Here is a 57671-nt window from a genome sequence, read left to right as displayed (position 1 = left end):
GCTCGACAAAGTCGGCGAAGAATTCGACGGCATCATCAGCAGCGTGACGAGCTTCGGGATGTTCGTGGAGCTGGATAACACTGTGGAAGGGCTCATCCGTCTATCCGATCTGACGGACGACTATTACCACTTCCACGACGCTCAGCACGCGCTCATCGGCGAACGCACGTCCAAAATTTATCGCCTTGGCGATGAAGTGAAGGTGCGCATCTCGCGGGTCAACATGGAGGAGCATACCATCGATTTCGAGATGGTCGATATGAAACCGCGGCCTCAGAAGATGAGTCTGGTTGACGCGCTGAACGCCGTGCGCAAGACCAAGCGCGACGGCCGTCCCGGCCGGGCAGGCAAAGCCGCCGCAGGCGGAGCACGCGCTGGACGCACCGAGCGCGCCGGGAAGCGCAGCGCCGGCGGCAACGGCCGCGGGAAGGGCCCGGCAGCCGCGAAGACGCGCGCGCTGGAGGCGGTGCGCACCGGCGAGGGCGCTACGGCGACCGGCCGTGCCGCAGGGCGCAAAAGCGCCAAAGCCGTGGGCAAGGCGGCCAAAGGCGGCGGCGTGGGCATCGGCTTTGCCAAGAAGAAGCGCAAAAAGACCGTCAAGCGCTAGTTCCCCTTGATTTCCGGGGATGGAGTTGGTACAATGGACTCCATCCCTCTGTTTGGAAATCGGTGTGGGAAGGAGCGGCTACGGGGACATGAGCAAAAAAAGCGATGGAAAAGTACTGGCGCAGAACAAAAAAGCGTCTCACGATTATTTTATCGAGGATACTTACGAATGCGGCCTGGTGCTGACCGGGACGGAGATCAAATCGCTGCGGCTCGGACGAGCCAATATCGGCGATGCGTTCGCGACGATCCGCAACGGCGAAGCGTTCGTGCACAATATGCACATCAGCCCATTCGAGCAAGGCAACCGGTTTAACCCCAGCGACCCGACGCGGGCCCGCAAGCTTCTTCTCAAGAAAGTCGAGATTAACAAACTGCTGGGCCAATCGAAGCAGGAAGGCTATACGCTAGTGCCGCTCAAGGTGTATGTGCGCAACGGCTATGCGAAGCTGCTGCTCGGCTTGGGTAAAGGGAAAAAGCAATACGACAAACGCGATACGGCGGCGAAACGCGACGCTCAGCGGGATATTCAGCGGGCGCTGCGCGAGAAGCAGAAGGTCGCACGGTAATGTCTTGGCGGAAATCCGCCAGTATGTTTAGGTTTTGGTATCGCATCCAACAACTCGCCCCTTCATTTTGCTCAAGGATATGTTATAATGAAAGAGCACTTGGGGAAGTGCAAAACTTTTCAAGTAAAAGTCAGCAGAAGTTGTAGGTAAGTTTTTTTCATAACCTTTTATATTAGGGTCTCCCATCCGATGGGAGGCTCACCTATGCGGGGACGTTCTTGGATTCGACGGGGATAGTTCGAGCATGGGTTGCGGGTAGTGGGGACGCGTCCGCTTTATCAACGCTAAAGCCAATTAAATGGCAAACAACAACAACAACTCGCTTTCGCAGCTTAATAACCTGTGACGCGGCTTCTACCCTGCATCGCCCATGTGCCGGGATAGGGGCTCAACCTTAGTGGGATACGCTGTCTAGTCTCCGCCTGCGGCTAGCTGAAGAAGACAATCAGGCTGACCCAACGCGTAGCCGGTTACGGGGCGACGCTCGGGTGACATCAAAACTGTGACTACACCCGTAGAAGCCTGTGTGGCGTTATCTTCGGACAGGGGTTCGACTCCCCTCGTCTCCATAATGCAAAAAGCACTGACCATTTGGTCGGTGTTTTTTGCATTATGGAGATACGGAAAGGGAGGAGCGAAGCCCCTGATGGGGTTCAGACCGCGCGCAGTGGAGCGTAAGCGGAACGAGCACGGCATTGAAAACCTCCCGCTAAGATCGTCATCATCGACTAGGCTTCGAGAGCAGGTAAAATCGAGATTTCAATACTCCTCTCGTCTCCATATGTTAAATCCACAACGGGGACCTTAAAGCTGACTTCTACATGCTTTTCGTAGACAATCACCTTTTCCACATAGCCGTCGATGAACTTCTTGATCTCTGGAAGCGCGGTTTGCGATGTGGGTCCCGAACTGAGAAAGCAGTTGTCGCAGAGTTTCTTCTGTGATGACTGTTTTTTCTTTTATTTCCTTAACCTCGATGAGCTTCTGGGAAAGGTCAAGCTTTTGCTGCTCAAGCGTGCTGAGCTTTTCTAGGAACGCCGGATTGGATGCGGCTGCCGCTACAGCGTTGACGATGTTTTCGATTTGCCGCTCGATAGCCTCAGGGCTCTTTTTGAGCCGCTGTTTTTCGCTTTTCACGTTAGTTTCTTTGGACTTTTACTCACTGAGTTGCTTGGCCAGAAGCGGAATGGCCTCCTCGTTGAAAATCTTCTCCTGCAGTTGGGCGAGGACGTAATTCTCGATGTATTCGCAGCGCAATTCCGGGTATTTGCAATCTTTTGTACGGTCCCGGTTTCCGCAGCGATACGTGACGTACTTGAGTTTGTTTCTGCCGCTGTGTTTGACGTTGCCCATCATGGAGTATTAAATGCCGACATTTTTCGGGTATTCCCTACAGCATAAAGGCCGCTAAGCAGATACATCTCTTTGGCTTTGTACGAGCCTGAAGCCTGCGTGTTGCCGTCCATTTTGACTTGACCCTGCTCGAGAGCCTCTTTGGTGATGATCGTAGGCATCCCGCCCTCCACGCGAATCACTTCCTCGTCGTCTTTCTTCCTATTGTTGTTCCGCTTGCTTTCCGCGTCTTTCCATCGGCCAGGTTGAAAATGTACGTTGCGGTTTACTTTTTATTGCGGAGAATGTGTACAAGGTGCCTTTGCTGATTGGACGACCATAGCGGGATTTGTAGCCCTCATCTGACAGTTCCCGGATGATCCGGTTGAGCCGTAGTCTGTGAGAAACATTGAGAAAACTGTCTCGACGATGTCGCGCTGATTCTCATTGATGACATATCGCTTCGTCATCGGATCGACCAAGTAGCCGATCGGCGGTAGTTGCCGGTATGCTTGCAATGGTAGGCCGTTTCTTTCAGGCCCTTCATGACTTCCCGGGCAAGGTCCATGCCTTCGTAAATCAATTTCATCATTATACTTTCGAGCGAATTATCTAAATTCTCGAGGACGCTTTTTTTCGTCGAGTAAAGGAATATGAAGAGAAAATTAATCATGATTATTAATAATAACAACATGTAAGGCAGGAATAAGAAGAAAATTGGCGAATATTGTAATATATTGGGTCGATACAGAAATTATTAGTGATTGAAAATCAATCTTTTCACTTGGAAATTATGGAAGCTTTATACCAATAACAGAACTTAGTAAAGAGGTGTGATAATGCAATTTATTAAAGAGACAGAATCACTCATGCACCGAGCAGGTGTTCATTGGAATCCTAAGCAAAAAATATTTGTTGCTGATATTCATAGAGAACTTGTTTTAAAAGAAGAAGAGGTTTCAAAAGAAGAAGACATAAAGGTTTTCTGTGAATTAGTCATGTTTTTGAGGAGTCATTTAGAATATGGTGTTTCTACTGCTTGGCATGAATCTAAATTAAATAGATACGTTTATCTGATGAACAAGAAACAACTTGAAGATAAATTTTCGCCGCTGATAATAAATACATTGGACAGGTATTATAAAGAAACTGATATTTTGAAGCTCTATAAAAGCTTAGGAGCAGACGATCCAAATATTATAGATTTGGTTGGTACTACAGCAGCGGGGAAGACTACATTTTGCAAGCAATTAGTCGATGATCTCAGTAAAAAGTTACTTGAGCTTACAATTTCAATGGGAAATAGTACTGTGATTCAAACTGATATTTTAGTACTCAAAAAAACAAAAAGAAAATTAATAATGTCGATTAGAGCTAAAGAGGAAATACTAACAGATATGATTTTAGTAGCTCTTAAAGGCGATGAAAAAAGGTTAGATGATTTAAAGCGCTTCAAAAAATCGTGTGGTGAAAATATTAATTTGCAGTTAGATGAAGATACAGTTAATGACGTCTTAGATTTGTTTGATCGAGATGATTTGTTAGATATTTTCCGTGAGTTTGTATTCAAAGTTAAAGCAAATATTAAGGCAATAGAAACAAATAGCCCAGAATTTGATTATTTTAAATGTGCTAGAGAAATGGCCCAACAACCTGAACTCGGAATAGAACTTGATGAAGTTATAAAAATGGAGTTTTTGGGCGATTTAAATGCCGATTTAGGAAATGTCTATGGTTACAGATACACCTTTACTTTGCCTACAGATGAAACTGGCTTGCAGGATGCAGAAAATTTTATTATCAAGACGATTGCTAAAAAAGAATTTCTAAATAGAAAAGAAGATTATGAGTCTTATCCGGAATTGAAAAATATGGTTTCTACGAGAATAATTTTTAAAAGTGCTATATTTGTTTTACCTCCTGATGATGGAGCAAGCAAGATTATTAATTTTGGAAATGGTGTTGTTCTTAGAGACTCGCAGGGGCATAAAACTACAGAGCAATATACGATTGCTTCGGATTTTTCTGTTAAAAGTAAAATAATGCTCATTCCTGTAAGTACTGGTGGTGTTTTGATTGATGATGAGAAAAGAGATTTACTTCAAAAAATAGCAATCTCAGAACCTAAAAATACTGTATTTATTATCACAAAAATTGATAAGACTGATGAATATAGTAAATTTATGGACGAAGAAAAGGATGAGCAAAGGTTTTTAAAAAGTTTAAAAGTTAAGATTAAAGACACTCATAAAAACATGTTGGAGTCATGGAATACGAAAAAGAAAGAAATCATTGCAGGTTCAATTGATTCAGAATACGAGTTGAATGATAAGCAGGCATTTAATTTTTTTATAGAAACATTTAACAGTGCATTCTTGACTTCGATAAAGGGTAAAAATAAGTTAGCTTATAAAATTCAGTGTGATGTTTCACCTGATGGAAGTATCCTTGATAAAGATAACGTGAAGATTAATAAGATTAGCTCATGGTACGGGATAGTGGCAGGATTAATCGAAAATAAGAAAGGAACGATCTATAAAAATATAGACCGATCCTACGTTAAAAGAATAAGTAGTGATTTTCTCGATGTTGCTCAATCTGATTTAGTGAGTAAGGCTGAAAGTATTATAAACTTCTACATAAACAATGAAAAATGGGAGGAGAGAGTAACCGAGGCTTTAAGTTGGTATGACTCTGATTTCCGAATATGGAGACCAGAAGGTGAGGCATGGTACTTCGGCTCATTTAGAAATGAAAAAATTATTTCTAACATTTCAGGAGTTTTTAAAGATCCAATTTCTGTACTATTAAATATAGTAAATAGATATACAATCAAAGACAAGGAATTCAATGCTGTCAATTATTTATTGGTTGAAAATTTAGCTTCGCAGTTGAGAAAATACTACCAGTGTGATGATGAAAATTTCTTTAGGGAAACGTCTAGGCAAATCATTACAGAGTGTTTAGAGACCTCACTTAAAATCTCCTACAAAGCTTATGACAGGAACTTGTATAAACAGAGTTGGTATACAAATTTAAAACCTGTAATGGAAGATAATCTACAGACAGAAAGGTATATAACAGGTAAAGCTCCTAGTTGGTTGAAAGATAGACAAAGATGGTATGGGTATGTAAATACTGAAACAGGACAAAGACTAGCGATGTATTGTAACCTTTTGTCTACTTTAAAGGCTAATCTGCAATCCAATTTTGAATTAGCTTTTTTTACAGTATTAACTGATGAATTAAGAAAGCTCGATTCGAAAATTTTATAAAAAGCAAAATATGCGGTCGCATAATATTAAGTATTGAAGAGCAGCATTAGCAAGAAGTGAATTTCGAAGAAAGTACAATGTAAAACGTATTAAGAAGCACCATATTTGTGCTAATATCCTGTCCGGTCTTTGTAGACATTCTGTAGACCAAAGCTTTAAAACCAGTTAATTAGTTATCAAATAAAACAATACAAAATAACATATAAGATGTTGTAATGCCTTACCAGATAACCTTTCAAGGGACATAATACACCTAGAGGGACAGAGTGAATTTTCAGGGACAACAGTTCGACTCCCCTCGTCTCCATAAAAATGCAAAAAGCACTGACCATTTGGTCGGTGCTTTTTGCATTTTTATGGAGATACGGAAAGGGGGAAGGGCGAAGCCCCTAATGGGGTTCAGACCGCGCTCAGTGGAGCGTAATGAGCACGGCATTGAAAATATACCACTAAGATCATCACCATCGGCAGGCTTCGTGATCAGGTGAATTTATGATTTTAATACTCTCAGCGTCTCCATAAAGTACAAAAGAGCATTGACGAAAAGGGTCGGTGTTCTTTTCTTTTAGAAGCGCAAGAAGCAAACGTTATTGACCGCGACAGCAGGATTCTTCTATCTTAACGCCGTGAATGGCAAAGGGCGGTTGTTCCTGTCCCAAAATATGAAGAAAGCAGGTACATTCCACAACCCGATGCATGAAAAGTCGCATAAAATGCGGCTTTTTTCTGGTTTGACCCAAGCCACCACAGGATTTGACAGGCGATTCGGGTTCAAGGCTTTGGTCGGCTGTATCGGCCTATTTTTCGTTTCTTCAATGATTTGGGCCGAGATGCGTTTAAAAAATGATTGACTAACGATGAAATCCAAGATAAACTGAAGCAGTAATTTAGTAAATTAGTAATCCAATAATCAAGTAATTTAGTAAATGAGATGAGGGGTGAAATATGAAATTACCTGCTATCTTAAAGCACAGGCCTATTGTCGTGTCGGAAAACTATGAGCAGGTTGACGGCCGATTCGGCAGGAACACAGATGCGAAAGGTTTTTCCCAGGGGTTGGCCCAGCGCAGCGATAGAGGAAAGGCTGCTATTTCAGCCAAGCTCTGAGCGCAGATGATGAGATGATCGGCGAGCGTCCGCGTCCGTTATCGCAAATATTAAAGGATATGGGGTATTAAAATGTTTTCCAATCGTTACGTTCGAACTATTATCCTTTCCCGGGTGCTGCTGCAGTTGGGAATATGGATCCGGAACTATGCCGTCCTTCTTTATGTTGCTGAATTGACAAATAATAATTCGGTTTATGTATCGCTGATTTCGGTTGCGGAATTCGCTCCGATTTTTCTGTTCGGCCTTATTGGCGGGACCTTTGCCGATCGATGGCGGCCGAAACGGACAATGGTATGGAGCGATCTGCTGTCTGCCTTGTCCGTTGTGGCTGTGCTGCTTGCCGTCATGAACGGTGGATGGATTGCTCTTCTCGTTGGATCATTTATTTCCGCCAGCCTGTCTCAATTTTCTCAGCCTTCGGGCATGAAACTATACAAGCGGCATGTACCGGGTGATCAACTGCAGGGCGTGATGGCGATATCCCAAACTCTTGTCGCTGTCTTTATGGTGTTGGGTCCGGTCATCGGCACGTTTATTTTCATCCGGTTTGGAATTAACGTATCTCTGATTCTGACGGCAGTTCTGTTCCTGGGGTCTTCGCTGATATTATCATCGCTTCCACGTGATGCGGAAGAACCGAAGTCCGGGGATGCCGGCAGCTTCATGAAGGAATTGACGGCTGGGCTGCGCTATATCGGGTCCAATCAAGCCTTACGAACACTCAGCCTGACTTTCTCGGCTGTCGGATTGGCGTCAGGACTAACTCAGCCGCTTCAGATCTTCCTTGTCATCGAGAAATTGGGATTGAACAAAGAATCTTTGCAATGGTTTGTTATGGCCAACGGGGCAGCTATGCTGGTAGGCGGAATTGCCATCATGGGGATAGCCAAAAAGGTGAAGCCGCAGTTGTTGCTCATGGTAGGCTTGCTTGTCGCCGCCGTCTGTACGATTGGAATAGGCGCCTCTACCATGATCTGGCTGACAATCGTTCTTTTGGTGATCAGCGGTTTGTTTTATCCTTGTATTCAAGGAGGAATCCAGACGCTTATTGTGCGGAACACGGAAGGCGCATTTATGGGCCGGGTATCCGGCGCGATCACGCCTGTTTTTATGGGGATGATGGTGATTGGCATGTTCCTATCCGGCTATTTGAAGGAATCGTTTTCCCTGTTGGCCGTATATGTCGTGAGCGGTGGTTTGATTATTGCCGGGGCACTTTTGCTAACCCCTCTTATTGCTGAGAAAGGACGAAAAGATGAGAGAGGAAAGGCATCATAACGGATTGACTATGGGGGCCTAAGGCAGATTAGTTTAAAATCATTTAAAACAGCGGTAGTCCGGGACTTTTTTCCGTCCAAGACTGCCGCTTGTTCATTTAACGGGGGCTTCTGATTCACGCGGATTGACTAACGTTGCAATCCAAGATAAGATGAAACAGTCATTTAGTGGGTCAGTAAATCAGTAAATGAAAAGAGGGAACGAATATGAAAATACCTACGACCTTAAAACATAAGCCTGTAGTCGTGTCGGAAAACTACGAGCAGATTGACGGCCGACTCGCTCGAAATACAGATGCAAAAGGCCTTTCTTTAGGATTGGCCCAGTGGAACGATAGAGGGAAGATCGATATTTCCGCTAAGGTATGGAGATACACAGGCGAAAAATGGTCAAGGCAATCGGAGGAACTGCCTCTTCATCGCGTTCTTGATTTGTCCATTCTGCTTTGCCGGTCCTTGGCGCATTTTCGCGAAGCCTACAGATACGAGCATCTATATGATCCGCAGCAGCCTGTCATCGACCGGGTTGGCTTGCAAGGGGATGCCATGACCGTAGCGATATGTACGGACAATGAGAGAATTAATGAAGATATCAAGCTGTTCAGCCAAGCTTTAAGCGAGGACGATGAAATGATCGGCGAACGCCTGCGTACATTATCAAAAATATTAAAGGATATGGGATATTGAAGAAAGATGAAATAAAGTAAAAAGCATCGGCCCTAGGCGGCCGATGCTTTTGTTTTGTGGAAATTCAGGAGATCAGTACTTGATCTTAAGACTCTCTCCGTTAACATATACGCCTTCCGAACGGGCAATCGGCAGCTTTTGTTCTGCGCTAAATCCGATCGTTTCTCCGTCGTTTAAAGTTACGTTATATTCTATAACATAACCGGAAATGTCAATCAGAAAATCGCGCAGCTCGGCAGGAGAGGCCTGACTGTCCAGCACTTCGATTTCATCTTTGCCAAAGGACTTCAGCCCGTGGGTGTAGCCATTCATCCCTGTTTCGGTTCCGACCAGACCAAAGTGAACCAAATTCAACAATGGAAAAGCATCATCCGATTTCATCATGTCGGCCATTTCCAGAAAAAGACCCGGTTGAAACACGGTACCGGATGAGTAGAGCCCAATAGCATTGGGAAGCTTCAAGCAGCTGGCCGCCAGCTTAGTGTAAAGCCTGCCGCTGTCGAGCGGAGAGCCGGATCGGGTAAATACGGCCACAATCATTTGGGCAACATGGGTTTTGGTAATGTCCGCGGCTTCCCGCCAGAGGTAGTTGCCCTGTGCATAATGCTCCGCCTCTCCGTTCGGTATAGGAGCATCGACAAAGCTTAAGGCTGCAGTGAAGCCGTCCACTTCGAAGACAAGGATTCCTTCTTTTTCTTCCTCGGGGTGGCCTTCTCCCTCTGCCGATGAGCAGGAGATATTCCAATCCTGCAGGAGGTTCTCCTTCACCTGATCAAGATCGCACTCCGAAGAATTCAGCAGAACGAACCCGTTAAAAATGCCGGACCCGGATGAATCGTCCTGAGATTCTGCGTCGCCTTCTTGTGCCTGTGCAGCCTCAATAGCGGCCGCCTGCTTCATCCAGTATTCGCGGATCATTTCTACCATAGCAATGGCTTCCTGCTTCGCAGTAGCCGGGTCATAGGGCTGCATCTCACTGAATATATGGCCACAATGCTCCGTATCGGATGGATCTTCATAGCCGCCGCAGACGGCAAGGAGCCATTTTCCTAGCAATGTTTTTTTGTACTTGAATATGTAGTAATGCATGTCATGCAAATCAAATTCTCCCGCGATTTCAATTTTGCTGGGTTTGCGGCCGAGCTCGCGTTCATCCGATAGCCAGTCAATCATGGACTGCATTGCGGCTTGCTGTTGGGCTGTCATTGTATCCTCTCCTAGTAAAAGTATGCGCTCTATCCATTGTATACACTAAACGATGGAATGCAAATTGGGTTAATAGGTTGCTTTGTTTCCCTGGGTATTTCAGTGTTGTTGCCTCGACTAATAGCCACTTTAGCCTACTCTGATATAATAGAAAGTGGCAATTGTCATTATAGTTAATCTGATTGAGGGGCTATGGTTTTGCATTTGAAATACAGGAGGTTAAATTTCGTGTCATCCACCATTTATAAATTGATACCTGAGGATGTACATTTCGTGCCCGAAAAAGCAAACGTAGAGCAAGTACGGTCTTATCTGGCCTCCATATTCCCTGCCGATAAGATATCCATCGAGCAATCGGAAGAGATTCAATTCGTCGATCAGGGTGAAAACTTCGTTCAAATCACGTGTCCGAGCTGCGACACGGTGATTGAATTAAAATGGTGGCACCAAGCGATGGATACCGCATGGCAAAGCGCCTTCAAGGACTTGGACGTGCAGCTCCCTTGCTGTTCGGCGCATACTACGCTTCACGGTCTACATTATGATTTCCCGGCAGGATTCTCGCGTCTTATTTTTGAAATCGAGAACCCCGAGGAAGAAGTGACAGCAGAGCAGTTGAGAAGGGTTGAACAGCTATTGGGATGCAAAATTCGTATGGTGAATGCTCGTTATTAATAAACAAGAAGCCGCAAAAGTCGCACAGTAAGCTTAATTTATCGCAGCCAATGTATTTTGTTTTTCCCGCTCCTGGCCTGCGGGATGCTATGCAGCATTGACGCAGCCTTGGCGATCCCCTACAAATTAGTTATTGACTAATCACTAACAACATGATACATTTTCATTAAGTTAGTGATTGATCAATAACTATTGCTGAGGTGAGACTTTTGAAAAAAGCAATTGTGGTAGGTGCAACTGGCGGTACCGGCGCTTCGGTTACGGAGGAACTGGTTAGAAGAGGGATTCGAACGGTGGCCTTCGGGCGATCCCGTGGGAAGCTTGAGCAGCTCAAGGCTAATCTGGGTAATCCGCATCATTTAACGATTGCCGTAGGCGACGCTTTCCGTCCGGATGACATCGTCACGGCTTCGGAAGGCGCGGATGTTATGTTTCACTGCGCAAACGTGCCGTATCACGAGATGACGAGCAAGCTGATTCCTCTGGGCGAATCCGTGATGGAAGCCGCTAATCGGCTTAGCCTGAAGGTAGTCGTGATCGACGGCATCTATCCCTATGGAAGAAGACAGATGGAACGGGCGACCGAGGATCATCCGAAACAGCCGCATACGAGGAAAGGCAAGATTAGACTCGCTTACGAGCAAATGCTGTTCGAAGCTCGATGGAGCCAGGCCAAGGTAATGATCGTCCGCTTGCCGGACTACTACGGTCCAACGGCGAACGAGGCCTCCTATCTGGGCTCTACGCTCGAAGCTATCGCGGCGGGCAAAATGGCTTTTTTCATCGGCAATCTGCATGTCCCGCGGGAATATGTCTACTTGCCGGACGCTGCGTTCATGATTGCAGAGCTCGCTGCCAGGGACGAGGCTTACGGCGAGAACTGGCATATTCCGGGCGCGGGCTTGATTTCGGGCAGGGAAATCGTGCGAATTGCCCGGCAAGCAAGCGGGAGCAGTAAACCGGTCATTCCGCTCGGAAGAGGCGGGCTATCCTTACTCGGCATGGTCGTACCGGTCATGAAGGAGGTCGTAGAGATGCTTTATTTGACCGAAGAGCCGCTTGTGCTGAGCGGGGACAAATACATGCGGTTGCTCGGACCGGTGCGGGCGACGTCCTTTGAAGAAGGAATCACGAATACGATGCGCGCATTGAAGAAGAAAAAATAACTTTCATTTTAACTAAAAGTAATTGATTAATCACTAGCAATATTGAAGAGAAAGGGAACGAATCATCTCATTATCTATACGCATCCAAAAAAAGAAGCTTTAACAACACGATTCTGGAGACATTGGCAGAAAGCTTACGCCAAGAGGGGGACGAGGTCCTATTCCATTCTTGATTAAATGGTCCGAAAAAGAGTAAGATGGTTTTGCAAGGAGGAATGCAACCGATGGGAAGAAATAAGGAATTCGATACGACCGTCGTGCTTCGCAAGGCCATGGAGGTATTCGGACATTACGGATATGAAGGCACTTCGCTGCAAATTTTGCTTGATGGCTTAGGGATTGCCCGGCAAAGCTTGTATGACACCTACGGTACGAAGAAAGACCTCTTCATCTCCGCAGTCAAGCATTATACGAACGAGAAAAGTGCAGCTTTGGTCGCAAGACTTAATCGTCCCGGTTCGGTCAAGGCGGCCATTACGGATATTTTTTGCGAGATCGCGGCGGCGTTGAAGGACGAGGCCCGGCGTAAGGAGTGCTTCATCATGCACAGTGCCATCGACCAGGTCCCTCACGTTCCCGAAATCGCCGCGTTCTTCGAGCAAGATGCTTCCCGATTGGAAGAGGCATACTATCGGGCATTGGTCCGTGCTTACGAGCAAGGTGAATTGAGCGATCGTCATAGCGATTTGAGGGCGCTTGCCCGCTATTTGAACCATTCCAGGTATTCGCTGACCCAAGCCGCTAAATTGACTTCCGATCCAAAAGTGTTGGACGATATTATAAAAGTGACGCTTTCTGCGTTGGATTCCTGAAAGGAGCGGTTCTAGGCTGCATGGCCGGACGCTTCATTCTTTTTGATAATATTAGACTGTTTGATCCGGAAATGGAGGTGCCGCACACAGCAAACAATACGTGCCCGAAATGACGTCGCTGAATTTAGAAAGCAGCTTCCGCATATTGTAATACGAGAATTATCCGGGCGGTTCAAGACGTTGAAAATTTCCCTCCTACTGCTGTCGGCGCTTCCCCTTTTAACATGATCCGCAACCTAAAAAAAACTCTCCCGTATTTACCCCTATACCAACAATAGAAGCTGAGGTCATACACCTATGAGTGAGGAATATATAATTCATGCCGATACCTGTTATCGGCTAGCGGAGCAGAAAGCTGCCGGCTATTTTGCGTCCCTTTATCAGCAGGTCATGAAAAAGACGTATGTGTCTGTCCTTACGGAGGATTTCGAGCTGTGGCAACGAGATCATGTTCGCGGCCAATCATGGATCTCCATGTTTGCCCGAGGCAAGCGGGGGGCCGATGGCGGGGACTATCACCGCTATATCCAATGGCTGAAGCATACGGGCACATTGGATGCTTACCTGGATCGCAGCGTCTCCTATATTTACATGCGAGATCTGGGCAAAGCCATCGATTCTCCCGAAGCACAGGCTAAAATACGGCGTGTAGCTGCTGACGTCAAGCAACGTTTGCTTCTCCCCGCCGCAACTAACCGGGAAGCCCGTCCGGCGTTTGTCAGCTTCGCGGGGCTGTATCGATGGGCTCAGAAAGAAGGCATTGAACCGGCTGCGATATGGGTGATCGACAAGCTGAAGGGCGTAGCGGCCCATATTCCGGAAGAAATGAATGCCGAGCATGCCCAGCGGAAACTGATCAAGATCATTGTCGGGGTCGTCATGCATGCGATTGAAGAGATGGGAGATGAGCCATCGCCCGAGGAGCGTGCCCGGAGACTTGACGAAGCGATCCGGCTCGGTTATTCCTATGGTCTGACTTATCCGTTCATCGACGATCTTCTGGATGCACAGGTCTTAACCGCTCAAGAGAAAGCACATTATTCCGATATGATACGGACTGCGCTTCTTACGGGATCGGTGCCGGAATTGGGCGAATGGTCCGGAGCCCGCAAAGCTATGATTCAATACATTCACTCGGAGCTTCGGGAAGCCTTTGAATATATGAAAAGCCGCCAGCGGCCGGAAACCCAACACCTGTTTTTCGAGCAAGCCTACGTATTCTTTCACTCGCAGGAATTGGACCGTGCAAAGGATATGACCCATGCCACGTACACCAATGAAGAGCTTTATGTGCCTATCATCTTAAAGTCCGCTTCTTCCCGTTTGATTGCCCGCTCGATCCTTCGCGCTCCCTTAGACGAAGGCTTTGAGGATCGAACCTTCTTCTATGGCATATTCAACCAGCTGGCCGACGATTTCGCGGATATGTTCGACGATAGGAAAGACGGTGCGGTAACGCCCTACACCTATTATTTGACGTACCGTGATCAACGGCCCGATCTGATCAATCCCTTTGAATTATACTGGACGGTCATTGCCCATCTCATTCATGACGTGTATCGCTCCGATGCGAAGGCCCGCGAGGTGATCCTGGCTCGGGCCATCAACGGTCTAAAACGCTGCAAAGCGCGCATCGGCACCGAAAAATATAACCGCATTATGGAGATCTTTGCTTCGGAAAACCCGGCATTCAACCGACTTGTTCAACATATGGTTGACAAAGCGGAAGATGTGGAATTTTTCGATAAACTGCTTCGGGACCAACTGGTCGCCATTTTAAAAAGAGACCGGAACGAAAAAGAAGAATTCGCCGAAACTGTCAAAACGGTACGGCGGCAGATCAACGACACTTTGCAGATTGCCAAACCTGACGGCATTCCGGCGATGAAAGAGTCGCTCATTGATGCGGCAAATTACAGTCTGGAAGGGGACGGCAAACGTCTGCGTCCGATCGTGACCTGGGTCATGGGCGTGCAAGAATACGGACTCCGCGCGGAGTCCATCCTTCCTTTGCTGAGATCCATGGAATATATGCATACCGCATCCCTGATTTTCGACGATTTGCCGTCCCAGGATAACGCGTCGATCCGTAGAGGGCGCCCGACACTGCATCGGGTGCATAATAGCGCCACGGCGGAATTAACCGGTCTGTTTCTGATTCAGAAGGCCATTCAGGAACAAGCTTCACTGGATCGGTTTGATGCGAAAACCGTGCTTGCCCTGATGAAGTATTCGGCCGAAATGGCGGAAAATGTGTGTGTGGGACAGGCGATGGATTTAAGCTCCAAAGGAAAAGCGTTGACTCTGGAGCAATTGGAGGCGGTTTGCTTTTACAAAACCGGCATTGTGTTCGAGGCCGCTCTGGTGATGCCTGCTATTCTCGCGCAGGTGAACGAGAAGGAACTCGAAGTGTTGAAAACATTCGCTTATCATGCGGGCATTGCTTTTCAGATCAAGGACGATTTGCTTGATTTGGAAGGGGATGCGCGGTTGCTTGGAAAGCCCGTCGGTCAGGATGCGGAAAACAATAATTCGACGTTCGTCACCATCCTGGGTTCGGAAGGCGCCAGCAAAAAGATGTGGGAGCACTACTGTACCGCCATGGAAGCGTTGCAGGATATGCCGCGCCGTCCCGTTTTTCTGAAGCATTTGTTGGATTATATGGTCAGCAGGAATCGCTAGGATGAGCAAAGATTACTTGTGAGGGATCAGATACGGGGCCAGTCCCGCGGCAATGACCCTGTGCCCCCGATCGTTCGGATGGATGGGCAACGATCCGCTTAACGCGTCTTCCAGCTTTCCATTCCGATAACCATGCACAAGCTCTGCCTGCTTGCCTTCAAACCACGTATGAGTGGGAGCGACAGTGGCGTTGCAGCTATGGGCAAGCTCGCTGATCATCCGATTCAATTGATCTATCGCCTTAACCGCAAGAGGGGTGTTCGGAAACGGATTGTATTGCGTGCAGCAAACGATCCGGGCCCGGCTTCCTTTTTTGATTCGGGTCAGAATGGTACTGACATTACGCCGATACCCGGCCACAAGGTGTTTTACAGCAAGCGGCTGCTTGGTTGTAAAGGAAGCCAGCGCCGCGTTGGCTAAATCCACTCCGCCAATCCAGACCGAAACGACCGAGGAAAGGGCGATCGCGGAGGCCCCCCGCCATATCACGGCATCCAATAGATCGTCGCTGCTCCAACCGGACCGCGCCAGAACAAACCCGCGAACCTTGCGCGAATCCGAATTTAAAGCGGACACGGTCAATTGAGGGTATGCCTTTGCCAGAGAGGAGGCATTTTCGCCAAATGTAATGGAATCTCCGAGAGCTGTATAGATCATCAAGATATCACCAACTCCAACTTTTGATCATAAACTATCATATTGCAGTCAAGCGCATGTTGCGTGGACGTTAACGATTTTAGGAGCTGAGCTTAAAAGTGAGGGAGACGCTCAGGCGATATCAAAACCGTGGTTACACTCGTAGAAGGCTGTGTGAAGATATCTTCGGAGGGAGGCGGCTACCCTAACCCTCCATATGTAAAAACCAAAAAGGAGCTTTGCAAATGAAATATGGTGGCAAGCTCCTTTTTACATAGGCTTTGTTTAAGAAACACTTGTAAAGGACTACTATATTTATTATCTTAATATTGTAAAAAATAGTTCAATTTTGTGCACATGAAGGCGAGCACTTTTTGTATTAATGGATACAAAAATTTAAGGGAATGCCTATGGTAACATTCGGCAAACCCTCTTAGGGGATGAATATATGTCTGGTAATGATGTCATTGTACTTAATGCAATATTAGAACAACGTAGAGATGAAATTGCTAAAACTATTAAAGAAGATGATTTCTTTGAAATATTTACATTTGAACAAGTTTTAAAAAATTATGATTTATCCTACGAAGAGTTAGAAAGTGGAAAAATGGGTTCAGGTGATGATGGTGGTATTGATGGTTTTTTTCTATTCATAAATGATGAACTCGTTGATGAAGATTTTAACGTTGACGAAATAAAGAAAAACCCTAGAATGTATCTTTGTCTTATCCAATCAAAACAATCCGCCTCTTTTAGCGAGATTGCTATGGATAAGATTATTTCGACTGCCTTTGAAATTTTTGATTTATCTAAAAGTGCAGATGACATAAAAAATCGTTATAATTCATTGCTTGTAAAAAAGATTCAACAGTTTAAATCGATTTATGTTAATTTAGCAGTGAAGCACCCCCAATTGACTGTTAAGTTTTTTTATGCAAGTAAAGGAAATAATCAGGATGTCCATCAGAAAGTTGTAGCAAAATCAAGTAATTTAATAGATATTGTAACCTCTAGGTTTGCTGGTTCAGATTGTAGTGTAGAGTTCATAGGTGCTAGACAATTGTTAGATGCTGCTAGAACAGAAAAAACGTATACATTACAACTTCGCTTTTTGGAAAACTATATTTCGAGAGGAGAAGATAATTATATTATTTTATCAAAAATCACTGACTATTGTGATTTCGTTTCGGACGAGCATGGTAACTTAAGAAGATATGTCTTCGAATCGAACGTACGTGATTACCAAGGTGAAGTTGAAGTAAATAAAGATATTAGAAAAACACTGGAAGTAAATGATGATCTAGACTTCTGGTATTTAAATAATGGTGTAACGATATTAGCATCTCATGCAAGTATTGCAGGGAAGACAATAACACTTGACGACATTCAAATAGTTAATGGACTTCAGACAACAACTACAATCTATAATTATTTGGCTGAAAACAAAAGCAAGTGGAGGGAGGAAGGGAGAGGAATTCTGGTTCGAATTATTGTAACTAAAGACCCTGAAGCGCGAGATAGAATCATTAAAGCGACAAATAATCAAACGGCAATTCCAACTGCTTCATTAAGGGCAACAGATCGTATTCAGAGAGATATCGAAGAATATTTAGTCCAATATGGATGGTTTTATGATCGAAGAAAAAATTATTATAAGAATTTAGGGAAACCATCGGATAGAATCGTGAGTATTCCTTACATGGCTCAAAGTGTTATGTCTATTTTATTGAAGGAGCCCGACAATGCAAGGGCTCGACCTTCCTCACTAATTAAACATAATCATGATTATAAAAGAGTTTTTAATGAAGAATACGGCCTGAATTTGTATCTTACATGCGCTGAAATAATGAAGAGAATTGAAATCTTCCTTAAGGATGTGTCGGAATCTCTTCAGGATTATGTACAGTTTAGATTTCACTTAGGTATGATGGTTGTATTTGAATTGTTGAAAAAGCAAAATTACACGGTAGCTGAAGTAGCCACTTTAAGAGGAACAATATTAACTAATGAAGCTCTTTTGGATGTGTTTGAAAAATTAGTTAAGTTGATAGATAATTATAGAAAATATAACATTGGAACATTGGATAAGATCTCTAAATCAAGAGACCTAGTAGAAGAACTAATTAATCAGGATAAGTTATTTTGACTGTGTATTAGATAGTCGAGATGAACCGACGAAAACTTTAGTTCAACTATATACTTAGAATAAGATTCAGAGAGTTTACTCATAATAAATATTGCCGATAATTTTTTTTTGTGATTAATTGAAATCACAATTGCAAAATGTGAACAAGGGATAATCCTATCATATTATTATTACAAATACCGTTAGCTGTCTCTTTTTAGAGCTTCTGGCGGTTTTTTATTTTTTAATGTATGCGAATTTTTAATTGTGTAAATATTGTTTATATAACTAATAGAGTTGGAGTGATGTACATGGAAATTGCGACAAGAAAGAAAGATTATGATTCAATAACTGCTGATTATACGGACATGATAAAAAGAATGATCAAGGAAGGGCGACTTTTTAGCGTTTTTAAAACCCAGATGGAGGTTATTCGAAATGCCTCAAATGATAATAAGGATAATGAGTTAAGAGATTATGTGATCAGCGAAAGTATAAATGTTATTGAGGCGGTATGTAATGACGTATTAAGATGTCGTAGGTGTCATGAAAAATATTTATTTAGGCATTGTAAGAATCCGACTGAAAATAATGAAATGATTCATGCGATAGAATTATCATGTGATTATTTTGGTGATTGTTTTACGCTATCGGAGGATAGAACTCGCGTTTCATACTTTAACTACAACGTACTAAAGATTGTAGAAGTTCTCAGGAGAAAAAGTCGAGGATTCACCATAAAGGTAAGGTTAGGAGGTATGTATATACCGGCTTTATTATACGTGTATAATGATGAAGAAAAACCTATTCTATGGATTGATGCGTACCAAATAACGAATGCTGATGTAGTACAGATATATTGGGATAGTGCCAAAGCACTTGTAAAACAAATGAAACTAGGTAAATTAAAGGCCGAAGATTGTAATCTTGTAGAAGGTGTAAAGAGTTATGTGTTAACGATTTCAAGGGATTCTAAAGTCGTGTGAATGGTAAGCAACTTCTTCAAAAACCTCAGCATAACGCGACTAATTGTACAGAACCACGGTTGTCTTCATTAAAAGCACCGACCAGACTAGGTCGGTGCTGGGGTCCTTTAACGATAATTTAGCAGGAAATCTTAACTTTTTTAATATAAATTATTCTGCAAGAGTTGCTCTGGAGAATTTTTCAAGTTTCGGCTTTATACTATTTTTCCAATGGTCATTAATTTTTGTGACATGATTTAAGACTGTAGTAGATGTACTACTTAGTAAATCAAGTTCGTCCATATTTTTTTCAAACGTTTGGTTAAATTTTTCTTCAGTGTAGACTACTGTATTTTGCAGTAAAAACTCATAATCTTTTCTGGGTAAATTATCGCCGATTATGGAAGCTAGTGTTGTATAAGCTATATCAAAATTTAGAAATTGGCGGATTCTTAGAGGTAGGTATTTTTTATCTGCGAAATTTTCTGCATTAAAGTTGTTTTTATTTAAGAAGCAGAAAAGAGAGTGGATGGAGAATATCCAGTACTTCAAGATATCTGATTCTTTTATGATTTGGATTAGGCTTGGTGGAAAAAGATTTTTTTGATATTCTGGCAAATTAAAAAAGATAAAATTAATAGAAGTTGTTGCAGCAAAGGCATCTGCATCCATTTCCAAAGTCTGGTAATCCAATGGATTGAGAGTAGAACTATTGTTATCCATATCTAAGCTGTTTTCATTTAACACAGTATTCAAGTATAACATATGGCCGTTATAATGATGACCTAGTTCGTGTAAAGTGACATAAGTTAACGCCAGATGTGATAAGAAAAGGGCTAGGTCTTGTCTGAGGGAATCGCTTGGCCCATTGTGAAAAATTATTTGATTTTCTCCGTTATTAATTTCAGGTTCTTTATGTATTATGTAGTCGTTAATACTTGGGGTTCCTATTTCTGGGAAAACCGTAGGGTTAGCAAGAAGTTTTAAAAAAAGATCATGGATATATACAATTGTTCCACAGTTTAAATAAACAAAATCCGTCTCTTCATTGATAAATGCTTTTCCGCCAAATGAGAGATCCTCAAAATAACCGAAATTAAAATTCCTTTTGATATGCTTATTTAATGATGTTGGATTAGAGTTAAATCCATTTACGATAGAATTGAAATACTTTATATATATGTTGAAAAACGAATTGGCCGAGTAGTACTCAGTGTTGAAAACGCTCTTCCCAGTTAGTTTTGTTACGACTGAGCTAAGGTTATTCATATCTAATCGTCCTTTATAAAAATAAGTATTTTAACAATATACATTATCGGTTCCAATGATAGACTAATTTAGATTTAACCATTACTTTCTAGAAGAATTATTTTCAAATTTCCTGATTACGCCTGCAGTAATTATTGAGACATTACCTTCATCTATACCTTTGAACTGTCACTGCAGCTAACTTAAGAAGACAACGCTCACTCAGGCTATTTCTACCCGGGTGACGTTTTAGTGACATTCGGGTAACATCAAAAAGCGACTATATTCTTAGAAGCGCGTGTTTATCATTGAGGTAATAGCGATTCGCCATTACATTCGTACTTTGAATCACTGCGGCGCGTTGCAGCAGGGTATCGAAGACTGGCTTAAAAAAAATACCGTCCCCCGCTAGTACAGGCTAGTGGGGGACGATTCAATATTATGTGTTCTTCTTCAGCACGCGTATTCGTCAAAGTCCGTCTCGAATTGCATGATGCGGGAGACATCCTGTGCGACTTCCCTTCCCGCTAGGCGGTCAACCATATGCAGCGACATGTGCATGCCGTTGGCAACGCCTGCCGAAGTGACGATCCGGTCTTCGTCCACGTATTTGACGTCATCGATGACATCAATCGCCGGATATTGTGTACGCATCCAATCGATGCTATCAATATGAGTCGTCGCCTTTTTCCCGTCCAGAAGACCCGTTTGAGCCAGCAGCAGCGCCCCCGTACATACGGAAGTAATCCATGGCGTATCGCCCGAACGGGCGCGAACCCAGTTGACAAGAGCTTCATTCAAGAGAGCCTTCCTCACTCCCGGCCCCCCGGGGATCACGAGCAGATCGTAGGCAGGGGCGGTGGCCAGACTGTAATCAGGAGTCACTTTCAAGTTATTCTCTGCTACAATCAGACTCCCGGATTCCGATATCGTGGTGACGTTGAACAGTGAGCGTTCGGTCGGTTTATAGCGGTCGTGCACAGCAAGGCCGAACACTTCGTACGGGCCGGTAAAATCAAGAATTTCCACCTGATCAAACAACAAAATACCGACATTCCAAGATTTCATACGATCTCCTCCTCGGTTTTGGTTTTCAAGTTTGGCCTTTAACTGATCTGCCTTCGCCAAGCTGCGCTTATTGGTACATTATACAAGCAGAGCCCTGGACATAAAATGACTACAAGGTGCTATTTCTGGCAAGCAGCAACGTAACGAATGCAGACGAGCTTGAACTGGCAACCACGCGCATATTCGATGCACCGCGAGAGCTTGTTTTTAAGGCTTGGAATTTGCCTGAGCCAAGTGACGGCTACTTTGCTGACTTTGCATTGCCAATAGGAGGGAGAGAAGCTATAATAGACCAAATTGTGAATGATAGGTGGGAGAGTTCGCCGCAGAAGGCGGGAGGGATTCGGATGAACAAGGTCCGGTTAGTCAGACCTTCTATGGAATACCGTGAGCCGTACATGTTGTTCTATGCGGACTGGATAAGCAGTGGGGAACCGATGGTCCCCTGGGTTGTCGGTCAAGCTCCCGACGATTTCGAAGTGATGCTGGAGTTCCTGTATGCCGAAGACAGCGAGGAGAAATTAAGCAATCCTCATTGGGTGCCTCATTCGACCTATTGGCTGCTTTATGAAGAGAACCTTATCGTAGGTGCGGTTAACATTCGTCATCGCTTAAACGAAAAGCTTCTGAACAGCGGCGGTCATATCGGCTATGGCATACGCCCCGGCTATAGGCGCAAGGGCTATGCGGGCGCTTTGCTGGCCCAAGCGCTGCAAATCACGAAAGCGATGGGATTGGACCAGGTGCTGCTGGTCTGTGACAAGGACAACCTCGGCTCGGAGAAGACGATTTTGAAGCATGGCGGCAGGTTTGAATCGGAATTTACAGAAGACGACGGCGGTATCGTCAAGAGGTTTTGGATTCGATTGGGAGGCTAGGCTATCATGACGGAAGTTGAAAAAGAAGTTGTAAGCTGCATCCAAAGCAACGACACGGACGGGGTTATGGCGATTTTGGAAAAGCACGGGTTACCGGAAGGGAGCACGCTTCCCGTCCATATTTTAAACCAAGCGTTGGAGTACAAACGACTGGCTCTGGCCCGGCTTTTGCTGGACAAGTACGGTTTCGACAATTTGAACGATGAGAAGAATCCAGTGATGCCTTACGCTGCCCGGTATGGAACGCGCGATCTATTTGAAAGATTGTTGCAAGCAGGCGCCGATCTAAATGCTCTTACCCATGTGAAGAGTTCCGCTGTGGGAAGGGCTCTTGCCTTCGGCAACCACAAGGGAGTCCGCGCCTTGCTTGAATTGGGCTTCGATATGAGAACCTACGCAGGCGGGAACGCTCTTCGCGACGCCGCAGGGTCCGGAAAATTCGAATTCGTGAAGCTATTCGTGGAGCACGGAGCCGATGTCAACTTTAACGGTCGCAGTCAAGTGTTTCCGTATTGTACGACCCCGGTCCAAATGGCCGCTGCGATCAACCATTTTGAAATCGTAAAGTACTTGATCGAACATGGAGCCGATGTCACGATTAAGGACAAAAACGGCGACCGGGCTTATTCTTATGCCAAGCAGAATAACCATACGGAGCTGATGGAGTACATCAAGCAATTCGAACCTCCGATCTGGCACGAAATGGATAATCGGGTGAAGGAGCTTAAGCGTCTGGGCTTGCCGGCTGAAATTATCAAATGGCTTGGGATTGAGAATCGAAGGATTGATTTTAAGGATTCGAAAATGACCGAATACATTGAATTTGAAACGATATTCGACGTCAGGGTGCTGGAGTGGAGAGGCAGGCAATTTATCGATCTGGTCAAAGACATTGAAAGTTACGCCAATACGGGCTTTATCGTGTGGGTGAAGGACAAAAAATGTCTGGGCAGCCTCGATGTCGAGCATGACGAGTTGATTCTGCTGCCGGGTATGAAGTGGAAAGCTTTCCTGGCTAAGGCAGCCGGTATTATTGACGATATTTTGGATGGAAACTTGTCGGGAGAACCCTGTGAGGATTAGAACAAAAAGCACTGGCCGTGGCGCTCAGTGCTTTTTTACGTTATGGGGCTGCGGGTGGTCAGGATCTTACGGCTTTTTTGGGCTTGATTCGGGCAAGCACATTTGCAGGCAGCTTGCGGACATAGGCGCGGGAGGTTTTCGCGGCTTGGATCTGCTTTACTTTGCCTGCGCCGCTCGCACGAGCCACCTTCGTTCCGAATGCCCGCATCGCCCAGTGGATGGGGAAGGCTATGGAAAGACGGCCGTTCGACGTGCCTGCAAAATTGATGGCCGCCGCGTAATTGTCCGAGCGTCTGAGCCATACCGATCCGGAATCGCCGGCCAGCGAAATGGGGGTAGTTCCTCTGATCACCGTTTGATTTTTGAAATTAAGAACCCCGAGCTTGCCGCCGTAGTCGATTTGGATATCGGTGTCGATCGATTCCACCCTTCCGTTCACCAAGCCTGTCGTGCGTCCCACTTTCTTTAATCGCTCTCCCACCCGATAAGACGTCACATAGCCGGGAATAGCTCCGACCGTCGGATAATTGGGATTAAGCAGACGCTTGTTGATAGGGACGGAGAGCGCCGCGTCTATAAAATTATTTTTCTTTTTCTCCAGCTTTACATAGCGGTATAAACGGCCGATGCGGTCCGTGCCGGAACGGCCTCCATCGGCGCCACCGGGCTGGATCGTTTCTGTGGCGAAGTTCGTATTGTTCGGATTCAGCACATGGTTATTGCTTAACAAATAACGGCTTGCGGCCTTGGAATTGTTCGTCACGATCAGGCCTGCACTGCCCGACTCCGCCGGAGTACCGACACTGTAGCCGGGAGGTACGGGACGAATCCGGCGGGTGTAGTTCGCGTGCGCACGCATTTTTCCCGTTTTGACGACGCGGATCGGGACCGAGGCTCCTTTGTCTTTCGCTTTGGCGGCAAACATAGCGGGACTCAGACCCAGGCTTGCGGAAGAAACCTTATCCGTATAGATGACGACGGCTGCGCCCTTTTTCGGATTCGCAGGATCTCTGTACCCTATTCCGACCCCGTGAACACCGGATTTTTTTAATATGTGGGGGGCCATCTTTCTTTTCATTCGCAATGCAGCCATAAACGTAGCCACAATATTCCTCCCCTTTTTGCAGGATAAGATATTGTATGGTTTTGCTGCCGATTGTTACGGGCGTTCATGAAGAGAAGAATTGCCGTATCGGTGGTGCGTGATTTGGGGACACTATTTTGTGGAATAAAGTGTGCCAGAAATTGCTTTACATTTGGAAAGAGTTACAACATACTAAGGACAGGTGTGGGAAGTATTTCTTTTATTCACCTACATAGAGGGAGAACCTCGGATAGACTGCAAACAAGGGGCGTGACCTGATGCTAAGTGAGAACCTGCTCGCCAAGCTGAACGAACAAATGAACTACGAATTTTATTCCTCCCAAGTGTATCTGGCGATGGCCGGATACTGCTCGTCGGAAAGCTTCGACGGGTTTGCGAACTTTTTTATCGTACAGGCCGAGGAAGAAAAATTTCATGCCATGAAAATTTTTCACTTCATTAACACGCTGGGCAAACGTGCCCATGTCAGTGGAATGGAGGACCCGCAGAACAAGTATACCTCGCTGTTGGATGCTTTTGAACATGCATTTGCTCACGAACAAACCGTAACGAAACGCATCTACGAGTTGTCGGATATCGCTTGGAACGAGCGCGAGCACGCGACAATCAACTTCTTAAAGTGGTTCATCGACGAACAGGTCGAAGAAGAAGCCACGTTCGACAGCATCATTCAGAAGCTTCGCCGCATCGATAACGATAGCAATGCGTTCTACATGCTCGATGCCCAATTGGCGCAGCGTACCTTCACGGCGCCAGCCGAATAGCATAGACCGGAAACGGAAACTGCTCCTCCAAGCTATCAAGCTGTGGGGAGCAGTTTTTGTTTGCGCGGATTCGTAAGCAAGTCAAAACTGAAATCGGGCATGTCCCTTAAGTGTAAAATCTTCGAAGCCTTCCAGCCGGAGCAGCTCTTGCTTCACCTGCAGACCGCCCCGGAACCCCGTGAGTGCGGAGTTTTTGCCAATCACGCGATGGCACGGGACGACGATGGGGATTGGATTAGCTCCGTTCGCGGTGCCTACGGCCCGGACGGCCGCAGGACTGCCTACCTCCCCGGCAATGTCCGAGTAGCTGCGGGTTTCGCCATAGGGAATGCGGGTTAACGCCTGCCAGACGGCGGTTTGGAACTTCGTACCGCGCATATCGAGGGGAAGGTTGAACGTTTGGCGGGTCCCTTCCAAATATTCCTTCAGCTGCCCGACGTACTCGGATAACGGCTCTTGATCATTAATCAACGTGGAGCCCAGAATATGTTTAACCACCCATGTAGTTAAGGTATCGAATGATTCATTAGGCCAAGTAATCCGGCACAAGCCCTGTTTCGTAGCGGCCAGATAGAGCGGCCGGTCCCCTAACTTAGGATGACGGATGGTCGTCCAATACACCTCGGTCGTTGTTTTTCCCATAAGTATGCCTCCTTCTTGATCGGCTTAACGGGTGCCGGCGGTTTCCCGATATTCCATCGGCGTACAGCCGACCGTCTTGTGAAATACGGATGTAAAGTGGGACGGACTGCGGAAGCCAACTTCTGCCGCGATATCGGTTATCGGCTGTTCGCTTGCGGCAAGCAGCCGCTTTGCCTCGTCCATACGGATCTGAAGTAGCTGCTTTGAGGGAGTCGTTCCGGTCACCCGCTTAAACACGCGCTGCAAATGATAGGGGCTCATTTTGAGCTCTGCTCCTATATCGCCAAGCGTCAAAGGCTCGGAGTACCGTCGCTTGATCAATTCATTTACGGCATGAGCGATTTGCGCATCCGGACCATGCTCACCCGGCTGTTCCGGACGGCATCTTTTGCATGCCCGGAATCCCGCTTGCAGCGCTTCCTGGATACTGCCGTATACTTTAACGTTTTCCGGCTTCGGAATGCGGGAGCGGCACGAAGGCCGACAGAAGATTCCCGTCGATGTGATTCCGATATAATACCGCCCGTCGTAGCGGGTGTCGCGCCGCAAAATCGTCTCGTACACCGACTGAAATAGTGCGTCGTCCATATTGGGGCCTCCCCTCTGCCACTCATTATAAACCGAAGTCGCGGGTCTGATAATAGAGCAAGAATAGGACAGCAATAATTCGATAGTGCAAGCTAGGGACGCGGCGGGAACGCAAAACGGCCGTCCGAGCGCGATGGGATCGCTCCGGACGGCCGGCGGCTGAAGCTGGAACAAGGGACAAGCATCAAAGCTTGCATGAATTGATGCCGAGCAACCGGTTCATGAGACATTTTCGGGTAAGCGCCGTGTAAAGCAGGGGAATCCCGATCAAGCCGATATATTTGATTCCCCCTTCCAGCAAGAATAAAAGCGAGAGCAGCGCCAGTCCTGCGACAATTCGAAATACCAAGTCAAAGCCGCCTACATTTTTCATCGTGATCCCTCCGCTACAAGAATGGTTTGCATCTCTTATTGTAGCGGTCGGTTCTCATTCGTTATGTGACTAAGTCACATAACGGCTTTTCACTTGTTCGAGCGCGGCCCGCTGAATATCTTGAATTCGTCCCCGGCCTAAGACAAGCCACCCTTCCTTTTCGAACTCCTTCAGCTTCCGGCTGATCACTTCTCTTGCGGTGCCTAGCTCAACGGCGATTTCATCATGCGTGATACGCAGCGTAGTTGAATCTCCGGTCGTCTTTTGCAGGAGAAAATCGGCGATACGGTATTCCATCGGCTTGAAGGCGACGTCGTCGATCAGGGTGGTGACGATGGACATCCGCTGCGTGAACATTCGGTAAATGTATTGGCGGAGCGGCTTATATTTCTCCACCCACTGCTTGTACACGTCAATCGGGAGGATGAACAGCTCCGAGGGAGTCTCGACCGATGCGGACGCCTCATATTCCATTTCTCCCATAATGCTGGCCATCATCAAGACGCAGCACTCGCCTCCCCGAACACGGTATAGCGTAATTTCTCTCCCCGTCTCGCTAACTTTGTAGACGCGAATACTGCCGTCCAGCGTAAATATTGCGTGCTCCAGCAGCCCCCCTTGTCGAATGGCCAGACTCATGGGAACACGAATAACGGTGATGTCCGGATGCTGCCAATCTTCCGGCTCGACGGATTCAAAACAACGGAATCGATCGATGATCCGGCGAATATGCTCGGGTAACACGACGATGTCTCTCCTCTCCAAGGCAATGCAGTTACTTTCAGCATAGCGGATAGATCGGATAAAAGGAAATGAAGCAACTCTTGGAGCTTTCCTAAAATGTATGAATAAAAGCCAAGTTTACTGGATACGAATGTACATAGGGTACATTGTGTACATTTTGAAGGGTGATTGTTATAATGGAGGTGAGGAGGGATGCTTATGCAAACGTTGCTTAATGCTACGGAGGTACGAGCAAATTTTGGCGGCTTCATTGATTCCGTTGTGCGAGAAAAACCCCAAGCCATAAAACGCAATCGAGATGTGATCATGGCCTTCTCTAAGCAACAGATGAAGGAATTGTTATCTGCTTATGAATTGACTTTTGAATACGAGCAAGATGAAGATGGTGTATATGCCGGTTCTATAGAGCAAATTGAAGATATCGTTGCCGATGCTGAAACACTCGAAGGACTCCGATTCGAGCTGGCGAGACAATTAGTCGAGTATGCGATTGATTATGAAGCTAACTATTCCCGCTACTACAACAGTCCAAACCGCCATAAACATGCGCCATATGTTTTACGTGTAATATTAGAAGACGATATTGAATCTGTAGCAAGAATGTTCCATGCCTAGCTGGAGCGATTTGGAGAGTTTTCTAAAGCGGGACGGTTGGGTATTGATTCGACAAAATGGCAGGGATAAAATTTATGAAAAGACTTTGCCTGACGGGGAAGTGCTGAGGACCGCTGTGTCCAAAGGAACAGGGGAAATCAGCAAAGGTTTGTTTAACCGGATTTTGAAACAACAGCTTAAGGTAGATAAAGCGTACTTTAATTCGAAAAAATAGGGAATCCGGTTGGAATAAGGAGTTCTCGCCTCTGAGAAAGAGGAAGGACTCCTTTGTCGTTTGCAGCCAAATTTTATCGGCTGTCCCCCTATTCAATCTCCCCATTGTTCTGTCGATAATAAAAGAAGTGGTGCACGTTGGAAATAAAGGGAACGAATCGAGAGCAGAGGTGCATTTCTTTGGTCAAACCTTCGGATTATTCGGAATCGGGCAACCCGATTTATAAGTATGAGGATAAGGAACGCAGCTGGATGTCGCCCAACTATGGCGAGGAAGGCTGGACCGAGAAGATCGAACGGCATTTCGAGACATACATCGGCGAGATCGACAACGTATTTCATGAAATTATTTCCGACATCGTCCATATCGATGTTTATCACATTAAGCCAACGCAGGAACGGAACTACCACACGTTGTTTACGACGGGAATGAGCTATTTGCCGATGAACGTTCCCGAAGGGATCGAGGGCTACAATTATGCGGAACTGATGATTTGTTTGCCGCCCGAATGGCCGATCACGCAGGAAGCCTTCGCCGACGAGGACCATTATTGGCCGGTCCGTTGGCTCAAGATGCTGGCCAGGCTTCCTCATGAGTATGAGACGTGGCTAGGTCACGGGCACACGGTGCCTAACGGGGATCCCGCGCGTCCCTTGTCGGACCAGACGAAATTGAACGGAGTCATTTTGCTCCCGCCCATCATGGTGCATCGCGATTTTTTGACGCTGGAGATGGACTCGGAGAGAACGATTCGGTTCTACTCCATTGTCCCCTTGTATCAGGAAGAGATGGAGTTCAAATTGAAGTACGGCTGCAATGACTTGACCGATAAATTCGACAAATACGGCATCAACGAAATCGTCCGGCTGAACCGGAAAAATGTGTGCCGATCGTCGGTTATTCCATTTCGGAGAAGATAGGTTCGGTAGCGAAAAGGCAGGCTAAGTCCGCGATTCATTGCGGTATATTGACTTAGAACGTAGAGAGCATCACCCTTCGGGGACGATGCTCTTATTATTTGCAATGTGGGACGTTACTTGAGAAAGAACATCTGCCCGCGGAAAAAATGCAGGATGTGAAGAAAACGTCGAAGCGATCCTGGATTACATTGCGGAAAAAGCTGACACGATCCGCGTACTTACGGCGGAATAGATTGTGTCACAATTTTTTTTAAAACACCCCACAAAAAAATTAACGGGAACGAACAACTTAGTGAGCTCATGCAAACAAGAATTTTTAACCAATAAAGGAGAGTTACTGATGAACATGAAAAAACCTATGATGATCGCCGCATCTTGCGTTGTCGCAACCAGCCTGATGGCCGGCTCCGCATTGGCAAAGTCCGATAATGACAACCGCGCAGAGAGAGCGGAAGCTGCAGCTCAAGCAATCACTGTTGGCAAAGAAAAAGACGTCAAGGTTAAAGTAGAGGTAGAACCGAAGGCCTCCGTTACGGGCACGACTTATGAAAACAACGGCAAAAACGGCTATAAAGGTCTGCTCAACGCTATTGAAAATGTGAAAGACAAACCGGCCGGTGCCGTGCTTGCCGATCTTCTTTTGACCAAATACGAAACACAGCTTACGGCTGAGAAGAAGGCTGAACTGGAAGCTATCGTCGAAAAAGACGCTGCACTTTCCGCGGCAGCCGATCTGCTCGACAATCAAGGCAACGTAACCGATGCGGTCTATGTTCAGAAGGAAGCCGTAAAAGCGAATGTAAAAAACCTCAACGCTTACAAGAAGCTCGGTAAGCTTTACGAGAAGCTTGGAAAATCCGGCGTGCAATTGTACGTCAATGGTGAAGAGCCTTCCATGGAAGTCCGTCCCTTCATCCGTGAGGGCAGCACCCTGGTACCTTTCCGGGCCATCTCTGAAGCTCTGAAAGCGGAAGTGAGCTGGAACCCGGAAGAACGCTCCGTGACGGTTACTCGCGACGGCATCACCGTTAAGCTCTTTGTTGATAGCACGAAGGCTTATGTGAACGGCAAAGAAGTGACGCTGGAAGTGCCTGCGGCTATTGTGGAAGGCAATACCGTCGTGCCTGCCCGCTTCGTCAGCGAAGCTTTGAAAGCCATTGTGAAATGGGAAGAAGAATCGAAAACCGTTGTAATCTACGAAGACAACTAAGACAAGCTTGCATAGAAGCCTCCTTGCGAGGCTGTGACAAATGGGTTGGGGACCGTAGTCCTCAGCCCATTTTTTTTGCTTGTTACTCCGTATCAACAACTACAGCATGCTGCTGGATAATTTCAACCAGCTCTCCAAAAGAGAACTTATGATTCACCATATCCACAGTCAGGTCTTCAGCCTTCTTAACATCCATCACAAACCGATAGCCGTTATACCGAAGGAAAATGACTAAAGCGGTAAATGCCGTTCGCTTGTTTGCATTTTGAAAGGGATGATTCTGCCCCAACGATTCAAAAAGCGAAGCAGCTTTATTGAATAGGGTCCTATAAGCGTCTTCTCCGAACGCAGAAGATTGAGGACTCAGAACGGCTGACTCCAGCAAGCTGTTGCTTTTTACTCCGATATGTTCGCCAAGACTATATTTTTGAATAACGGCTACGTTGACGGCGATGACTTCTTGAATGGTTAAATACCAGACGTGAGCCATTATCTATCTTTTAACCCTTTGAGCGTTTCGTCATACTCCTCCATGACTTGAGAAAGGGTCTCCATAAAATCCGGACTTATTCCTGCGGGCAGAGAAACCTTGTTTGCTTTTCGGATGACGATCTCCCCGTCTTGTTCCCGCACATCGATCTGTACCGAATCGCCGAGCTCCACTCCGATTCGTTTGAAGGCCTCGGTCATCGTGATGCCTAAGCTGTTGCCGAATTTGGCGACTTTTCGCTCCATCCCAACCACCTTGCTCATATCATCATTCTCCTTATTAATAATGTCAAATTGTTATAACAATTATACGGCGCGTACGTATTTTTTGAAAATAGGACTTCCCGGCATCCTCCCCGACAAACCACTCCAACTCTTTCCGCATCTTGTCGAAATCTAGCAAAATTGTCTGCTATAACGCATCAAATGGAAAATTTTGAGTCCAAAAAGGGTTGATTTCGTAGTATATTAATGTAAAAGGATTACACGTGAGACCAGCATATGGAAAGGGGTACCTAGATGGCAATTATAGAAGTAGTCAAATTCGACGGGCCACCCGATTTATTGGTATGGAAATATCCGAATCAAGAACTAGGCACATGGACTCAACTGATCGTCAATGAAACCCAGGAGGCGCTGTTGTTCAAAGGCGGGGAGGCGCTTGACCTGCTCGGCCCCGGCCGGCATACGCTATCAACGCAAAATATTCCGGTTTTTTCCTCCGTCGTCAATTTGCCGTTCGGAGGCAAGTCGCCGTTTACGGCGGAAATCTGGTTCGTGAACAAGCTGCATAAGCTGGATCTGAAATGGGGGACGCCGACTCCGATTCAACTGCAGGAGCCCAAATATCACATGATGGTATCGGTCCGCGCGTTCGGCCAATTAGGTATTCAGATCGAAGATACACGCAAGTTTCTGCTTAAGCTGGTCGGGACGCTTCCGGCGGTCGATCAGGCGGCGCTTGGCAAATATTTTCGCAGCATCTTGATGATGAACATCAAAGAGCTCATCTCCGCTTATCTGGTACATAAAAAAATTAGCATTTTGGAAATCAACGCCTATATCTCCGAAATTTCCAAGCATATGGAAAGTCGAATCGTTTCGATTTTTCAAGAATACGGGATTCGTCTGGTCGGCTTCCAGATCGACTCTATTAATCTGCCCGAGGAAGATCCGGCCACGAAGCGGTTAAAGGAAGCGTTAGCGAAAAAAGCGGAAATGGACATTCTCGGCTTCTCCTACCAGCAGGAAAGAACCTTTAATACGCTGGAAAGCGCAGCGAAGAACGAAGGGAATCCGTCGGCCTTCTTGGGAGCGGGCATCGGTCTGGGGCTCGGTCAAGGCGTCGGTATGACGATTGGCGATTCGTTTTCGCGGTTGTCGGGACACATGGATGTGTCTACTCCTGTGCAGACGTGTTCGAATTGCGGCACGAGCAATGCGCATGATTCCAGCTTTTGCAGAGGGTGCGGACAATCGCTCAAGCAGGGAGCTGCTTCTTCGGCCGTGGCCTGCCAAGCGTGCGGTCATTCCCTACCGGCGGGATCGAAGTTTTGCCCGAACTGCGGTGATAAGTACCGTCCTTGTCCCCGCTGCCAAGCGGATAACCCGGAACAGGCGCTTCATTGTGCGAAATGCGGCGAGTCGCTGGGCGCTCCTTGTCCTCAGTGCGCGACGATGGTGGAGGCGGGAGCGAAGTTTTGTCCGGAGTGCGGCAAGAGCATGGTGCTCACTTGCAGTCAGTGTCAGCAGGTCGTGCAGCCGGGGCAAAAGTTTTGTTTTGAATGCGGGAATAAGTTAGGGTGAAAAGGAGCTTGAGATGAATATGAATCGTTTGCCTGCCGTGGCCGCCAAATTGATGTTCGGCCTCATTGTCTTGGTAACCGTAGCTGCCTTTTTCTTATGCCGTGTGGAGGATTGGGGAACCGGGCACTGGTGGACTTCCTTGATCTCCATCGTTCTTGCGGAAGCGGCTTGTTATTACTGCGCAGTAGGTGAAGTGAAGCAAAACCGGCGCGGAGACGGGCTTCCTGCCTCCTTGACCTTCGTTACGATATCGGTGTTGTATGGAGCAGCCGCTATTTTTCATACAGTTTTCTTCTGGTTGACCTTGCGGATTTCCTTGACCTCTTACGTGGTGATTGAAGTCATCACTGCCGCAGTCTGGGCGATCGGGATGGGGCTTGCCCATCATTTTACGAATGTTGTGCGGAATCAAGAGGATGATCAAAGGGTACAGATGCAGCTGATGAAGCAGATGAAGCTGGCTCTCGACTCGGTAAGCTATGCGCTGGAAGAAGAGGAAATCGAGGAGCGCGAAGCGTTGAAAGCCGGGGTACGGGAGCTGATCGAAAAAGTGAAGTATAGCGACCCGGTTTCCCATCCTTCGATGATCCATATGGAGGAAAATTTGCTGTGGCAGATCAAGGAACTGGAGCGCTGTGTCCGCGGACTCAGTGATCAGGCGGGAGAGAAGGGAAAGGTCGAGATGTCCCGCAAGCTTTTGCGTGATATCTCCGCCGACCTGGGCCGCAGAAACAGCCAGTTGATTACGCTGAAATGATCTTGATGGAAAAGTGCGACAGCGAATACAAGAAGAGATGAGGGAACACGCTTGGACTTTGACGATAAACCTGCCATAAAAGGCGAATGGATATTGCTGGCGTTCCTCTTGTTTTTTCCGGTGGGTCTTATTTTGGCAGCTATCCGATTGAGGAAGCATCGCGATCTTAGTTATCAAAAAGTATTGGAATGGAAAAATGCCGGGGTAACCCTTTTTATTTTATTTGGATTTTCTACGCTTCCCCTTTTTATAACCTTGTCCTTCGCCATCCAGGAGGAGAGGTTTGGGGTATTTTATGTGTCTCTTTTCGCCGCTATCCTGTTCCTGCTGCTGCCGGGGGGATTCATGCTGTGGAAGAGCGGACAGAAACGCAAGCAGCTTTTTGCCCTGTACGATCATTATCGTCATATCGTCGCAACGGAAGGAATTACTTCGATCCAGACGATCGCGGACATGACCAAGCAGAGGCCGGCGGTCGTTGCCAACGATTTGAGACGCCTGATCTATCTTGGTGCGTTCCAAGATGCCTTCGTAGATATGCATTCGATGTCGATTGTTATTAGGCGGCCGAAAGAGCCGACGGAAACGGACTTATCCTCAAAACGAGCTGCGGCGATGAAGGAATTGGAGGATTTGGTAAAAGGCGCTGATCTCAAAGACATATTCGGTGTAATCATGAACGGGGACATCCAAATACCCCCGTCGTCCAAACCGGCAGAGAAGCCGCTGCCGAAGAAGGTGGAGTGCCACGGGTGCGGTTCGTCGACCTTGCTGCAGCCCGGCGAAAGCAAGGCGTGTCCGTATTGCGATTCCCCTCTAACGTATCCGAAGAGCGGATAGAAGGCAGGTATTCAGCACACCAAGAGGGGGGGGCGGAATGCGAATTGAATATGGACAAGCCGGCAATAAACGGCGTGCTAGTGGTACTGGCTCTGGTTCTCTTTTTCCCGGCCGGTATCATTCTGTTCGTTATCCGTGTACGGAAGCATCGGGACTTGAGTTATCAAAAAATATATGATTGGGCAGTTGCGGGCACGGCGCTTTTGATTATGTTTCCTTTCATGCGCTTAATCTTCACGAATGAAATCAATCAACTATTTTTTCTTCTTCCGGGTGTATTCCTGCTAGGGATAAGCCAATGGAAGCGAAAGCGGCTCAATGACCGATACAAGCTTTATCGCAATATCATCATGGAGCAAGGGATCAAATCCATTCTCGGCATCGAGAAAGTAATCAACCAGCGCCGGGGCGTGGTGATCAACGATTTGAAACGCATGATCGGTCACGGCATGATTCCGCATGCTTCCATAAATATGTATTCGTTGACCCTTGTTTTCCATCAGAACGGTTTTGTTGCCCGCGAGGGTACTGGCGATGGCCACATTCACGAGTGGGACAAGCCACTGCCTTTATACAAACCGTCGGAAAAACGATTGCCCAAGTCGGTGGAGTGCCATGGCTGCGGTTCGTCAACAATAGTGAGGCCTGGCGAGAGCAAAGCTTGTCCTTATTGTGATTCCTTGCTAAGTTACCCGCAGTAAAATAGGCATGTCGAAGCATAAAAGAAATGAGGGAGCCTTCTTGAACTATGATCGTCCAGCCATAAGCGGCGTTGCGATAGCGCTGGGACTTATTTTATTTTTTCCGATCGGCTTCATTTTGCTGGCTGTCCGACTATGGAAGCACCGCGATTTGAGTTACCAGAAGGTCATTGACTGGAAAAACGCCGGCACGACGTTTCTGATTATTTTTATCCCGTTTCTGATTTCGTTCTTACTCCATTTGGCTGCAGGGAGCGATATTCAGTACTGGGTGATGGTATGGGTTGTCCTCCTTGACTTGATTCCCGGCATATATATGCTGTGGAAGAGCGGACAGCGACGCAAGCAGCTCTTCGACAGATACGACTATTACCGCCACCTCGTTTTGGTGCAGGGAGTGACGTCTATCCAATCCTTGGCGGAGACGACGAACCAGCGGCCGGCCGTCGTGGTTAACGACTTGCAGCGCATGATTTATCTCGGCGTATTCCAAGATGCGTTCATCGACATGTACTCGATGTCCATTGTCTTCAATCAATGGGCCCCTGGGGCCTCGATGGTAAATGTCAACGTGTCCGTGAACGGAGATAGCTTCGTACCGCAGCAGAGCAGGTCGCAGACGCCGCCCCCAACGCCCAAGACGGTGGAATGCCCCGGCTGCGGGTCGTCCGCCCTGCTGAAGCCCGGTGAGAATAAAACATGTCCTTATTGCGATTCCCCTCTGGCCTACCCGCAGCACGGATAGAGCAAGCCTTACAAGCGAAACAACGAGCACTAGAGCACTGGCCTGAAGGCCGGTGCTTTTTTTCTTGACCGGGACCGCCTCCAATCGCGAGATGCTTCTGTGACGCTTTTATGACAGCATTCAAAGAAAGCGCTGCACAAAAAACGCAGCCCTGATTGACCAAACCTTCTTCCGGAGCTATAATAAAAACAAATCGAAACGTTTCGATAAATTTCGGATAGCTTTATCGGGGGGAACTATGGTTACGATTAAAGACGTTGCAAAGCATGCGGGAGTGGCGCTTTCGACCGCATCCTACGCACTCAGCGGAAGCGATAAAGTAAGTCCGAAAACCCGCGAATTGGTGCTGCAGGCAGCCAAAGAGCTGAATTACCAAAAGAACGGCTTCGCGATGGATCTCAAGCGCAAATCGACGAAGACGATTTTGCTCATTTTAAGCGACCTGTCGGGGCCTTATTATTCCGAGCTGATCCGCGGGACGCAGGAGGTCACGCTGTCCAACGGCTTCGATCTGATTGCGTGCAGCTCAGTCGGAGGGGCCGATTCGACGGCGTATAAATTTTTGCAGGAACGAAGAGTGGACGGCGCAATCGTGCTCGATCCGAACATCAGCGAGCATCTGCTGCGCGAATCGGCCCGGGAAGGCTGCCCGATCGTCGTGATGGACCGTTACGTCGAAGGCGATTTCATTATGAATGTGGCAGCGGATAACGTTCAGGGCGGATACGAAGCAACCCGTTATCTTATGGAGCAGGGACACCGCGATATCGCCTGGATTGGGGGACCCAGCAATTCGCTGGGCAGCCAGCACCGTAAAGAAGGCTACTTGAAAGCGCTGCAAGAAGAAGGAATCGCCAATACGAAATGGATGCTGGTCGGCAATTTTACGGAAGAGGGCGGCTATCATTCGACCAAGGTGCTGCTCATGCAGGAAGAGCGTCCTACCGCGATCTTCTACGGCAACGATGAAATGGCGATCGGCGGCTACAAGGCGCTTCGCGAATTCGGCCTAAGCGTGCCGGAGGACGTATCGATCGTCGGCTTCGACGATATTCAGGTGGCGGAATACTTGTCTCCTCCCTTAACGACGGTCCGGCAGCCCAAGTACGAGATGGGCACCATGGCTGCGCATCTTGTGTTCCAAGCGATGGGCGGAGAATACGTTAACAAGTCCTATAAATTAAAAATCGAGCTGATCGAGCGTCTGTCCTGCCAGCCTCCTCGGCTTGCTCCGAATCGCGGGAAGGGGATGGAAACGTGAACACGTCAGTCGGAAACGTTTCGCTTACGAGAAGAATATTTACGCACTGGGAGCTTTACCTGCTCTTGCTCCCAGGCTTGCTGTACTTCCTGATTTTCAAGTATGTGCCGATGTTCGGGATCGTCATGGCGTTTCAAGAATACAGTCCGTTTCTTGGCGTGACGGGCAGTGAATGGGTCGGCTTCCGGCACTTCATCGATTTGTTCCAATACGATCAGTTTTGGCGTCTGCTGCGCAACACGCTGCTGATCAGCTTTTATAATATTGTGTTTTATTTCCCGGCTCCGATCATTGTGGCGCTGCTGCTCAACGAGCTGGTGCGGGAATGGTTCAAGCGCACGATCCAGACGATCGTTTACCTGCCGCATTTTATATCCTGGGTTGTGGTCGGGTCGATCACGTATATCCTGCTCAATACCGAAACGGGCTTGGTGAACCAGCTCATTGTCTCGTTCGGCGGCGAAGCGCATAACTTTCTGGCTGACCCCGATTCGTTCCGGACGATGATTGTGCTCCAGAACATATGGAAGGAAGTCGGATGGGGGACCATTATCTTTTTGGCAGCGCTTTCCGGCGTGGATACGCAGCTGTACGAAGCGGCGACCGTCGACGGCGCGAACCGCTGGCACAAGCTGTGGCATGTGACGCTGCCCGCCCTGCGCAGCACGATTCTGATTCTGCTCATTTTGCGGCTCGGCAACGTGCTGGATGTCGGCTTCGAACAAATTTTCCTGATGCTTAACGATCTGGTGTACCCGGTCGGCGACGTGTTCGAGACGTTCGTTTATCGTGAAGGCATCGGCGGCGTAGGTCTCGGCGGCGGCCGGTTCAGCTTCGGTGTCGCGGTCGGTCTGTTTAAATCGGTCGTCGGTCTCATTTTGGTGCTTGGGGCGAATAAATTAGCCAAAAAATTCGGCGAAGAAGGCGTGTTCTAAGGGGAGGGACTTGCACAATGAACAGTAGAGCAACCTGGACGGACCGGATCGCCGACGCGGCGATCGCGCTTGTGCTGATCGCGCTCGCGCTCAGCTCGTTATTTCCTTTCGTGTACATCTTGGCGACGTCATTATCGCCGATGGAGCAGGTGCTGCGCGGCGGGATCATTTTATGGCCGGAGCACTTTTCGTTCGATGCGTACAGCACGATTCTGGGCAACACCAATTTTGTCCGGTCGCTGTACATCACGGCGGTGACGACTGTCGGAGGAACGTTCGTCAATCTGGCCCTGACGACCTTTATGGCGTATCCGCTTTCCAAGAAGACGCTGCCCGGCAGAGAAACGGTGCTGCTGCTCGTGACGATTACGATCCTGTTCAGCGGCGGCATGATTCCGACGTATATCGTCGTCAACAAGCTCGGCCTGCTCGACAGCGTGTGGTCGCTCATTTTACCCGGCGCGATCAGTGCATTCAACCTTATTATTCTGAAAAACTTCTTTCAGGGCATCCCTTCCGAGCTGGAGGAGGCCGGGAAAATCGACGGGTGCCGCACCTTCGGCCTGCTGTTCCGGATCGTGCTTCCGCTGTCCATGCCGGCGCTGGCGACCTTTACGCTCTTCTATGCGGTCGGCAACTGGAACCAGTTTTTCAACGCAGTCCTCTACATCACGAAGCCGGAGCTGTGGACCGTGCAGGTGTTTTTGCGACAAATGATTTTCCAGGGCTCAACGCAGGATGTCATGGGGCAATCGGGCTTCTCGGGGGGGCAGGATATTCTTCCCGTCACGATTCAGATGGCGGCGATTGTCGTCTCGACACTTCCGATTCTGGTGGTGTATCCGTTTCTGCAAAAGCATTTTGCCAAAGGCGTGCTTCTCGGCTCCGTAAAGGGATGAGCGGTATCGGCGGTTGGGTTCACGAGCGGCGCTGCGGCGCGGTTCTGACCATATAGTTTATGGCGGTTATGAACACATAAAACGGAGGGGTTCACATGAAAGTATCGGGAAAACGGTGGAAACAAATCTCGTCCTTGGCCCTTGTTACAGCTTTGGTTGCGGTGACCGGCTGCGGCGACAAATCGGGCGGCACGGGGAAAGAGGGCGCTGCATCCGGGGATTCCGGGAAAAAGCAAAAGATCAGCATGATGTACCCGCTTTATGGCAATCCTCCGCAAAAAACGGAAGTGTGGAAAAAGATGGAGGAAGCGGTCGGCATCGAATACGAGTCGATGGCGATTCCTTCGGCGCAATATCCGGAAAAGCTGAAAGCGTCCATCGCCGCCAACAGTCTGCCGGACATTACGCATTACATGTCCTTCCCGGACCCGAACTTTACGCAATATGCGAAGCAAGGAGCTTTCCTGCAGCTCGATGACTATATTAAAGATACGAAAAATTTGAAAAACTTGCCGCAGTCGATGTGGGATTTCATCAAAATCGACGGCAAAACGTACGGAATCCCGCGTCCGGCGCAGATGGAGCGAGCCGTCGTAATCCGCAAGGATTGGCTGGACAACCTCGGTCTGCCGATTCCGAAGACGCTGGATGAGTTTTATCAGACCGCAGTTAAATTCGCCAAAGGCGATCCGGACAAGAACGGCAAGGAGGATACGGTCGGCATCGTGCTGAACCAGACGCTCGGTTATCACTTGGACCCGGTCTTCATGGCGTTCGATACCGGCAACGGCTGGCGCAAAATGGAGGACGGCACGCTGATGAACTCCTCCATTACGCCGCAGCGGAAGGAAGCGCTGATGTGGCTGGGAAAGCTGTATAAAGACGGCGGTATCGATAAAAACTTCACCGTCATGAAGGACAACCAGATGTGGGAAACGTTGGAAAGCGGTAAGGCCGGGATCTTCTTCGGCGCCCAGACGAGCGATTACAGCCGTTTTGTGACGAATCTGAAGAAGGTCGATCCGAAGGCGGAATTGATTATGATTGCTCCTCCGGTAGGCAAGGACGGCAAAACCGGATTCCCGGACGGCGTCGGCATGTTCGGACAGTTCGTGCTGCCAGCCAACATCTCCAAGGAGAAGGCGAAAAAGGCGATCGAGCTGCTCGATTGGCAGGCGGGGCAAGAAGCCCATTTGCTTCGCAAGGTGGGTGTCGAAGGCGTTCACCATAAGAAAAATGCCGATGGCACCATCGAGATGATTGGCGATAAGTATGCTCAGGATGGCATCGCCTATCTGATCTGGAACGTGCCGAACGATCCGCTCGTCTCCCTTCCGCTGAGTGCGCCGAAGAACATTCAGGAAGCAGTGAAGAACAACTTGACCGTCGTATCCAAGCTTGGCGTGGTCAGCCCGGCCGTCGCTTATATGCCGTCGACCAACGTTTCGAAAAACTTCGCCGATCTGGATCAATTGGTTCGCGGGCTTTCTGTGAAGATGGTTATTGGCGAAGCGACCGACAAGGACTTCGACAAGTTCGCCGCAGAGTGGAACAAGCGGGGCGGCGAAGCTTGGACGAAGGAAGTCAACGAATGGTATAAGCAGCAGAAAAAATAATTTTTAGCGATAAGGCGGGGCGGTAGCTCATGAACGCAGTTCAAAAACGAATCGAAGAGCTTCACCGGTATGCGCCGGAGCCGACCGCTCCGGCCGATCTGGAGGCATTCTGGAGCAGGACGCTGGCCGATGTGATCGACAAGCCGGTTCAAGCGCAGCGATCGCGGCAGAAAACGCCGTTCCCGTATATGGATACCTACGATGTCACGTACCAAGGGTTCGCCGATACGCCGATCAAAGGGTGGTATCTGCTTCCGAAGTTTCCGGTGCGGGAGAAGCTGCCGTGCGTCGTCTTGTTTCACGGGTATACGGGAGGCCGGGGGTATCCCGAGCAGTATGCCTCCTGGCTGCTGATGGGGATGGCGGTGTTCGCTGTCGACATCCGGGGACAAGGCGGCGAGACGGGCAACCGGCTGGACAATACGTACGGGATGACGAAAGGCTGGATCACGCAGGGCATTCTGGATAAGGAGACCTGCTACTACAAGGCCATCGCCGTCGATGCGCTGCAAGCCGTTGAATGGGCGGCGGCGCAGCCGGAGATCGACCGCAGCCGCATCGTCGTGGCCGGCGACAGCCAGGGAGGCGGACTGTCGCTGCTGGTCTCCGCCTTGAGCGATAAGCCGGCGCTGTCCATCGCGAATATTCCGAATATGTGCCATATGGACTTCGGCATTCTGAATTCGGTCAGCTCGCTCTCCGAAGCGGCGGAATTCGTAAACCGGTTCCCGGAGCATCTGGACAAGGTCATGGAGACGTTAAGCTATTTTGACATCATGAATTTGGCGGAGCGCATCCGGATTCCGGTGCTCGTCTCGGCCGGCTTGAAGGACACCGTATGCTTGCCGGAAACCGTGTTTGCGGCGTACAACCGGATCAGATCGACGAAGGAGATCGGAGTGCATCCGTTTACGGGACATGCGACGAGCGGCTACCAGAACCGCCGAACGGTTGAATTTATCCGAAAGCATCTTTCCTTTTAGCGCGAGTTGCGGGTTAAAACTTATTTCGAAAAAGGACCGCTGGAGCGATGGTGTCCGGCGGTTTTTTTCTCCCATAAATATAAAGAAAACGGAGTGGAGACGATGACCATGCTGAACACGTCCCGGTTTCGGGTCGAAGCGGGGAATTTACGGTTTACCTTCTTGAACAGCGGCGATCTGTACGAAGCGGCTTGCCAGGATACGATGATCAATCAATGGCTGTCCGACCCGGTGACGGGATCGTTGAACAATTTGTACTTGCGGCAGCACCGGGCTTCCGGCATTGAAGCAACGCCTTTGCTTGGCGTTCACTCTGCGAGCCGTGTGCGTCATGCGGACGGCAGCCGGGTCGTCTGGGAAGGCGAGGCTGGCGAGCTTCGCTATGAAGTAACCTTTCGCTTGACGGCGCGTGGGGTATGGTTCTGGGACGTTGCCGTATACGGGCAGGAGGCGGAAGTCGACGTCGTCTACGGACAGGACGTGGGTATCGCCCATCCGGGCGCCGTCCGCAGTAATGAAGCTTACTTGTCCCAGTATATCGATCATGCGGTGTTCGAGGACGCGCAGAAGGGATATGTCGTTTGTTCCCGGCAAAATCAGCCGCAGCAGGGGAAGTTCCCCTATCTTCAGCAGGGCTGTCTGACGAAAGCGGCCGGTTATTCGACGGACGGTTTTCAATTTTTCGGCTTGTCCTACAAGGAAACAGACGAGCCAGAGGCTTTGACCAAGGCTTCGCTAGATAACGAAGTATACCAATACGAATTTGCATATATCGCGCTGCAATCCGAACGGGTCAAGCTGGCCGGCGAAGCGAGATTCGTCTTCTACGGCTTGTTCCGGGACAACCATCCGGAGGCGGTAGCCGCTCTGGAATACGAAGCCGACGTATCGGAAGCATGGCGAGAGGCGCTGGAGCAGGAATCCTCGGCCCCGGCACCGGCCTCCTCCGCCTCTTGGCAGGCGAAGGTCGGTGTAGCGCGGCAGATCGGAGTGCCACTGCGTACCTTGTCCATGACGCGGCAAGAGGTCGAAGACCTGTTCTCGAGCCGCCAGCAAGTGGAGCAGGACGGAGAGGAGCTGCTGTCCTTCTTCACCGATACCCACGAGCATGTCGTGCTGAAGGAAAAAGAGCTGCGCATGGAGCGTCCGCACGGACACATTCTCATGACCGGGAATAACGACCGGATGAACGAGCGGGTCATCACGACGACCTCGTACATGTACGGGATGTTCAACGCGCAGTTGGTTGTCGGCAATACGTCGTTCAACAAAATGATGACCAACGCCCGCAATGCGCTGAACGTGCCGAAGACGTCGGGGCAGCGCATTTATGTCGAGCTGGACGGGCAGTACCGGCTTCTGGCAATGCCGTCCATGTTCGAGATGGGCTTCAACTATGCCCGCTGGTATTACAAAACGGCGGACGAGCTGTTTGTGATCACGAACTATACGACCGTGGATACGCCGGAGGTCGTGCTGCATGTCCGTTCGGCCAGCGGCAAGCCTTACCGTTTCCTGCTCTCGAATCAGGTGTGCATGAATGCGGCCGAATACGAGCTGCCGTTCCGCATGGAGCAGCAGGACGACGGCCGGACGCTCGTTTTCTATGCGGACGCCCATTCGCTCAGCGCCCGCGCTTACCCGAGCCTGTGCTACCGCATGAGGATCGAAGGCGCGGACATGCAGGCGGGAGACGAACGGCTGCTGGCCTCGAACGCGGAGCCGGGCTCGGCTTCTCTGGTCGTCCTCGCTCTCAGCGCAAGCAGCGAATGGACCGTGACGGTGCAGGGCCTGCTGCACGGGGAAGAGCTGCCGTTTGCCGAAAGGGATGCCGATGCGGAAATCGAGCGGTATCGCGAATTTTACCGCACGGTCATGAACGGCTTCCGCTTGACTCAGCGCGGCGAACGGCCGGACGAGCTGGACAAGCTTAACACGCTCGCATGGTGGTATACGCACAATATGCTGGTTCACTTCTCGGTGCCGCACGGCCTGGAGCAATACGGCGGGGCGGCATGGGGAACGCGCGACGTGTGCCAGGGGCCGACGGAATACTTTTTGGCGACGCAAAAATACGACGTGGTGCGCGACATCTTGACCACCGTGTATTCGCATCAATACGAGGACGACGGGAACTGGCCGCAATGGTTCATGTTCGACCGGTACGCCTTCATTCAGCAGGAAGAAAGCCATGGCGATATTATCGTATGGCCGCTCAAGGTGCTGAGCGATTATTTGACGGCGACCGGGGATACTTCCATTCTGGAGGTGGAGTTGCCTTATACGAAGCGGGGCGGCTTTACGTTCACGGAACAGACCGAGACGGTGATGGAGCATGCCAAGAAGCAGCTTGACTATATCAAGCGGCACTTTCTGCACGGCACGCACTTGTCTTCGTATGGCGACGGGGATTGGGATGATACGCTCCAGCCGGCGAGCACTCAGTTGAAACGCTATTTGATCAGCAGTTGGACGGTAGCTTTGACGTATCAGGTATTCAGTCAACTCGCTGTGGCTTTGGTGGAAGCGGACGCGGAGACGGCGGCCGAGCTGAAACAGCTTGGCGAAGGCATCCGGGAGGACTTTAACCGGTATATGCTGCAATCCGACGTCATTCCCGGATTTGTGTACATGGAGCAACCGGCCGAAGCCGAGCTGATGCTGCATCCGTCGGATACGAAAACCGGCATCCGCTACCGGCTGTTGCCGATGACGCGCAGCATGATCGGCGAACTGCTGACGCAGGAGCAGGCGGAGACGCATTACCGGATCATCAAGGAGAAGTTGTTCTATCCGGACGGCGTCCGGCTGATGGATCGCCCGGCGAATTATACCGGGGGTGTCAGCAAGCAGTTCAAGCGGGCCGAGCAGGCGGCTAACGTAGGCAGGGAAATCGGCCTGCAGTACGTCCATGCCCACATCCGTTTTATTGAGGCGATGGCCAAGCTCGGCAAATCGGACGAGGTGTGGAGGGGACTAGCCACGATAAACCCGGTCGGCCTTCGGAGCGTCGTGCCGAACGCGGAGCTTCGGCAAAGCAATGCCTACTTCAGCAGCTCCGACGCAAAGTTCAGCACCCGCTACGAGGCGCAGGAGCGCTTCGACGAGCTGCGCGACGGCTCGGTGCCGGTGAAGGGCGGCTGGAGAATTTATTCCAGTGGTCCGGGAATCTATATGAACCAGCTGATTGCCAACGCCTTGGGGATTCGTCTGATCGAGGGCGACTTGATTATCGATCCGATGCTGCCGCCGTCGCTAGACGGGCTGGAGTTCGAATTCGAGGTGATGGGGGCTCCGGTCAAGTTCGTGTATCGTCTGACTGGTCGGAGGCTGAACCGGGTGACGATGAACGGCCGTGAGCTGACGGTGAAGCCCGTAGCCAACCGTTACCGGGAAGGCGGCGTACGCATTGGGAAGCGAGAATTTGAGGGCAACCGGTTGGAAGCTAGCAATGTCATCGAAATTTTTATGTAATAAAGGGAGGGGCTAGCTCTCAAGCACCGGCCCATGAACACGGCGGCGGCCGTCCGGAACATGTGCTTCATGTTCGGGCGGCCGCCGCGTTTTGTGTTCCTGCAAATTACCCTTTCGGATCAAACGCTTCCTTTGCGCCTTCCCCGATAAAGTTGATGGCGAGAATCGTAGAGGTAATCACGACGGCGGACGGCAGCCAGACCCACCATTGGTTTTTAATCACTTGGGGCGATATCGCATCCGACATCATATTCCCCCAGCTCGGCACGTTGGCCGGCACGCCAAACCCGAGGAAGCTAAGGCCTGTCTCTACGCCGATCATCACCGCCATCACGACGATCGCCTGCACAATAATGGTGGAGGCCACATTGGGCAGCAAATGCTTGACGATCACCTGGAACGGCTTGCAGCCGATCGCGACGGCGCTCATGATGTACTCGTTCTCTTTCTCCGCCAGCACCTTGCTTCGGACAAGGCGGGCGATCCCGCCCCAGCCAAGCACGCTGATGACGACAATCAACACCAGGATGCCCGAGTCCGCAATGACCGTTTTCAGGACGATAACAAAAATAAGAAATGGGAAGATCATCACAAAATCGGTGAAGCGCATTAGCAAGTTGTCGATTTTGCCTCCGAAGTAACCGGCCACAGAACCGATGGTCACCCCGATAAACGTCACCAAAAAGCTGATGCTTACGGCGATCATCAGCGTCGTGCGCCCGCCGTACAGCAATCTTGCGATAATGTCGCGCCCGCCCTTGTCCGTTCCTAACAGATGCTCCACCGACGGAGGTTTATGGATAAGACGCAGGTTGATTTTAACCGGGTCATAGGAGGTCAGCAGCGGCGCCAGAACGCACAGGGCCGCAATGAGGACCAGAAACGCGAGGCTGGCGACCGCCAGCTTGTTGTGAAAAAATCGGCTCCAGCCCGTCACCCATGGAGAGGCGCTTCGTTTTTTGCCGATGGGCATCGTTTGATTCAACGGCTTCGTCGCGGTATTCATAGCCATCCTCCTCTCATGCTAGCGAAGCCGGATACGCGGATCGACGTAACCGTACAGCAAATCGGAAATTAAGTTGCCGATCAGCGTCATGACGGACGCAAACATCGTTATCGTCATCACGACGGAATAATCGCGGCTGCTGATCGAGGAGACGAACAATTCGCCCATTCCCGGATAAACGAACAGCGTCTCGGTAATGACCGCCCCGCCGAACAATCCCCCGATATCGATACCGAGAAACGTAACCATGGGGATCAACGAATTGCGCAGGATGTGCCGGTTGTAAATATGCCGCTCGCTTGTCCCTTTCGCTCGTGCCGTCCTGACGTAATCCTTGCGGCTGCTCTCGATAATGTCATTGCGCAGAAATTGCGTATAAGCGGCCGTGCCCAAAGAGCCGAGTACGAACGCGGGCAGCAGCGAATTTTTCAATACGTTCAAGTAATACGCAAGTGTGCCGTCGGCTACCCCGACGCTGCGCGATCCGCTGGCGGGTACCCAGCCGAGCTTGATCGCGAAGATGTAGATGCAGACGATTCCAATAATAAAGCTCGGAAGGGCATAGACAATGTAGCTGACCGTCTGGATCGAATAATCGATCGGCGTATTCGGACGTCTGCCTGCGACCATCCCGGTCAGGAAAGCGATCGCATAGGTAATGCATATGGCCATCGTGGCCAGAATGGCCGTATTCTGGAGCCGCTGGAAAAACAGGTCGCTCACGGGCATCTTGTGAATGAAGGATTGGCCGAAATCGCCCCGCAGCATGTTGCCGAACCAACGGATGAACTGCTGCGGAATCGGGTCGTTATAACCCAACTGCTGGCGCATTTCGGCGATATATTCCGGCTTTACGTTGGCCGGATCGATCATCCCCGTCAGGGCGTCCCCCGGCATTAATTTTGCCAGGGTGAACACCACAACGGAGATGAGCAGGAGTAGCGGAATCATGCCCAGTAGTCTGCGCAACGTATAAGTCAGCATAAGCCCAGCCTCCCGGATACGGTCATTGCGTGACCCACCACTTATGAACGTCGATTTGATTCGTGAACGAGTTCGCCTTGACGTTCTGCAGTCGTTTGTTGCTCACCGTCACATCGATCGGGGAATACAAGAACATCATCGGCACTTCTTCATTCACGAGCTTCTGCCACTTGTGATACACGTCCTTGCGGTAGTTCTGATCAAAAGCCTTCTCGCTGATCCCTTCGTCAATCAGGCGGTCGGATTCGGCCGAGTTCCAGCGCGGGAAATTCCAGAGCACGTTGCTCTTCCATAATGCCTTCGGGTCGGGATCGCTGGCAAGCGACCATGCGCCGGCAAACAGCTCGACAGACGGATCGTCATTCTCGACCACATCGTAGAAGGCGTTGAACTCTTTCAATGCGCCTCCGTTTAGCTTTACGTCAAGTCCCACATCCTTCCACATCTGCATCATCGTTTGGGCGCGCGGCGCGGCAACCTCCGTGCCGGACATGGCGTCGAAGTTAAACGTGAGCTTGTTCCCTTGCGGATCTTCACGCAATCCGTCGCCGTTCGTATCTTTATAACCCGCTTCGTCGAGCAATTTCTTCGCTTTATCGGGATTGTATTCGTACGGATTCAATTGATTGTCCGGAATCTTCGCCCAGCTTACTCCCGGCATGGGGGCGGAGATCGTCTTGGACAGACCGTTGGCGAACGCATCGATCAGCGCTTGCCGGTCCAGTGCGTAATACATCGCTTGCCGCAGGCGCTTGTCGGCGAACTTGGATTTCGGGTTCGCAACAATTTTCTCGGATTTCTTGTCCCACGTCCCCAGCTTGAAGCCGATATAAGCGTAGGAAAGCGCATCTTGTTTATCGATATTGACGTTTTTCAGCTTTTCAACGTCTTTAAATTGACTGTTCGGCACTTCCATGATGTCGATTTCGCCGTTTTCCAGCAGACTGGTCGCCATATTGCCGGCAACCACCTTGTAGATCACGCCGTCGAGCAGCGGCTTGCCTCCCCAATAGTCGTCGAACCGCTCCATCTCGACATACTCGCCCGGCTGAATCTTTTTTACTTTGAACGGCCCGATGCCGATCGGCTTTTTGCGGACTTGATCGGAATTCAGCATATCTTTGACGGCAACACCGGCAAAATACTTTTTCGGCATCGGATACGACCACAGGTTCGAGATCGTATTCGGCGCAGCGCTTTTGACGGTAACCGACATCGTGTAGTTGTCGACCAGCTTGATGCCGGCAATATCTTTTGCTTTGCCCTCGCGGTAATCCTCGACGCCGACAATCATCTCCACGTTGCTGTACCGGCTGCCCCCGGCCGCCGTATAGTCTTTATGGGCAATGGTCTCCAGCGCGAACTTCCAGTCCTCCATCGTCAGCTCATCGCCATTGTGCCACTTGACGCCGGGCTTGATCTTGAACGTAAACGTCTTGTGATCATCCGATTCCGTCCATTCGGCAATATTGGGATACGTCTTGAGGTCATCGCCGGTTTTGAGCAGGTCGTCCATCATGAACCGCAAAATCAAATCGTCGTCCTGACCGCCGTAAAATGCGCGGTCAAGCACGCCCTTGAACGGCTGCGTATAGCCGTACTTTACAATGCCCCCCGGTTTCGGCTCGCTTGTCGCGGCTTTGTTCTCTTCGACCTTTTTCGGCGTATCCGTTCCCTCCGGCGCTTTATCCGTGCAGCCGGTAAGGGACACGGCAAGAAACAGCAGGGCGGATAAAATCATTGAAGCTTTTTTTTCCATGGAACGCATCCTCCTTTTATGAGATTATTCGTATAAATGACAGGCGACCTCGTGTTGAGGCGCCACCTGTTTAAGCGTGGGCTGCTCTTCCCGGCAAGCGGCAACGGCATGGCGGCAGCGCGGATGAAAGGCGCAGCCGGCGGGCGGATTGGCCGGACTCGGCACATCGCCTTGCAGCACGATCCGCTCTCGCTTGGCGTTCGGGTCCGGGATCGGCACGGCGGACAATAGAGCTTGGGTGTAGGGATGGAGCGGGCGTTTATATAAGCTCTTCTTATCCGTAATCTCGACGAGCCGACCCAAGTACATGACGCCGATCCGGTCGCTGATATGCTTCACGACGCTCAGATCGTGAGCGATGAACAGATAGGACAGCCCGAAATCGGCTTGAATGTCCTGCAGCAGGTTCAGCACTTGCGATTGAATCGATACATCGAGCGCGGACACGGGTTCGTCGGCGACCACGAGCTTAGGCTTTAGCGCCAGCGTTCTTGCGATGCTGATCCGCTGCCGCTGCCCGCCGGAAAACTCGTGGGGATATTTGTAATAAGAGTCCTCGGCAAGTCCGACCTTCACGAGCAGTTCGGCAACGCGTTCCTCCAGCTCTTTCCCGATACGCGATTCATAATTGCGAATCGGCTCGGAAACGAGATGGCCGACCATCATTTTCGGATTCAGCGAGCTAAACGGGTCCTGGAACACCATCTGCATATGCTTGCGGATCTGCCGCAATCCTTCGCCTTTGATCCGGGTAATGTCCTGGCCTTCAAAATAAATCGTGCCCGCGGTCGGCTCGATGAGACGCATGATCGCGCGGCCGGTCGTCGATTTGCCGCAGCCGGATTCTCCTACAAGTCCGACGGTTTCGCCCCGCCGCATCGTAAGTGAGAAGTCGTTCACCGCCTGAATCGAGCCGACCTGTCTCCGAAAGAGCCCGCCGTGAATCGGATAATGCTTCTTCAAATTGAGAACTTGCAGCAGTGGGCGGTCATTTGCGGTCAAATCATTCATACAGTTTCCTCCTCCCGGGCTGCCGGCACACACGCTGAAAAGTTCAAACAGCGAACGTTATGGCCGCCGCCTACATTGGCGAGCTGCGGCGTCAGCCTCCGGCAATCGTCGCTGGCGCTCGGACAACGTCCGGCAAACCGGCAGCCGGTGCGGGGCATATGGACAAGCGACGGGACGATGCCGCTAATCGAATTTAATCGTTCCTGCTCCTCGTCAAGGCGGGGGAGCGATTGCAGCAGCAGCTGCAAATATGGATGCTTGGGCTCGTAGAAAATTTGCGTGACGTGCCCTTGTTCCACGATTTGACCGGCGTACATGACGGCGACCGTATCGGCCATCTCGGCGACAACGCCAAGGTCATGCGTGATCAAAATCATGGACATGCCTCTCTGCTGCTGTATATCTTTAAGCAGCTCAATAATTTGCGCTTGGATCGTGACGTCGAGAGCGGTCGTCGGCTCGTCGGCGATCAGCAGCTTCGGGTTGCAGGCGATCGCCATCGCAATCATGACGCGCTGGCGCATGCCGCCCGATAGCTGATGCGGATATTCGCCGACAATTCGCTCGGCATGAGGGATGCCGACGGACTTAAGCAATTCGATGCTGCGTCTGCGTTTTTCTTTCTTGCTCATCACAAGATGATTCCCCAGTACTTCCTCGATTTGATAGCCGATGGTAAATACCGGATTAAGCGCGGTCATCGGCTCTTGAAAAACCATTCCGATATCACTGCCACGCAGCTTGAGCAGTTCGTTCTCGGATAAATTCATCAGGTTCTTCCCGTCAAACCAGATTTCCCCACTGTCCATCCGGCTTATTTTCTTGGGCAGCAATTTCATGATGGACAAGGACATGACGGATTTGCCGCAGCCGGATTCCCCGACGATGCCGAGTACCTGCCCGGGTAACAAGCGGAGAGACACATCGTCGACCGCGCGATAATAATTCCCTTCGATGGAAAATCCTGCACTCAAATGACGGATGTCAAGCAAGGCGCTCGACGGATTGTTCATAGGATCACCTCGAGAAGTTTGCCGATTTGCATTGGTTTGGTAAACGCTTCCAACACTATGGCTGCTAGATTTTAAGGCGGATGAGTTGCTTGTGTATGGACTTAGGCGCTTTGAATACTGGAAAGGGGATCGTCCCTGGATCATCGCGTCGTATGGACGATCGTTACAGGTATGAAATTCGTGAGGTCACCAAAACCGATGGTTGCTTGCTGTGGAAGACGTCGTAGTGATGTATTAAACCGTTGGCAAAAAATTGCGACAATTAAAAGCAATGACATTACTACACATTTTACATACACTACCTTTTTTTGTCACCCCCCTTTTTTTGTTCGCATGAATTGTTGAATTTTATCGAAGGCATGTTCTGTTTATGAAGGATTAATATTACATCGCTTGTTAGCTATTAACACGTAAAAAGACCGCAAGGCTGTGCCTGCGGTCTGTATCATCTTTGTATGGGATTAAGCTTGGCTCGCTTGAGTTTGGTTGGTGATCATCCAGATCACGCCGTACTTATCTTCGATCTGGCCGAACAGGCTGCCCCAGAATGCCGGCTCCAGCGGGAGCTTTACGGTGCCGCCTTCCCCAAGCTTGGCGAATGCCTCGCGGGCTTCGGCTTCCGTCGGGAATTCCAGATTCAGTTGAATACCGTTCCCATGGTTAAGCGGTTCGAAGACGGAATCGCTCATAAAGAAGTTAATTCCGCCGGCCATCACACACATATGCAGCACTTTGTCTTTCAGCGCTTCGCTTGCATCCGGAAGCTGTCCATGCGTCATCACGGACTGAATCTCTCCGCCGAGCGCGTTGATATAGAACTCCGCTTGAGCTCTTGCATCCTTCGAGACCAAATAAGGTATAAGCTTCGCCATGATACAACATCCTTTCAAACCGTTAATTTTGTCGATTTCATCCTAAGTATAGCATTCCCCCGGAATTCCGGTTTCTTACGGATTGCTGTTTTGGCGAGAAATCCGTTCATTAAATCTAACATATTATGTAACATTTTAAGGCGAAAAAGAGGAAATGAGTTATAATTTACTGTTCCATGCCTATAAAAATTATGATAATATGAAAGCGAACGTTTGTTCCTTGATATGGAAGCGTTTGACTAGAGGAACGTGATTGGGAGGAAGTGAAGGAATGGCGAACGACAAGTATCCGGAGATCGACGCGGTAATCGACTATATTCATCGGAATATTTACGACCCGCTGCCGCTTGCCCGCTTAGCTGCTTATGCAGGCTACAGTCCGTTTCATTTCACGCGCATTTTTAAGGAAAGAATCGGCCTCCCGCCGTTATATTATGTTTCTTCCCTCCGTCTGCAAAAGGCAAAAGACTTGCTGCTGCGCACGAATCTGAGCGTTCGCGATATCGGACTGGAGATCGGACAGCAGAGTCTGGGAACCTTTACAACGAGGTTTACCGAACGGGTCGGCGTGACGCCGTCCGACTTCCGCAACTCGACACCTCAAGCGGACAGCCATTTCCGAACGTTACAGGGGCTCAGCGATTGGACATCGGGGCATCCCGTTTTCGATCAGCATGCCAGAATCGAAGGGACCGTGCAGGCGGAGGTCCCTTTTGAGGGCGTGATTCTAATCGGCTTGTTTCCGAAGCCGATTCCCGAAGGAATTCCGCTGCACGGCACGCTGCTTTCCTCGCTAGGGGAATTTTGCTTTACCGGCGTGAAGCCGGGCACCTATTATCTTATGGCCACATCGGTCTCCTGGGGGATGCAGGCGGTAGACTTTTTACTCCCGCATAACACCTTGCGCACCCGTTCAAGGGAGCCGATCGTCGTTCAGCCGTACTCCTCCGTTCCTTATCAGCAAGTGATGCTTCATGTCCCCCGGCTTGACGACCCGCCCATCCTCATTTCCCTGCCCTTGTTGATGAACAGGTTCCTGAGCGAGCGGCTGCAAGCGAGCTACCGCTAAGCGGAAAAGGCTCTATCCGTTGTCAGAACCGGATAGAGCCTAGATCGCCCTCTGACAGGCAGCCTCTTGGGTCAGCCTTACTTTATAGTTTGACTCGAGCTGAGCACGCCATCGGTGAAGTACAAATAATTGCCGCTGCCGATGCTCGAACCGCGGTATACCCATTGCTCGAACGTACCGAAGCTGCCGGTCGTTTTATTGACGTCGTCCGGCTTGCCCCAAGACATCAGGACTTGTTCCTGGGTCATACCGATCCTGACTTTTTGTTGGCGAATGACCGACTTCACGCTTTCCGGCCAGTCGAATTGGGCCAGCGGATCGGCGGTGAAGAACGATCTATGGATGGCTTCGATCGAATCGAAATTAAACTGGACGTTCTTGCTCCCATTGCTTAAGACGACGGTCGGACCGCTGTAGCTGATGACGGCCAACTGCTCGAATCTTTCGAATCCGCCGTTCATGGCGCCATCGCTGCTGCGGGGCAGGGAATCTACCCAGAGGTTCGGATAGTTCTTCCATATCGCTTCGGCGTCCGAATCAAGTCTCAGCTTTTTGATTCCATCGGAAATGATATTTTGGTTGCCCCAAGTATTGTTTTTCGACAAGTTCCCGACGGTGAGATCTACCCGCTGCTGCTCTCCCCAAACGATTTTCATGTCCATATAATCCGTCAAAAAGACAAGCGGCACATAAATGACATCGTTCTCCGAGATCGGAGGAAAGTCCAGACGTACCGTGTGCGAGTCCATCTTGCCTCCGTAATACGTCAGCAGGTTGCTATTGGCGCGCAGCAGCAAAATGCGGCTCGGATGATTGATCCGGATGACCCCGTCTACGGCTTGGGCCGATGCGTTCACCTTGCCAAGTACGGCCCAAAGAGGCACATAGACGGCGTTATTGCGAACGATCGGAGCATAATCCGACTTCAAGTAGCTTCCGTTAATGTAGATTTTATAGCCTTCAGTTCCCGGGGGCGCTTCTTCCCGGACCGGTTTTCCGTCCTTCCATTGGCCCTCAAACCATTTTTCGCCATAGATGGAGGTTCCTTTAGCGGCAAAGCCTTTCCCGTCGGGCAGACCGTTCTTCATCTCGCCATCGTACACAAGCGGCACGCCGTCCAGCTCGAAATAAGGCCGAGAGATAATATACATATCTTTCTCCTTGGTGTCGATATGCGTCGATTGGGCCTCGGTGTTCCATTCCACCTTGGCGCCGAAGGCTTCTGCCACGAAACGGATGGGAACGAACGTTTGTCCGTCCTTAATCTGCGGCGGGACATCAAGCGTCTGGGACTTGCCGTTCACCTGAACGGTCGGGTCGCCGATTTTTAATTGGACGGTCGTACTGCCTTTCGTCAGGGTGATCGATTTCGTGCTTTCCTCCCAGCTCAGCTTGGCTCCGATTTCGTCGGAGATATCGCGCAGCGGGACAAGCACTCTACCGTCGACTTGAATGCCGATATCCATATTGACGCCAGGTTTGGCGCTGTTTGCGGCAAAAGCGGGGACAGCCGTAACGAGCATGGCTGAAGCGAGCGTAGCGGAAACGGTTTGGGACAGCCGAAATTTGATTTTCATAGCGGGTTGCTCCTTTGGGTGAGTTTTCGGTGGGAATAACAAAATATTACAAATAGTATAAGAGTTATTTCCTGCATTGTCGACAATTTTCTAGGAAATTCGACTTATGCTACCGGGAAAATAAAGAGATTTTTAGGAAAATTGTCGTATCTTATCGGTTAATACGGCACGACGTGGAAAATGTTGCAAAAAAGCCCGCCATCATAGAATGGCAGACTTTTCGGGCTTGGATTCGCTGCCCGTCGGTTCCTTCAGGAGGCGAAGGACTCCCGCTCGAAGGCGGGCGAGGCATAGCCGAACAGCTGCGGCTGCGCCTGCATCAGCTCCATTTGCTCGATGCGCTTGGGCAGCGGCGGATGGGTCGACAGGGCGTAGCTGAACCAGACGAAGAAGCCCGTTTCCTTGCGGCTCTCGGCGACGTATTCGGCGACGTTCACCTTGGCGTACATCGTTCGGCCGATGGCCAGAATGGTCAGGGCGGAGATGGCCGCCGGGGCGTTCCCCGTATACGCCGCCGCCATCCGGTCGCAGGTATATTCGCAGGCTCTCGAATAAGCTTTGCCCAGGAAAGGCATCCATTGGGCGGGCAGCAGCAGCAGGCTTTTGGCCATATGATTCCGCTTGATATGCGCCAATTCGTGCGCGATGACGTAAGCCAGCTCGTCTTCTTCGTTGTCGGCCATTTCGAACAATTCGGAGTACAGCACAATGAAGTTGCGGCCGAAAAAACGCGAGGCGAAAGCGTTCAGCATCCCGTCCGATTGAAGAACAAACACATCGGGAACCTGCCGGATATCCATTCGCTCGCACAACTCGTGCACCTTCCGGTACACGGCAGGGAATTGATACTCCGTCAGCTTGACCCCGTTGCTTTTGATATGTCCGATCATAAGGCCGTGAAGGAAAAAGGTGATGCCAAGACCGATCAATAGATAAAAGATGCCGATCAGCGAAACGATCAGCCCGAAATAGACCATGATGCTAAAGAGCAGGCTGATAATGAAGTACGACGTTTCTTTGCTGTGAATTAACCGCGGATTCATGGGGTTCATGCAGTGCTCGTTCCTTTTCTCAGATGAATAATGTACCTTGTGTTCAAATAGGCTGTTGAGAAAGTGGTCAATTGAGGTCATAGAGGTTACGATGGGGTGGGGTATCCACTTCCGACCGCTCTTGTCCTCGGGAAATTTGAATGGAAGCCGCTTAATAGCGGACATTTCCCGAAGACAAAGGCGGCCGCTATCGCTTCTCCAGTGGATACCCCACCTACGTTTGCATCTCTATTTTTGTAAACTACTTTCTCAACAAGCTCAATGTGCCGTGTATCCAAGGCTCATTCCTAATTGTCGGCATTGCCCCTCGTTTTGTTTAGAGATTATTGGAAATCACGCCCGGATGCGGAGATGCAGGGAAGACTAGCCTGTGGAAGCTAGTCCGAGCGTTGAAAATATTCGTTGCCGGACCGTTGCGAGTCATGTAAGATGATGGATGTGATAACGATTATCAATCTCATTTAGGGGGAAACCATGCTGCCTGTCAAAAAAGTGATGAGCCTAATCGGCACCTTGCTTCTGATGGCCTCTCTGCTGCTGGCTTGCGCCAGTACTATGGGCACTCCGGACGCCGCCGGGCAGGGCCAAGAAGCTGCCAATAAGGAAGCCGGACAAGGGAAAAAGGAAGCGGCGACCCGATTGTTTAAAGATGCCAAAGGACGCGAGGTTACCATTCCAGCCGCCCCTCAAAGGGCCGTCGTCCATTATTATGCCGCCGAGGCGATATCTTTGGGCGTAAAGCCGGTCGCCACGAATTGGATCAATGCCAGTCTGATTCTGACCAAGGATCAGCTGCAGGGGATCGAAGATATCGGAGGGGAGGGAGTGAACCCCAATGTGGAGAAAGTCCTTTCGCTCAGCCCGGATCTTATTATTGTCCCCGATTTTCTGGAGCAGACGAGCTTGGATGCTTTATCCAAGGTAGCTCCTACCGTAGCGGTGAGCTATACGGACGATGTTTTTACGCGCATGAAAACGATGGGCGACGTGCTGGGAAAAAGCAAGGAGGCGGAAGTCTGGACGGCCCGGTACAAAGCAAAAGCCCAGCAGAAGCGGGAGCAGCTCAAGCCTTACATCAAAGAAGGCGAAACGGCTTCGGCCTTTGTCTTTTTCCAGGATAAGCTGCTCTATGTGTACGGGAATCAGCGGCTTAGCTCCACGCTCTACGATGCGCTCGGCTTTTCGCGTCCGGAGAAAGTGGCGGCTCTTTTTAAAGATAAGCCGACCCTTCTGTGGCAGTCGATCTCGAATGAAGCGCTGCCCGACTATGCCGGAGACCGGATTTTCTTGGTCACGCTGGATAATAACGAGAACGCCAAAAAAGGGGCGGAGGAGCTCATGAATAGCCCCGTATGGCGCAACCTCCCCGCGGTGAAAAATGGGAAAGCCTATGTGGTCGGCAATAAATGGTCGTTTTACGATCCGGTTACCTTAGACTGGCTGCTCGACGAGATGCCGAAGCTTATGATGAAATAGCAGGCGCACCGCACCATGCGAATAAGCTTTTCGGCCTCGATTAAAGCAGCATACCGTTCCGTAGCGCGGAATGTTATAATCGAGATGGATTGACCATAGCCAGCAGATCAGGAGAGAGGGATGATGACATGTTTGGGAAAGTAGCCGCCGACATCTTGGGAATCAGCGACATCGGGTCGGTCATTAAACCGCAGGATTACGACAAGGTCGACTCCGACGATTACGTGATGCACGAAGACAATGAGAAAATTTACTTCCTTATCAAGTCCAAGACGGACGAATACTGCTTCACCAATCTGGCGCTGATCCATCTTGACGGCACAAGCGCCATCAGCAAGAAGCGTACGCTGCACCGCTACAGTTACAGCACCTACAGCATCTCGGACGTTCTGCTGGAAACGGCCGGAACGGTGGATCTGGACGTCGAAATCAAATTTACGATGGGCTCCGGTTCCGCAGCGTTCTCCATCGATGTGCATAAGAAGCATATTGCCGAGGTCAAAGATTTGTACAAAGCGCTCATCAAGATTTCCGAGCTCACGCATGAGAACGAAGTGGCGATGGCGTACGCGAAGGAAAGTCTCGAACTGGCGTCCTCTACCTTAAACCGCGTGGTCAAGCACGACATCGATACCGCCGGACAGTTCAAGGAAATCAACCAAGCTGCGTTCGATTGGCTAACCGGTGCCCGCAAACAGTATAAAATCAAAGACTTCGGCTTCGTATTCGAGAAGTATATCAATCAATAAAAGAGAGCACCGCGTCCGGGAT

The 57671-nt window shown here is 49.5% G+C and carries 57 protein-coding genes, 1 other RNA gene and 1 pseudogene (1 of these 59 running past the window's edge); 36 read left to right on the top strand and 23 right to left on the bottom strand.

All coding sequences use genetic code 11. The features are described from left to right. The 3 genes from rnr to ssrA form a co-directional block, all read left to right on the top strand. A protein-coding gene (gene rnr, locus QMG93_RS26730; RefSeq protein ID WP_281942048.1) for a ribonuclease R crosses the window boundary here: on the top strand, nucleotides 1–607 show its final stretch. The gene continues 1868 nt to the left of window position 1, outside the view; the window shows 607 of its 2475 coding nt (coding positions 1869–2475); its start codon lies beyond the left edge, outside the window; the stop codon is at nucleotides 605–607. 88 nt (nucleotides 608–695) lie between these two features. After that, entirely contained in the window at nucleotides 696–1175 is a 480-nt protein-coding gene (gene smpB / locus QMG93_RS26725) for an SsrA-binding protein SmpB (RefSeq protein ID WP_025845132.1), read from the top strand. A 208-nt stretch (nucleotides 1176–1383) separates the two neighbouring features. Beyond that, nucleotides 1384–1747: a transfer-messenger RNA gene (gene ssrA / locus QMG93_RS26720) on the top strand. 232 nt (nucleotides 1748–1979) lie between these two features. On the opposite strand, the gene QMG93_RS26715 is transcribed toward ssrA, so the two are convergent. The 4 genes from QMG93_RS26715 to QMG93_RS26700 form a co-directional block, all read right to left on the bottom strand. After that, nucleotides 1980–2312: a hypothetical protein gene (locus QMG93_RS26715; RefSeq protein ID WP_281941969.1), complete on the bottom strand. Its 333-nt coding sequence runs from the start codon at nucleotides 2310–2312 to the stop codon at nucleotides 1980–1982. 18 nt (nucleotides 2313–2330) lie between these two features. Beyond that, on the bottom strand, nucleotides 2331–2531 hold the full coding sequence (locus tag QMG93_RS26710; protein ID WP_281941968.1) for a recombinase zinc beta ribbon domain-containing protein: 201 nt from the start codon (nucleotides 2529–2531) through the stop codon (nucleotides 2331–2333). Further along, nucleotides 2528–2689: a hypothetical protein gene (locus tag QMG93_RS26705; protein ID WP_281941966.1), complete on the bottom strand. Its 162-nt coding sequence runs from the start codon at nucleotides 2687–2689 to the stop codon at nucleotides 2528–2530. The genes QMG93_RS26710 and QMG93_RS26705 overlap by 4 nt, the downstream gene beginning before the upstream one ends. Before the next feature lie 284 nt (nucleotides 2690–2973). After that, the gene (locus QMG93_RS26700) at nucleotides 2974–3099 is read right to left on the bottom strand and encodes a hypothetical protein (RefSeq protein ID WP_281941964.1); all 126 of its coding nucleotides are present in this window, start codon (nucleotides 3097–3099) and stop codon (nucleotides 2974–2976) included. Nucleotides 3100–3346: 247 nt separating this feature from the next. Here QMG93_RS26700 and QMG93_RS26695 point away from each other — a divergent pair, with 247 nt between their 5' ends. The 6 genes and pseudogenes from QMG93_RS26695 (at nucleotide 3347) to QMG93_RS26675 (ending at nucleotide 8856) form a co-directional block, all read left to right on the top strand. Continuing rightward, nucleotides 3347–5782: a hypothetical protein gene (locus tag QMG93_RS26695; protein WP_281941962.1), complete on the top strand. Its 2436-nt coding sequence runs from the start codon at nucleotides 3347–3349 to the stop codon at nucleotides 5780–5782. Nucleotides 5783–6372: 590 nt separating this feature from the next. After that, entirely contained in the window at nucleotides 6373–6633 is a 261-nt protein-coding gene (locus tag QMG93_RS26690) for a hypothetical protein (RefSeq protein WP_281941960.1), read from the top strand. A 94-nt stretch (nucleotides 6634–6727) separates the two neighbouring features. Beyond that, nucleotides 6728–6886 (top strand): annotated as a pseudogene (locus QMG93_RS26685) (DUF6530 family protein); the annotation flags it as partial. Beyond that, nucleotides 6886–6960 carry a hypothetical protein gene (locus tag QMG93_RS35285; RefSeq protein ID WP_331488665.1) on the top strand — a complete coding sequence of 25 codons (75 nt, stop codon included), beginning with the start codon at nucleotides 6886–6888 and terminating at the stop codon, nucleotides 6958–6960. The pseudogene QMG93_RS26685 and the gene QMG93_RS35285, both read left to right, overlap by 1 nt. A gap of 1 nt (nucleotide 6961) precedes the next feature. Next, nucleotides 6962–8170 carry an MFS transporter gene (locus tag QMG93_RS26680; RefSeq protein WP_281941956.1) on the top strand — a complete coding sequence of 403 codons (1209 nt, stop codon included), beginning with the start codon at nucleotides 6962–6964 and terminating at the stop codon, nucleotides 8168–8170. Nucleotides 8171–8376: 206 nt separating this feature from the next. Next, complete coding sequence (locus QMG93_RS26675) at nucleotides 8377–8856, top strand: DUF6530 family protein (protein WP_281941954.1); 480 nt, start codon at nucleotides 8377–8379, stop codon at nucleotides 8854–8856. A gap of 72 nt (nucleotides 8857–8928) precedes the next feature. Here QMG93_RS26675 and QMG93_RS26670 read toward each other — a convergent pair whose 3' ends face one another. After that, nucleotides 8929–10062, bottom strand: coding sequence for a DUF4261 domain-containing protein (locus QMG93_RS26670; RefSeq protein ID WP_281941952.1), 1134 nt, complete (start codon nucleotides 10060–10062; stop codon nucleotides 8929–8931). Between the two features lie 228 nt (nucleotides 10063–10290). Here QMG93_RS26670 and QMG93_RS26665 point away from each other — a divergent pair, with 228 nt between their 5' ends. The 4 genes from QMG93_RS26665 (at nucleotide 10291) to QMG93_RS26650 (ending at nucleotide 15397) form a co-directional block, all read left to right on the top strand. Continuing rightward, nucleotides 10291–10737: a hypothetical protein gene (locus tag QMG93_RS26665; protein ID WP_281941951.1), complete on the top strand. Its 447-nt coding sequence runs from the start codon at nucleotides 10291–10293 to the stop codon at nucleotides 10735–10737. 209 nt (nucleotides 10738–10946) lie between these two features. After that, the gene (locus tag QMG93_RS26660; protein ID WP_281941949.1) at nucleotides 10947–11903 is read left to right on the top strand and encodes an SDR family NAD(P)-dependent oxidoreductase; all 957 of its coding nucleotides are present in this window, start codon (nucleotides 10947–10949) and stop codon (nucleotides 11901–11903) included. A gap of 224 nt (nucleotides 11904–12127) precedes the next feature. Then, entirely contained in the window at nucleotides 12128–12715 is a 588-nt protein-coding gene (locus QMG93_RS26655; protein WP_281941947.1) for a TetR/AcrR family transcriptional regulator, read from the top strand. 297 nt (nucleotides 12716–13012) lie between these two features. Continuing rightward, nucleotides 13013–15397, top strand: a complete 2385-nt coding sequence (locus tag QMG93_RS26650; protein WP_281941945.1) for a polyprenyl synthetase family protein — start codon at nucleotides 13013–13015, stop codon at nucleotides 15395–15397. Between the two features lie 12 nt (nucleotides 15398–15409). On the opposite strand, the gene QMG93_RS26645 is transcribed toward QMG93_RS26650, so the two are convergent. Beyond that, nucleotides 15410–16054, bottom strand: a complete 645-nt coding sequence (locus tag QMG93_RS26645) for an SGNH/GDSL hydrolase family protein (RefSeq protein ID WP_281942046.1) — start codon at nucleotides 16052–16054, stop codon at nucleotides 15410–15412. A gap of 427 nt (nucleotides 16055–16481) precedes the next feature. Between QMG93_RS26645 and QMG93_RS26640 the strand changes: the two genes are divergently transcribed. Continuing rightward, nucleotides 16482–18179 carry an AIPR family protein gene (locus QMG93_RS26640; protein ID WP_281941944.1) on the top strand — a complete coding sequence of 566 codons (1698 nt, stop codon included), beginning with the start codon at nucleotides 16482–16484 and terminating at the stop codon, nucleotides 18177–18179. A 290-nt stretch (nucleotides 18180–18469) separates the two neighbouring features. Next, on the top strand, nucleotides 18470–19144 hold the full coding sequence (locus QMG93_RS26635; protein WP_281941942.1) for a hypothetical protein: 675 nt from the start codon (nucleotides 18470–18472) through the stop codon (nucleotides 19142–19144). Nucleotides 19145–19294: 150 nt separating this feature from the next. Here QMG93_RS26635 and QMG93_RS26630 read toward each other — a convergent pair whose 3' ends face one another. Together QMG93_RS26630 and QMG93_RS26625 are read right to left on the bottom strand one after the other, a co-directional pair. Then, nucleotides 19295–20392: a hypothetical protein gene (locus QMG93_RS26630; RefSeq protein WP_281941940.1), complete on the bottom strand. Its 1098-nt coding sequence runs from the start codon at nucleotides 20390–20392 to the stop codon at nucleotides 19295–19297. A gap of 432 nt (nucleotides 20393–20824) precedes the next feature. Further along, complete coding sequence (locus tag QMG93_RS26625; protein ID WP_281941938.1) at nucleotides 20825–21439, bottom strand: DJ-1/PfpI family protein; 615 nt, start codon at nucleotides 21437–21439, stop codon at nucleotides 20825–20827. A 347-nt stretch (nucleotides 21440–21786) separates the two neighbouring features. On the opposite strand from QMG93_RS26625, the gene QMG93_RS26620 reads away from it, so the two are divergent. Then, nucleotides 21787–22317, top strand: coding sequence for a GNAT family N-acetyltransferase (locus QMG93_RS26620; RefSeq protein WP_281941936.1), 531 nt, complete (start codon nucleotides 21787–21789; stop codon nucleotides 22315–22317). 6 nt (nucleotides 22318–22323) lie between these two features. After that, entirely contained in the window at nucleotides 22324–23400 is a 1077-nt protein-coding gene (locus QMG93_RS26615; RefSeq protein ID WP_281941934.1) for an ankyrin repeat domain-containing protein, read from the top strand. A 58-nt stretch (nucleotides 23401–23458) separates the two neighbouring features. Here QMG93_RS26615 and QMG93_RS26610 read toward each other — a convergent pair whose 3' ends face one another. Next, nucleotides 23459–24508 carry a hypothetical protein gene (locus QMG93_RS26610; RefSeq protein WP_281942044.1) on the bottom strand — a complete coding sequence of 350 codons (1050 nt, stop codon included), beginning with the start codon at nucleotides 24506–24508 and terminating at the stop codon, nucleotides 23459–23461. Nucleotides 24509–24762: 254 nt separating this feature from the next. Between QMG93_RS26610 and QMG93_RS26605 the strand changes: the two genes are divergently transcribed. Beyond that, nucleotides 24763–25269: a ferritin gene (locus QMG93_RS26605; RefSeq protein ID WP_281941932.1), complete on the top strand. Its 507-nt coding sequence runs from the start codon at nucleotides 24763–24765 to the stop codon at nucleotides 25267–25269. An 81-nt stretch (nucleotides 25270–25350) separates the two neighbouring features. Here the strand turns inward: QMG93_RS26605 and QMG93_RS26600 are convergent, their stop codons facing one another. The 4 genes from QMG93_RS26600 to QMG93_RS26585 form a co-directional block, all read right to left on the bottom strand. Beyond that, a complete protein-coding gene (locus QMG93_RS26600) occupies nucleotides 25351–25911 on the bottom strand; it encodes a methylated-DNA--[protein]-cysteine S-methyltransferase (protein ID WP_281941930.1) in 561 nt (186 codons plus the stop codon). Between the two features lie 24 nt (nucleotides 25912–25935). Then, nucleotides 25936–26499 carry a bifunctional transcriptional activator/DNA repair enzyme AdaA gene (locus QMG93_RS26595; protein ID WP_281941928.1) on the bottom strand — a complete coding sequence of 188 codons (564 nt, stop codon included), beginning with the start codon at nucleotides 26497–26499 and terminating at the stop codon, nucleotides 25936–25938. 184 nt (nucleotides 26500–26683) lie between these two features. After that, nucleotides 26684–26872, bottom strand: a complete 189-nt coding sequence (locus tag QMG93_RS26590; RefSeq protein WP_127463200.1) for a DUF2892 domain-containing protein — start codon at nucleotides 26870–26872, stop codon at nucleotides 26684–26686. A gap of 69 nt (nucleotides 26873–26941) precedes the next feature. Then, nucleotides 26942–27616: a Crp/Fnr family transcriptional regulator gene (locus QMG93_RS26585; RefSeq protein ID WP_281941925.1), complete on the bottom strand. Its 675-nt coding sequence runs from the start codon at nucleotides 27614–27616 to the stop codon at nucleotides 26942–26944. Between the two features lie 198 nt (nucleotides 27617–27814). Here QMG93_RS26585 and QMG93_RS26580 point away from each other — a divergent pair, with 198 nt between their 5' ends. The 4 genes from QMG93_RS26580 (at nucleotide 27815) to QMG93_RS26565 (ending at nucleotide 30575) form a co-directional block, all read left to right on the top strand. Next, entirely contained in the window at nucleotides 27815–28231 is a 417-nt protein-coding gene (locus QMG93_RS26580; protein WP_281941923.1) for a hypothetical protein, read from the top strand. Beyond that, complete coding sequence (locus tag QMG93_RS26575) at nucleotides 28224–28445, top strand: type II toxin-antitoxin system HicA family toxin (protein ID WP_029191333.1); 222 nt, start codon at nucleotides 28224–28226, stop codon at nucleotides 28443–28445. Before QMG93_RS26580 ends, QMG93_RS26575 begins: the two co-directional genes overlap by 8 nt. Before the next feature lie 179 nt (nucleotides 28446–28624). After that, nucleotides 28625–29365: a suppressor of fused domain protein gene (locus QMG93_RS26570; RefSeq protein ID WP_281941919.1), complete on the top strand. Its 741-nt coding sequence runs from the start codon at nucleotides 28625–28627 to the stop codon at nucleotides 29363–29365. Between the two features lie 346 nt (nucleotides 29366–29711). After that, nucleotides 29712–30575, top strand: a complete 864-nt coding sequence (locus tag QMG93_RS26565; RefSeq protein ID WP_413789341.1) for a copper amine oxidase N-terminal domain-containing protein — start codon at nucleotides 29712–29714, stop codon at nucleotides 30573–30575. An 82-nt stretch (nucleotides 30576–30657) separates the two neighbouring features. Here QMG93_RS26565 and QMG93_RS26560 read toward each other — a convergent pair whose 3' ends face one another. Further along, entirely contained in the window at nucleotides 30658–31065 is a 408-nt protein-coding gene (locus QMG93_RS26560) for a type II toxin-antitoxin system death-on-curing family toxin (RefSeq protein ID WP_281941915.1), read from the bottom strand. Next, entirely contained in the window at nucleotides 31065–31328 is a 264-nt protein-coding gene (locus QMG93_RS26555) for a hypothetical protein (RefSeq protein ID WP_063179120.1), read from the bottom strand. Before QMG93_RS26555 ends, QMG93_RS26560 begins: the two co-directional genes overlap by 1 nt. 255 nt (nucleotides 31329–31583) lie before the next feature. Here QMG93_RS26555 and QMG93_RS26550 point away from each other — a divergent pair, with 255 nt between their 5' ends. The 11 genes from QMG93_RS26550 to QMG93_RS26500 all read left to right on the top strand — a co-directional run bounded on the left by QMG93_RS26550 (nucleotide 31584) and on the right by QMG93_RS26500 (nucleotide 45081). Further along, entirely contained in the window at nucleotides 31584–32870 is a 1287-nt protein-coding gene (locus tag QMG93_RS26550; RefSeq protein ID WP_281941909.1) for an SPFH domain-containing protein, read from the top strand. Nucleotides 32871–32883: 13 nt separating this feature from the next. After that, the gene (locus tag QMG93_RS26545; protein WP_281941907.1) at nucleotides 32884–33627 is read left to right on the top strand and encodes a hypothetical protein; all 744 of its coding nucleotides are present in this window, start codon (nucleotides 32884–32886) and stop codon (nucleotides 33625–33627) included. A gap of 297 nt (nucleotides 33628–33924) precedes the next feature. Beyond that, nucleotides 33925–34467 (top strand): hypothetical protein, encoded by a 543-nt coding sequence (locus tag QMG93_RS26540; protein WP_281941905.1) that lies wholly within the window; start codon nucleotides 33925–33927, stop codon nucleotides 34465–34467. Between the two features lie 44 nt (nucleotides 34468–34511). Beyond that, the gene (locus tag QMG93_RS26535) at nucleotides 34512–35168 is read left to right on the top strand and encodes a hypothetical protein (protein WP_281941903.1); all 657 of its coding nucleotides are present in this window, start codon (nucleotides 34512–34514) and stop codon (nucleotides 35166–35168) included. 40 nt (nucleotides 35169–35208) lie between these two features. Beyond that, nucleotides 35209–35913, top strand: a complete 705-nt coding sequence (locus tag QMG93_RS26530) for a hypothetical protein (RefSeq protein ID WP_281941901.1) — start codon at nucleotides 35209–35211, stop codon at nucleotides 35911–35913. A gap of 238 nt (nucleotides 35914–36151) precedes the next feature. Further along, nucleotides 36152–37174 (top strand): LacI family DNA-binding transcriptional regulator, encoded by a 1023-nt coding sequence (locus QMG93_RS26525; protein WP_281941900.1) that lies wholly within the window; start codon nucleotides 36152–36154, stop codon nucleotides 37172–37174. Beyond that, nucleotides 37171–38109, top strand: coding sequence for an ABC transporter permease (locus tag QMG93_RS26520; RefSeq protein WP_281941898.1), 939 nt, complete (start codon nucleotides 37171–37173; stop codon nucleotides 38107–38109). Before QMG93_RS26525 ends, QMG93_RS26520 begins: the two co-directional genes overlap by 4 nt. 17 nt (nucleotides 38110–38126) lie before the next feature. Beyond that, complete coding sequence (locus QMG93_RS26515) at nucleotides 38127–39008, top strand: carbohydrate ABC transporter permease (protein ID WP_281941897.1); 882 nt, start codon at nucleotides 38127–38129, stop codon at nucleotides 39006–39008. Between the two features lie 95 nt (nucleotides 39009–39103). Beyond that, a complete protein-coding gene (locus QMG93_RS26510) occupies nucleotides 39104–40624 on the top strand; it encodes an extracellular solute-binding protein (protein ID WP_281941895.1) in 1521 nt (506 codons plus the stop codon). A 29-nt stretch (nucleotides 40625–40653) separates the two neighbouring features. Beyond that, nucleotides 40654–41607 carry an acetylxylan esterase gene (locus QMG93_RS26505; RefSeq protein ID WP_281941893.1) on the top strand — a complete coding sequence of 318 codons (954 nt, stop codon included), beginning with the start codon at nucleotides 40654–40656 and terminating at the stop codon, nucleotides 41605–41607. A gap of 102 nt (nucleotides 41608–41709) precedes the next feature. Continuing rightward, nucleotides 41710–45081 carry a GH36-type glycosyl hydrolase domain-containing protein gene (locus QMG93_RS26500; RefSeq protein WP_281941891.1) on the top strand — a complete coding sequence of 1124 codons (3372 nt, stop codon included), beginning with the start codon at nucleotides 41710–41712 and terminating at the stop codon, nucleotides 45079–45081. Between the two features lie 106 nt (nucleotides 45082–45187). On the opposite strand, the gene opp4C is transcribed toward QMG93_RS26500, so the two are convergent. The 6 genes from opp4C to QMG93_RS26470 all read right to left on the bottom strand — a co-directional run bounded on the left by opp4C (nucleotide 45188) and on the right by QMG93_RS26470 (nucleotide 51726). After that, entirely contained in the window at nucleotides 45188–46087 is a 900-nt protein-coding gene (opp4C, locus tag QMG93_RS26495; protein ID WP_281941889.1) for an oligopeptide ABC transporter permease, read from the bottom strand. Between the two features lie 18 nt (nucleotides 46088–46105). Then, complete coding sequence (gene opp4B, locus QMG93_RS26490) at nucleotides 46106–47071, bottom strand: oligopeptide ABC transporter permease (RefSeq protein ID WP_281941887.1); 966 nt, start codon at nucleotides 47069–47071, stop codon at nucleotides 46106–46108. A 22-nt stretch (nucleotides 47072–47093) separates the two neighbouring features. Next, nucleotides 47094–48830, bottom strand: a complete 1737-nt coding sequence (opp4A, locus tag QMG93_RS26485) for an oligopeptide ABC transporter substrate-binding protein (protein WP_281941885.1) — start codon at nucleotides 48828–48830, stop codon at nucleotides 47094–47096. A gap of 24 nt (nucleotides 48831–48854) precedes the next feature. Further along, nucleotides 48855–49841, bottom strand: a complete 987-nt coding sequence (locus QMG93_RS26480) for an ABC transporter ATP-binding protein (RefSeq protein WP_281941884.1) — start codon at nucleotides 49839–49841, stop codon at nucleotides 48855–48857. Continuing rightward, a complete protein-coding gene (locus QMG93_RS26475) occupies nucleotides 49838–50854 on the bottom strand; it encodes an ABC transporter ATP-binding protein (RefSeq protein ID WP_281941882.1) in 1017 nt (338 codons plus the stop codon). The genes QMG93_RS26480 and QMG93_RS26475 overlap by 4 nt, the downstream gene beginning before the upstream one ends. A 461-nt stretch (nucleotides 50855–51315) precedes the next feature. After that, nucleotides 51316–51726: a VOC family protein gene (locus QMG93_RS26470; protein WP_281941881.1), complete on the bottom strand. Its 411-nt coding sequence runs from the start codon at nucleotides 51724–51726 to the stop codon at nucleotides 51316–51318. Between the two features lie 271 nt (nucleotides 51727–51997). Between QMG93_RS26470 and QMG93_RS26465 the strand changes: the two genes are divergently transcribed. Next, nucleotides 51998–52795 carry a helix-turn-helix domain-containing protein gene (locus tag QMG93_RS26465; protein WP_281941879.1) on the top strand — a complete coding sequence of 266 codons (798 nt, stop codon included), beginning with the start codon at nucleotides 51998–52000 and terminating at the stop codon, nucleotides 52793–52795. 77 nt (nucleotides 52796–52872) lie between these two features. Here QMG93_RS26465 and QMG93_RS26460 read toward each other — a convergent pair whose 3' ends face one another. Together QMG93_RS26460 and QMG93_RS26455 are read right to left on the bottom strand one after the other, a co-directional pair. Continuing rightward, nucleotides 52873–54372: a stalk domain-containing protein gene (locus QMG93_RS26460; protein ID WP_281941877.1), complete on the bottom strand. Its 1500-nt coding sequence runs from the start codon at nucleotides 54370–54372 to the stop codon at nucleotides 52873–52875. A 251-nt stretch (nucleotides 54373–54623) separates the two neighbouring features. After that, complete coding sequence (locus QMG93_RS26455) at nucleotides 54624–55424, bottom strand: M48 family metallopeptidase (RefSeq protein WP_281941875.1); 801 nt, start codon at nucleotides 55422–55424, stop codon at nucleotides 54624–54626. A gap of 474 nt (nucleotides 55425–55898) precedes the next feature. On the opposite strand from QMG93_RS26455, the gene QMG93_RS26450 reads away from it, so the two are divergent. Further along, nucleotides 55899–56900 carry an ABC transporter substrate-binding protein gene (locus QMG93_RS26450; RefSeq protein WP_281941872.1) on the top strand — a complete coding sequence of 334 codons (1002 nt, stop codon included), beginning with the start codon at nucleotides 55899–55901 and terminating at the stop codon, nucleotides 56898–56900. A gap of 128 nt (nucleotides 56901–57028) precedes the next feature. Next, nucleotides 57029–57649 (top strand): PH domain-containing protein, encoded by a 621-nt coding sequence (locus QMG93_RS26445; RefSeq protein ID WP_281941870.1) that lies wholly within the window; start codon nucleotides 57029–57031, stop codon nucleotides 57647–57649. Nucleotides 57650–57671 lie beyond the last annotated feature (22 nt).

Origin of the sequence: Paenibacillus tyrphae (genome assembly GCF_027925525.1) — a bacterium.
Lineage (GTDB): Bacteria > Bacillota > Bacilli > Paenibacillales > NBRC-103111 > Paenibacillus_G > Paenibacillus_G tyrfis_B.
This window is presented reverse-complemented; position numbering and strand designations above follow the sequence as displayed.

Coding starts and splice junctions, on each gene's coding strand:
- QMG93_RS26595 (WP_281941928.1), bottom strand. CDS start 26,499: ATGGACGACGCACTATTTCAGTCGGTGTACGAGACGATTTTGCGGCGC.
- opp4A (WP_281941885.1), bottom strand. CDS start 48,830: ATGGAAAAAAAAGCTTCAATGATTTTATCCGCCCTGCTGTTTCTTGCC.
- QMG93_RS26675 (WP_281941954.1), top strand. CDS start 8,377: ATGAAAATACCTACGACCTTAAAACATAAGCCTGTAGTCGTGTCGGAA.
- QMG93_RS26635 (WP_281941942.1), top strand. CDS start 18,470: ATGGAAATTGCGACAAGAAAGAAAGATTATGATTCAATAACTGCTGAT.
- QMG93_RS26580 (WP_281941923.1), top strand. CDS start 27,815: ATGCAAACGTTGCTTAATGCTACGGAGGTACGAGCAAATTTTGGCGGC.
- QMG93_RS26645 (WP_281942046.1), bottom strand. CDS start 16,054: ATGATCTATACAGCTCTCGGAGATTCCATTACATTTGGCGAAAATGCC.
- QMG93_RS26600 (WP_281941930.1), bottom strand. CDS start 25,911: ATGGGAAAAACAACGACCGAGGTGTATTGGACGACCATCCGTCATCCT.
- QMG93_RS26445 (WP_281941870.1), top strand. CDS start 57,029: ATGTTTGGGAAAGTAGCCGCCGACATCTTGGGAATCAGCGACATCGGG.
- QMG93_RS26640 (WP_281941944.1), top strand. CDS start 16,482: ATGTCTGGTAATGATGTCATTGTACTTAATGCAATATTAGAACAACGT.
- QMG93_RS26650 (WP_281941945.1), top strand. CDS start 13,013: ATGAGTGAGGAATATATAATTCATGCCGATACCTGTTATCGGCTAGCG.
- QMG93_RS26550 (WP_281941909.1), top strand. CDS start 31,584: ATGGCAATTATAGAAGTAGTCAAATTCGACGGGCCACCCGATTTATTG.
- opp4C (WP_281941889.1), bottom strand. CDS start 46,087: ATGAATACCGCGACGAAGCCGTTGAATCAAACGATGCCCATCGGCAAA.
- QMG93_RS26475 (WP_281941882.1), bottom strand. CDS start 50,854: ATGAACAATCCGTCGAGCGCCTTGCTTGACATCCGTCATTTGAGTGCA.
- QMG93_RS26700 (WP_281941964.1), bottom strand. CDS start 3,099: ATGATGAAATTGATTTACGAAGGCATGGACCTTGCCCGGGAAGTCATG.
- QMG93_RS26460 (WP_281941877.1), bottom strand. CDS start 54,372: ATGAAAATCAAATTTCGGCTGTCCCAAACCGTTTCCGCTACGCTCGCT.
- QMG93_RS26565 (WP_413789341.1), top strand. CDS start 29,712: ATGAAAAAACCTATGATGATCGCCGCATCTTGCGTTGTCGCAACCAGC.
- QMG93_RS26465 (WP_281941879.1), top strand. CDS start 51,998: ATGGCGAACGACAAGTATCCGGAGATCGACGCGGTAATCGACTATATT.
- QMG93_RS26670 (WP_281941952.1), bottom strand. CDS start 10,062: ATGACAGCCCAACAGCAAGCCGCAATGCAGTCCATGATTGACTGGCTA.
- QMG93_RS26505 (WP_281941893.1), top strand. CDS start 40,654: ATGAACGCAGTTCAAAAACGAATCGAAGAGCTTCACCGGTATGCGCCG.
- QMG93_RS26480 (WP_281941884.1), bottom strand. CDS start 49,841: ATGAATGATTTGACCGCAAATGACCGCCCACTGCTGCAAGTTCTCAAT.
- QMG93_RS26615 (WP_281941934.1), top strand. CDS start 22,324: ATGACGGAAGTTGAAAAAGAAGTTGTAAGCTGCATCCAAAGCAACGAC.
- QMG93_RS26625 (WP_281941938.1), bottom strand. CDS start 21,439: ATGAAATCTTGGAATGTCGGTATTTTGTTGTTTGATCAGGTGGAAATT.
- QMG93_RS26510 (WP_281941895.1), top strand. CDS start 39,104: ATGAAAGTATCGGGAAAACGGTGGAAACAAATCTCGTCCTTGGCCCTT.
- QMG93_RS26470 (WP_281941881.1), bottom strand. CDS start 51,726: ATGGCGAAGCTTATACCTTATTTGGTCTCGAAGGATGCAAGAGCTCAA.
- smpB (WP_025845132.1), top strand. CDS start 696: ATGAGCAAAAAAAGCGATGGAAAAGTACTGGCGCAGAACAAAAAAGCG.
- QMG93_RS26575 (WP_029191333.1), top strand. CDS start 28,224: ATGCCTAGCTGGAGCGATTTGGAGAGTTTTCTAAAGCGGGACGGTTGG.
- QMG93_RS26525 (WP_281941900.1), top strand. CDS start 36,152: ATGGTTACGATTAAAGACGTTGCAAAGCATGCGGGAGTGGCGCTTTCG.
- QMG93_RS26545 (WP_281941907.1), top strand. CDS start 32,884: ATGAATATGAATCGTTTGCCTGCCGTGGCCGCCAAATTGATGTTCGGC.
- QMG93_RS26680 (WP_281941956.1), top strand. CDS start 6,962: ATGTTTTCCAATCGTTACGTTCGAACTATTATCCTTTCCCGGGTGCTG.
- QMG93_RS26455 (WP_281941875.1), bottom strand. CDS start 55,424: ATGAACCCCATGAATCCGCGGTTAATTCACAGCAAAGAAACGTCGTAC.
- QMG93_RS26630 (WP_281941940.1), bottom strand. CDS start 20,392: ATGAATAACCTTAGCTCAGTCGTAACAAAACTAACTGGGAAGAGCGTT.
- QMG93_RS26705 (WP_281941966.1), bottom strand. CDS start 2,689: ATGCCTACGATCATCACCAAAGAGGCTCTCGAGCAGGGTCAAGTCAAA.
- QMG93_RS26605 (WP_281941932.1), top strand. CDS start 24,763: ATGCTAAGTGAGAACCTGCTCGCCAAGCTGAACGAACAAATGAACTAC.
- QMG93_RS26515 (WP_281941897.1), top strand. CDS start 38,127: ATGAACAGTAGAGCAACCTGGACGGACCGGATCGCCGACGCGGCGATC.
- QMG93_RS26560 (WP_281941915.1), bottom strand. CDS start 31,065: ATGGCTCACGTCTGGTATTTAACCATTCAAGAAGTCATCGCCGTCAAC.
- QMG93_RS26500 (WP_281941891.1), top strand. CDS start 41,710: ATGACCATGCTGAACACGTCCCGGTTTCGGGTCGAAGCGGGGAATTTA.
- QMG93_RS26555 (WP_063179120.1), bottom strand. CDS start 31,328: ATGAGCAAGGTGGTTGGGATGGAGCGAAAAGTCGCCAAATTCGGCAAC.
- QMG93_RS26620 (WP_281941936.1), top strand. CDS start 21,787: ATGAACAAGGTCCGGTTAGTCAGACCTTCTATGGAATACCGTGAGCCG.
- QMG93_RS26590 (WP_127463200.1), bottom strand. CDS start 26,872: ATGAAAAATGTAGGCGGCTTTGACTTGGTATTTCGAATTGTCGCAGGA.
- QMG93_RS26450 (WP_281941872.1), top strand. CDS start 55,899: ATGCTGCCTGTCAAAAAAGTGATGAGCCTAATCGGCACCTTGCTTCTG.
- QMG93_RS26655 (WP_281941947.1), top strand. CDS start 12,128: ATGGGAAGAAATAAGGAATTCGATACGACCGTCGTGCTTCGCAAGGCC.
- opp4B (WP_281941887.1), bottom strand. CDS start 47,071: ATGCTGACTTATACGTTGCGCAGACTACTGGGCATGATTCCGCTACTC.
- QMG93_RS26695 (WP_281941962.1), top strand. CDS start 3,347: ATGCAATTTATTAAAGAGACAGAATCACTCATGCACCGAGCAGGTGTT.
- QMG93_RS26710 (WP_281941968.1), bottom strand. CDS start 2,531: ATGATGGGCAACGTCAAACACAGCGGCAGAAACAAACTCAAGTACGTC.